Annotated in this window: 47 protein-coding genes, 3 tRNA genes and 2 pseudogenes (2 of these 52 cut by a window edge); 23 read left to right on the forward strand and 29 right to left on the reverse strand. The window is 72.5% G+C overall.

Annotated elements, in window-relative coordinates; translation table 11 throughout:
* Both ACZ4Z1_RS17200 and ACZ4Z1_RS17205 read right to left on the reverse strand, forming a co-directional pair.
* Positions 1-621 carry the 5' portion of an NAD(P)-dependent oxidoreductase gene (locus tag ACZ4Z1_RS17200; protein WP_468487423.1) on the reverse strand. 249 nt of this gene lie to the left of the window's left edge, so 621 of the gene's 870 nt are visible here — the first part of the coding sequence; the start codon lies at positions 619-621; its stop codon lies off the left edge, out of view.
* Between the two features lie 67 nt (positions 622-688).
* Complete coding sequence (locus ACZ4Z1_RS17205) at positions 689-1,183, reverse strand: DUF3145 domain-containing protein (RefSeq protein ID WP_030597503.1); 495 nt, start codon at positions 1,181-1,183, stop codon at positions 689-691.
* A 326-nt stretch (positions 1,184-1,509) separates the two neighbouring features.
* Here ACZ4Z1_RS17205 and ACZ4Z1_RS17210 point away from each other — a divergent pair, with 326 nt between their 5' ends.
* Positions 1,510-2,406, forward strand: coding sequence for a GDSL-type esterase/lipase family protein (locus ACZ4Z1_RS17210; RefSeq protein ID WP_468487424.1), 897 nt, complete (start codon positions 1,510-1,512; stop codon positions 2,404-2,406).
* 179 nt (positions 2,407-2,585) lie between these two features.
* A complete protein-coding gene (locus ACZ4Z1_RS17215) occupies positions 2,586-3,317 on the forward strand; it encodes a DUF4097 family beta strand repeat-containing protein (protein ID WP_468487425.1) in 732 nt (243 codons plus the stop codon).
* Positions 3,318-3,506: 189 nt separating this feature from the next.
* Here the strand turns inward: ACZ4Z1_RS17215 and ACZ4Z1_RS17220 are convergent, their stop codons facing one another.
* Positions 3,507-6,044 carry a glycoside hydrolase family 3 protein gene (locus ACZ4Z1_RS17220; protein ID WP_468487426.1) on the reverse strand — a complete coding sequence of 846 codons (2,538 nt, stop codon included), beginning with the start codon at positions 6,042-6,044 and terminating at the stop codon, positions 3,507-3,509.
* Between the two features lie 152 nt (positions 6,045-6,196).
* Between ACZ4Z1_RS17220 and ACZ4Z1_RS17225 the strand changes: the two genes are divergently transcribed.
* The 3 genes from ACZ4Z1_RS17225 to ACZ4Z1_RS17235 all read left to right on the forward strand — a co-directional run bounded on the left by ACZ4Z1_RS17225 (position 6,197) and on the right by ACZ4Z1_RS17235 (position 9,086).
* Complete coding sequence (locus ACZ4Z1_RS17225; RefSeq protein WP_468487612.1) at positions 6,197-6,817, forward strand: TetR/AcrR family transcriptional regulator; 621 nt, start codon at positions 6,197-6,199, stop codon at positions 6,815-6,817.
* 128 nt (positions 6,818-6,945) lie between these two features.
* Positions 6,946-8,277 (forward strand): pyroglutamyl peptidase, encoded by a 1,332-nt coding sequence (locus ACZ4Z1_RS17230; RefSeq protein ID WP_468487427.1) that lies wholly within the window; start codon positions 6,946-6,948, stop codon positions 8,275-8,277.
* Positions 8,274-9,086, forward strand: coding sequence for a carbon-nitrogen hydrolase family protein (locus tag ACZ4Z1_RS17235; protein ID WP_468487428.1), 813 nt, complete (start codon positions 8,274-8,276; stop codon positions 9,084-9,086). The genes ACZ4Z1_RS17230 and ACZ4Z1_RS17235 overlap by 4 nt, the downstream gene beginning before the upstream one ends.
* A gap of 134 nt (positions 9,087-9,220) precedes the next feature.
* Here ACZ4Z1_RS17235 and rbsK read toward each other — a convergent pair whose 3' ends face one another.
* The 6 genes and pseudogenes from rbsK to ACZ4Z1_RS17265 all read right to left on the reverse strand — a co-directional run bounded on the left by rbsK (position 9,221) and on the right by ACZ4Z1_RS17265 (position 16,977).
* The gene (gene rbsK / locus ACZ4Z1_RS17240; RefSeq protein ID WP_468487613.1) at positions 9,221-10,120 is read right to left on the reverse strand and encodes a ribokinase; all 900 of its coding nucleotides are present in this window, start codon (positions 10,118-10,120) and stop codon (positions 9,221-9,223) included.
* A gap of 7 nt (positions 10,121-10,127) precedes the next feature.
* Positions 10,128-12,106, reverse strand: a pseudogene (locus ACZ4Z1_RS17245) (ABC transporter permease/substrate-binding protein).
* Positions 12,096-13,991, reverse strand: a complete 1,896-nt coding sequence (locus tag ACZ4Z1_RS17250) for a sugar ABC transporter ATP-binding protein (RefSeq protein WP_468487429.1) — start codon at positions 13,989-13,991, stop codon at positions 12,096-12,098. Before ACZ4Z1_RS17250 ends, ACZ4Z1_RS17245 begins: the two are co-directional and overlap by 11 nt.
* Complete coding sequence (locus ACZ4Z1_RS17255; RefSeq protein WP_468487430.1) at positions 13,988-15,022, reverse strand: LacI family DNA-binding transcriptional regulator; 1,035 nt, start codon at positions 15,020-15,022, stop codon at positions 13,988-13,990. The genes ACZ4Z1_RS17250 and ACZ4Z1_RS17255 overlap by 4 nt, the downstream gene beginning before the upstream one ends.
* Positions 15,023-15,431: 409 nt before the next feature.
* Positions 15,432-15,860 carry an organic hydroperoxide resistance protein gene (locus ACZ4Z1_RS17260; protein WP_468487431.1) on the reverse strand — a complete coding sequence of 143 codons (429 nt, stop codon included), beginning with the start codon at positions 15,858-15,860 and terminating at the stop codon, positions 15,432-15,434.
* A gap of 94 nt (positions 15,861-15,954) precedes the next feature.
* The gene (locus ACZ4Z1_RS17265) at positions 15,955-16,977 is read right to left on the reverse strand and encodes an NADP-dependent oxidoreductase (protein ID WP_468487432.1); all 1,023 of its coding nucleotides are present in this window, start codon (positions 16,975-16,977) and stop codon (positions 15,955-15,957) included.
* 89 nt (positions 16,978-17,066) lie between these two features.
* Here ACZ4Z1_RS17265 and ACZ4Z1_RS17270 point away from each other — a divergent pair, with 89 nt between their 5' ends.
* Genes ACZ4Z1_RS17270 through ACZ4Z1_RS17280 form a run of 3 tightly spaced genes read left to right on the forward strand, consistent with a single transcriptional unit; the run spans position 17,067 to position 19,037 of the window.
* Positions 17,067-17,498, forward strand: coding sequence for a MarR family winged helix-turn-helix transcriptional regulator (locus tag ACZ4Z1_RS17270; protein ID WP_468487433.1), 432 nt, complete (start codon positions 17,067-17,069; stop codon positions 17,496-17,498).
* A gap of 53 nt (positions 17,499-17,551) precedes the next feature.
* Positions 17,552-18,190 carry a mycothiol-dependent nitroreductase Rv2466c family protein gene (locus ACZ4Z1_RS17275; protein ID WP_468487434.1) on the forward strand — a complete coding sequence of 213 codons (639 nt, stop codon included), beginning with the start codon at positions 17,552-17,554 and terminating at the stop codon, positions 18,188-18,190.
* Positions 18,191-18,230: 40 nt separating this feature from the next.
* Positions 18,231-19,037 carry a maleylpyruvate isomerase family mycothiol-dependent enzyme gene (locus ACZ4Z1_RS17280; RefSeq protein ID WP_468487435.1) on the forward strand — a complete coding sequence of 269 codons (807 nt, stop codon included), beginning with the start codon at positions 18,231-18,233 and terminating at the stop codon, positions 19,035-19,037.
* Here ACZ4Z1_RS17280 and ACZ4Z1_RS17285 read toward each other — a convergent pair.
* Positions 19,024-20,637, reverse strand: coding sequence for an MFS transporter (locus ACZ4Z1_RS17285; protein WP_468487436.1), 1,614 nt, complete (start codon positions 20,635-20,637; stop codon positions 19,024-19,026). The two genes, ACZ4Z1_RS17280 and ACZ4Z1_RS17285, sit on opposite strands and share 14 nt — an antisense overlap.
* Before the next feature lie 169 nt (positions 20,638-20,806).
* Between ACZ4Z1_RS17285 and ACZ4Z1_RS17290 the strand changes: the two genes are divergently transcribed.
* Positions 20,807-21,799, forward strand: coding sequence for a GntR family transcriptional regulator (locus ACZ4Z1_RS17290; protein ID WP_468487437.1), 993 nt, complete (start codon positions 20,807-20,809; stop codon positions 21,797-21,799).
* Between the two features lie 77 nt (positions 21,800-21,876).
* Here ACZ4Z1_RS17290 and ACZ4Z1_RS17295 read toward each other — a convergent pair whose 3' ends face one another.
* Positions 21,877-23,112, reverse strand: coding sequence for a PucR-like N-terminal domain-containing protein (locus tag ACZ4Z1_RS17295; protein ID WP_468487438.1), 1,236 nt, complete (start codon positions 23,110-23,112; stop codon positions 21,877-21,879).
* A 14-nt stretch (positions 23,113-23,126) separates the two neighbouring features.
* Positions 23,127-23,270 (reverse strand): hypothetical protein, encoded by a 144-nt coding sequence (locus ACZ4Z1_RS17300; RefSeq protein ID WP_468487439.1) that lies wholly within the window; start codon positions 23,268-23,270, stop codon positions 23,127-23,129.
* Positions 23,271-23,550: 280 nt separating this feature from the next.
* Between ACZ4Z1_RS17300 and pgfA the strand changes: the two genes are divergently transcribed.
* The 9 genes from pgfA to ACZ4Z1_RS17345 all read left to right on the forward strand — a co-directional run bounded on the left by pgfA (position 23,551) and on the right by ACZ4Z1_RS17345 (position 35,641).
* On the forward strand, positions 23,551-24,498 hold the full coding sequence (pgfA, locus tag ACZ4Z1_RS17305) for a cell envelope lipid trafficking protein PgfA (protein ID WP_468487440.1): 948 nt from the start codon (positions 23,551-23,553) through the stop codon (positions 24,496-24,498).
* 244 nt (positions 24,499-24,742) lie between these two features.
* A complete protein-coding gene (locus ACZ4Z1_RS17310; protein ID WP_468487441.1) occupies positions 24,743-25,996 on the forward strand; it encodes a glycosyltransferase family 4 protein in 1,254 nt (417 codons plus the stop codon).
* 7 nt (positions 25,997-26,003) lie between these two features.
* On the forward strand, positions 26,004-26,729 hold the full coding sequence (locus ACZ4Z1_RS17315; RefSeq protein WP_468487442.1) for a class I SAM-dependent methyltransferase: 726 nt from the start codon (positions 26,004-26,006) through the stop codon (positions 26,727-26,729).
* The gene (locus tag ACZ4Z1_RS17320; RefSeq protein WP_468487443.1) at positions 26,726-31,306 is read left to right on the forward strand and encodes an alpha-(1->3)-arabinofuranosyltransferase domain-containing protein; all 4,581 of its coding nucleotides are present in this window, start codon (positions 26,726-26,728) and stop codon (positions 31,304-31,306) included. Before ACZ4Z1_RS17315 ends, ACZ4Z1_RS17320 begins: the two co-directional genes overlap by 4 nt.
* Positions 31,303-32,844 carry a condensation protein gene (locus tag ACZ4Z1_RS17325; RefSeq protein WP_468487444.1) on the forward strand — a complete coding sequence of 514 codons (1,542 nt, stop codon included), beginning with the start codon at positions 31,303-31,305 and terminating at the stop codon, positions 32,842-32,844. The genes ACZ4Z1_RS17320 and ACZ4Z1_RS17325 overlap by 4 nt, the downstream gene beginning before the upstream one ends.
* A complete protein-coding gene (locus ACZ4Z1_RS17330) occupies positions 32,841-33,758 on the forward strand; it encodes a methyltransferase domain-containing protein (protein ID WP_468487445.1) in 918 nt (305 codons plus the stop codon). The genes ACZ4Z1_RS17325 and ACZ4Z1_RS17330 overlap by 4 nt, the downstream gene beginning before the upstream one ends.
* 7 nt (positions 33,759-33,765) lie before the next feature.
* Positions 33,766-34,746: a hypothetical protein gene (locus ACZ4Z1_RS17335; RefSeq protein WP_468487614.1), complete on the forward strand. Its 981-nt coding sequence runs from the start codon at positions 33,766-33,768 to the stop codon at positions 34,744-34,746.
* Positions 34,747-34,749: 3 nt separating this feature from the next.
* Positions 34,750-34,986 (forward strand): Trm112 family protein, encoded by a 237-nt coding sequence (locus ACZ4Z1_RS17340; protein WP_468487446.1) that lies wholly within the window; start codon positions 34,750-34,752, stop codon positions 34,984-34,986.
* A gap of 37 nt (positions 34,987-35,023) precedes the next feature.
* Positions 35,024-35,641 (forward strand): hypothetical protein, encoded by a 618-nt coding sequence (locus ACZ4Z1_RS17345; protein ID WP_468487447.1) that lies wholly within the window; start codon positions 35,024-35,026, stop codon positions 35,639-35,641.
* Here ACZ4Z1_RS17345 and ACZ4Z1_RS17350 read toward each other — a convergent pair.
* Positions 35,621-37,969 carry an excinuclease ABC subunit UvrA gene (locus tag ACZ4Z1_RS17350; protein ID WP_468487448.1) on the reverse strand — a complete coding sequence of 783 codons (2,349 nt, stop codon included), beginning with the start codon at positions 37,967-37,969 and terminating at the stop codon, positions 35,621-35,623. The genes ACZ4Z1_RS17345 and ACZ4Z1_RS17350 overlap by 21 nt on opposite strands.
* Before the next feature lie 62 nt (positions 37,970-38,031).
* Here ACZ4Z1_RS17350 and ACZ4Z1_RS17355 point away from each other — a divergent pair, with 62 nt between their 5' ends.
* Together ACZ4Z1_RS17355 and ACZ4Z1_RS17360 are read left to right on the forward strand one after the other, a co-directional pair.
* On the forward strand, positions 38,032-39,081 hold the full coding sequence (locus ACZ4Z1_RS17355; RefSeq protein WP_468487449.1) for a helix-turn-helix transcriptional regulator: 1,050 nt from the start codon (positions 38,032-38,034) through the stop codon (positions 39,079-39,081).
* 87 nt (positions 39,082-39,168) lie between these two features.
* Entirely contained in the window at positions 39,169-40,200 is a 1,032-nt protein-coding gene (locus tag ACZ4Z1_RS17360; protein ID WP_468487450.1) for a rod shape-determining protein, read from the forward strand.
* Positions 40,201-40,318: 118 nt separating this feature from the next.
* On the opposite strand, the gene ACZ4Z1_RS17365 is transcribed toward ACZ4Z1_RS17360, so the two are convergent.
* From ACZ4Z1_RS17365 to ACZ4Z1_RS17380, 4 genes and pseudogenes are all read right to left on the reverse strand, one after another.
* Entirely contained in the window at positions 40,319-40,915 is a 597-nt protein-coding gene (locus ACZ4Z1_RS17365) for a histidine phosphatase family protein (protein ID WP_468487451.1), read from the reverse strand.
* Complete coding sequence (gene trxA, locus ACZ4Z1_RS17370) at positions 40,908-41,309, reverse strand: thioredoxin (protein WP_468487452.1); 402 nt, start codon at positions 41,307-41,309, stop codon at positions 40,908-40,910. Before trxA ends, ACZ4Z1_RS17365 begins: the two co-directional genes overlap by 8 nt.
* Positions 41,310-41,426: 117 nt before the next feature.
* A complete protein-coding gene (locus ACZ4Z1_RS17375; RefSeq protein WP_468487615.1) occupies positions 41,427-44,168 on the reverse strand; it encodes a molybdopterin-dependent oxidoreductase in 2,742 nt (913 codons plus the stop codon).
* Between the two features lie 135 nt (positions 44,169-44,303).
* Positions 44,304-45,110 (reverse strand): annotated as a pseudogene (locus ACZ4Z1_RS17380) (FAD binding domain-containing protein); the annotation flags it as partial.
* Positions 45,111-45,374: 264 nt separating this feature from the next.
* Here ACZ4Z1_RS17380 and ACZ4Z1_RS17385 point away from each other — a divergent pair.
* Positions 45,375-45,731, forward strand: a complete 357-nt coding sequence (locus tag ACZ4Z1_RS17385; RefSeq protein WP_468487453.1) for a PucR family transcriptional regulator — start codon at positions 45,375-45,377, stop codon at positions 45,729-45,731.
* 110 nt (positions 45,732-45,841) lie between these two features.
* Here the strand turns inward: ACZ4Z1_RS17385 and ACZ4Z1_RS17390 are convergent, their stop codons facing one another.
* Positions 45,842-46,267, reverse strand: coding sequence for a hypothetical protein (locus tag ACZ4Z1_RS17390; protein WP_468487454.1), 426 nt, complete (start codon positions 46,265-46,267; stop codon positions 45,842-45,844).
* A gap of 407 nt (positions 46,268-46,674) precedes the next feature.
* A complete protein-coding gene (locus tag ACZ4Z1_RS17395; protein WP_468487455.1) occupies positions 46,675-48,117 on the reverse strand; it encodes a glycosyltransferase family 39 protein in 1,443 nt (480 codons plus the stop codon).
* An 843-nt stretch (positions 48,118-48,960) separates the two neighbouring features.
* Between ACZ4Z1_RS17395 and ACZ4Z1_RS17400 the strand changes: the two genes are divergently transcribed.
* The gene (locus ACZ4Z1_RS17400; RefSeq protein ID WP_468487456.1) at positions 48,961-49,713 is read left to right on the forward strand and encodes a DUF4232 domain-containing protein; all 753 of its coding nucleotides are present in this window, start codon (positions 48,961-48,963) and stop codon (positions 49,711-49,713) included.
* A 915-nt stretch (positions 49,714-50,628) separates the two neighbouring features.
* Here the strand turns inward: ACZ4Z1_RS17400 and ACZ4Z1_RS17405 are convergent.
* From ACZ4Z1_RS17405 to ACZ4Z1_RS17450, 10 genes are all read right to left on the reverse strand, one after another.
* Entirely contained in the window at positions 50,629-51,081 is a 453-nt protein-coding gene (locus tag ACZ4Z1_RS17405; protein WP_468487457.1) for a hypothetical protein, read from the reverse strand.
* A gap of 102 nt (positions 51,082-51,183) precedes the next feature.
* A complete protein-coding gene (locus ACZ4Z1_RS17410; protein ID WP_468487458.1) occupies positions 51,184-51,492 on the reverse strand; it encodes a hypothetical protein in 309 nt (102 codons plus the stop codon).
* A 691-nt stretch (positions 51,493-52,183) separates the two neighbouring features.
* Positions 52,184-53,062, reverse strand: coding sequence for a hypothetical protein (locus ACZ4Z1_RS17415; RefSeq protein ID WP_468487459.1), 879 nt, complete (start codon positions 53,060-53,062; stop codon positions 52,184-52,186).
* Positions 53,063-53,274: 212 nt separating this feature from the next.
* A complete protein-coding gene (locus tag ACZ4Z1_RS17420) occupies positions 53,275-54,084 on the reverse strand; it encodes a hypothetical protein (protein WP_468487460.1) in 810 nt (269 codons plus the stop codon).
* Between the two features lie 370 nt (positions 54,085-54,454).
* Positions 54,455-54,619 carry a tyrosine-type recombinase/integrase gene (locus ACZ4Z1_RS17425; protein ID WP_468487461.1) on the reverse strand — a complete coding sequence of 55 codons (165 nt, stop codon included), beginning with the start codon at positions 54,617-54,619 and terminating at the stop codon, positions 54,455-54,457.
* 195 nt (positions 54,620-54,814) lie between these two features.
* Positions 54,815-55,102 (reverse strand): hypothetical protein, encoded by a 288-nt coding sequence (locus ACZ4Z1_RS17430; RefSeq protein WP_468487462.1) that lies wholly within the window; start codon positions 55,100-55,102, stop codon positions 54,815-54,817.
* 223 nt (positions 55,103-55,325) lie between these two features.
* Positions 55,326-55,598: a hypothetical protein gene (locus ACZ4Z1_RS17435; RefSeq protein WP_468487463.1), complete on the reverse strand. Its 273-nt coding sequence runs from the start codon at positions 55,596-55,598 to the stop codon at positions 55,326-55,328.
* 113 nt (positions 55,599-55,711) lie between these two features.
* Positions 55,712-55,785 (reverse strand) — tRNA-Ile (locus ACZ4Z1_RS17440).
* 180 nt (positions 55,786-55,965) lie between these two features.
* A tRNA-Asn gene (locus ACZ4Z1_RS17445) sits at positions 55,966-56,038 on the reverse strand.
* A 5-nt stretch (positions 56,039-56,043) separates the two neighbouring features.
* A tRNA-Asn gene (locus ACZ4Z1_RS17450) sits at positions 56,044-56,116 on the reverse strand.
* 256 nt (positions 56,117-56,372) lie between these two features.
* Between ACZ4Z1_RS17450 and ACZ4Z1_RS17455 the strand changes: the two genes are divergently transcribed.
* Positions 56,373-56,483 carry the beginning of a YtxH domain-containing protein gene (locus ACZ4Z1_RS17455; protein ID WP_468487464.1) on the forward strand. Its footprint extends 189 nt past the window's final position, so the window shows 111 of its 300 coding nt (coding positions 1-111); the start codon lies at positions 56,373-56,375; its stop codon lies beyond the right edge, outside the window.

A 56,483-nucleotide genomic window follows, 5' to 3' on the forward strand; every position in this document is an offset into this window, starting at 1 on the left:
TTCGAGGAAGGCGCGGGGGTCCACACCGAGGCCCTGCGCGAGGGCCAGCGCCTCGCCCGTGCCGTTGATGACGGTGAGCACCCAGCTGTTGACGACGAGCTTGAGGCGGTTGGCCGCGCCCGAGGACGCGTCCTCGTCGACCCACAGGGTGCGCTGTCCGACGATGTCGAGGATGCGTGCGGCCCGGTCCCGTACGTCCTGCGGCCCGGCCGCGAGAACGGTCAGCAGGCCCTTCTCCGCGGGTTCCTTCGTGCCGACCACGGGCGCGTCCACGAGGTCCAGTCCGTGTTCGCGGGCGAAGGCGGCGAGCGGGGCGTGTCCGTCGGCGCCCACGGTGCTCATCTGGAGCCAGAGGGTCCGCTCGCGCAGGGCGGGTGCGCCGTGCCGCACGGCGTCCAGGACGGCGGGTCCGTCCAGCAGGACGGTCAGGACGGCGTCCGCGCCGTCCACCGCCTCGGCCGGGGTGCCGGTGACCCGTACACCGTCGGCGGCCAGGGGTTCGGCCTTGGCGCGGGTGCGGTTCCAGGCGCGTACGTCCAGACCTGCTCCGGCGAGGTTGCGGGCCATCGCCGAGCCCATGATTCCGGTGCCGAGCACCGCCACTGAGGTCTTGTCAGGCATGACCGCACGCTACGGCCTGGAGCGGACTCCAGGACAAGGGCGGCGTCGGCGCGCCGCCGCGGCCGCCTCAGACGACCTGGTGCAGCCAGCGGACGGGGGCGCCCTCACCGGCGTACCGGAAGGGCTCCAGCTCGTCGTCCCAGGGCTTGCCGAGCAGCTTGGCGACCTCGGCCGCCAGCTCCGTCTCACCGCCAGCCGAGCGGGCGAGCGCGGCGCGCAGCCGGTCCTCGGGGATCAGGATGTCGCCGTGGATGCCGGTGACGGCGTGGAAGATGCCCAGTTCGGGCGTGGCGCTGTAGCGCTCGCCCTCGGCGGTGGCGCAGGGTTCGGCGGTCACCTCGAAGCGCAGCAGGTGCCAGCCGCGCAGCGCGGAGGCCAGCTTGGAGGCCGTGCCGGCCTCGCCCTGCCAGGAGAACTCTGCTCTCCAGGTGCCGGGGGACGCCGGCTGGCGGATCCAGTCGAGATTGACGCGCACGCCGAGGACGCCCGCGACGGCCCATTCGACATGCGGGCACAGCGCGCGCGGTGCGGAGTGGACGTACAGAACTCCACGTGTCGTCACCGGGACCTCCAGTACGGTTCGAGGTTCGCCTTCCCCAGCGGCCTCGTGCCCGTTCCGGTCGCGGCCGGGACAGCTGCAAGCATTCTGCCCCAGTGATCACGTCGGCACCAGCGTCCGAGGTTACCTACAGTAAACACCATGAGCCCCAATTTGCCGCAAAAGGGACAGTAAATGACGTGATGTAATACACGCGTGCCGACTGTGCCGGTGCCGTCGGGTGAGGACCCTACGGGTCACGGCACAAGCTACCGCGCGGCAGGCGTCGGGGGGTGACGTACCGTCGGTACCGGAACAGATATCACTCGCACGCCGGAGGGGGACAGGGGATGACCGTGGTCAATCAACCCTTTCGGCCAATCCGGGCCCGTACCGCCGCGGCCGCCGCCCTCACGGCGGCCGCACTCACTGTCTCCCTGACCGCCTGCGGCAACGACCCGGACGACGGCGGCCGGCCGGCCCCGCACCCCTCCCCCAAGCCCTCTCCCGCCTGGCGCACCGATCCCGCGTCGGTGGCCGCGGTCGGCGACTCCATCACCGTCGGGTTCGACGCCTGCTCGGTACTGTCCGACTGCCCCGCCGTCTCCTGGGCCACCGGCACCGACCCGGGGGTGAACAGCGTCGCCCGGCGGCTGGTGAAGGACCCCGCCACGCACAGCTGGAACTTCGCGAAGACCGGCGCGCTGATGCGCGACCTGCCGGCCCAGATCGACCAGGCCGTACGCAAGCGGCCCGAGCTGGTCACCGTCCTGGTGGGCGCCAACGACGCCTGCCGTACCGACGTCGGCGCGATGACCACGGCGGACGCCTTCCGCGCCGGCTTCGAGGCGTCACTGCGCAAGCTGCGGCGCGCCCTGCCCAAGACGCAGGTGTACGTCGCGGCCGTGCCCGACCTGATGCGGCTGTGGTCGCAGGGGCGGCAGAACCCGCTGGGCAAGGAAGTGTGGAAGCTGGGGATATGCGGCTCGATGCTGCGCGACCCCGACGACCTCTCGAAGGCCGCGGACACCCGCCGGCAGAGCGTGCGGGGCCGGGTGATGGCCTACAACAAGGCCCTGGAGTCGGTCTGCGGGCGCGACGAGCTGTGCCGCTTCGACCGGTCCGTCTTCGACTTCCGCTTCACCGGCGCGGAGTTGAGCACCTGGGACTGGTTCCACCCCGGCCGGGAAGGGCAGCGGGAGCTGGCCCGGATGGCGTTCCAGGAGATCACCCGTAAGGGGAGGTAGCGTCCCTGACGGGACGGCGCGGACACCCCTAGGGGGGACGGCGGGGAGATCGTTCCTGCTGGGGACCCGGACGGGACGCGGGCCGCGAGAGGATGGCAGCCGACCCGAGCGGTGCGCGCGGGCCCCGTACCCCGCCGCGCACCCTCGCACACCGCGCAACGTTTCCGGGGGGACCCGCCATGACCGCACGCCGCACCACCAGACCGGGACACCGCACCACCCGTATCGCCCTCGCCTCGGCCGCCCTCGTCACGGTGACCGTCGCGGTCACCGGCTGCGAGCTGACCGAAAAGGTCACCGAGAGCGAGCGGAGCTACACCGTGGACGGCCGGACCACGAAGCTGGACGTGACGACGCCGGGCGGTGACATCGAGGTCGTCGCCGACGACACGGCGGGCGGCAAGATCACGGTGACGGAACGGCTCCAGTACGGCGAGCGGAAGCCCGGCACCCGGCACGCCCTCGAAGACGGCAACCTCAAGCTCACCGCGGACGACTGCGGGGGCGTCAGGAGCAAGTGCAACGTCACCTACCGGGTCAGGGTGCCGCGGTCGGTCGCCATGAAGCTGTCGACCGACGGCGGCGACATCGACGTCAAGGGACCGGCGGGCGCCGTCGACGCCCGGACCAGCGGCGGCGACATCGGCCTCCGGGACGGCGCGGGCAAGCAGGCGACCGTGCACACCGACGGCGGCGACATCGACGCCCGCTTCACCGCCGTGCCGGACCGGGTGGACGCCCAAAGCGGCGGCGGCACGGTCTCGGTCCGGCTCCCGCAGGGCCGTTACGCGGTCGACGCCACCACGGACGGCGGCAGCCGCCGCGTCACCGGCACCGTGGACAGCGGCTCGCCGCACAAGGTCAAGGTGCACAGCGACGGGGGCGACGTGGAGGTACTGGCCGGACGTTAGGGCGTTTCTGATGGATCTCCGTGGAGGGCACCGAGCGACGTTCGGTGCGTGCGCTCGGGGTGCGGTGTGAAGGGTCATGTGGCGGAGCCACCTGTCCCTTCGCGCCGTGCGGCGAGGGTGCGTGCCGGGCGTCGCGAGGCCACGGAGATCTATCAGAAGCGCCCTGGGGGGACCCGTCGGCGGGTGCCGTCAGGCCACGGTGACCTGCGCGGTCAGCCGGCGGTCGGTGATGCTGCGGGCCGCCTCGATCGCGTACGTACCGTCGGCGAAGCGGCGGGCGCCGGCCGTCTCGTCCCAGATCTCGAACGCGCGGCGCGGCAGCGCGATCTCGGCCTCCGCCGTCTCGCCCGGGGTGGCCTCCACCGTCGCGAAACCGGCCAGCCAGCGGTCCGGACGGTCCGCCGGCGTCTCGCCCGCGACCCGGTCCAGGGGCGCCAGGTAGACCTGTACGACCTCACGGCCGTGGCGCGTGCCGGTGTTGCGCACCCGGACCGTGGCGCGTGCCGGGGTCGCCTCCAGGGACTCGTAGCTCCAGTCGGTGTAGCCCAGCCCGTGCCCGAAGGGGTACGCCGGTGCCGGGCCCGCTTCCTCGCGTGCCCGGCGCTGCCAGGCCCGGTAGCCGATGAACACGCCTTCCTCGTACGCCACCTCGCCGCCCACCGGGGCGACCTGGGTCACCGGGGCGTCCGCCAGGCGGGCGGGCCAGGTGGTCGGCAGCCGGCCGCCCGGCTCGTGTGTCCCCAGCAGTACGTCGGCCAGCGCGGCCCCCGCCTCCTGGCCGGGGAACCAGCCGAGCAGGACGGCGGGCACCTGCGCGCGCCACGGCAGTTCCACCGGGGAGCCCGCGTTGACGACCACGACGGTGTGCGGGTTGGCGGCGGCCACCCGGGAGACCAGCTCGTCCTGGCGGCCCGGCAGCGCCAGGCTCGTACGGTCGAAGCCCTCCGACTCGGTCTCCTCGGTGGTCGCCACGACCACCACCACGGCGTCCGCCTCCGCGGCGGCGCGTACCGCCTCCTCGATCTCGGCGTCCGGGTCGGGCTGCGGCTCCGCGTGGCCGAGCGTGAAGGTCAGTACGGGCATGTCCGCGCCGAGGCCGGTACCGCGCGGGACGAACCGCAGGGCCACGTCCAGGGCCTGTCCGGCCGTCAGCTCCGCCTCCAGGCGGTGTTCGGCGGGGTTCATGAACGCCTCGAACGGGTCGTCCGTGTCCGGGGCGCAGGCGGCGTCGAACAGCACCCGGCCGCCGACGGTCAGGCGTAGCTCGCCGGTGCCGGAGACGGCGAAGGTGTGTGCGCCGTCGGCCTGCGGGGTGAAGGTGCCCGCCAGCTCCACACTGTGCAGGTTGTGCTGTGTGACGCCGTCGGGGAACCGGCCCATGGCCTGCACCTTGCCGTCGAACTGCGGCTGTTCGGCGAGCAGCGCGCCGTCCGCGCCGTAGTAGCGGGCGCACAGCTCGAAGCCCGCGCGGGCGTGCGGGACCTTCGTGCGCGGGTCGGCGCCGACCGCGAACGTGACCTCGGTGCCGGGCAGGGCGGCGCGCAGGCCCTCCAGCGGGGAGACGATCCGCTCGGGGAAGACGGTCGCGGAGCCGCCGCCGAGCACCCGGGCGTCCTTGGCGGCGGCACCGATGACGGCGAGCTTGCGGAGGGAGTGGGGGGTGAGGGGGAGGGCGGGGGGCTGATGCGGGGCGGGGTCGTCGCTCGGGGCCGGTTCGTCGCGTACGACCGGCTCGTTCCGTACGAGGACGAAGGCGCGGCGGGCGGTCTCGCGGGCCAGTGCGCGGCCGTCGATGTCCTGCGGCACGTCTTCCGGGGCGACGGCGGCCGGGACGCCCTCCAGGCAGCCCGTACGGGCGGCGAGCAGCAGCACGCGGCGTACCGCGGCGTCCACCTCGGCTTCCGTCACCCGGCCCGCGCGGACGGCCGCCGCGAGCGGGGCGCCGAAGACGGTGTGCGGCCCCGGCATCGCGATGTCCAGGCCGCCGCGCAGCGCCCGTACCGTGTCGCGGGCCGCCGTCCAGTCGGAGACGTTGACCCCGTCGAAACCCCACTCGTCCCGCAGGACACCGGCGACCAGTTCGCGGTGTTCGGTCATGGTCGAGCCGTTGACCTGGTTGTAGGCCGTCATGATGCCCCAGGGGTGGGCGGTTTCGACGATGTGCTCGAAGGGCGCGAGGTACAGCTCGCGCAGCGGACGCGGGGCGATCCGGTTGTTCACCGTCAAGCGCTCGGTCTCGGCGTCATTGCCCACGAAGTGCTTGACGGTCGTCCCCACCCCGCCGTCCTGGACCCCGGCGACGTATCCCGCGCCGATCACGCCGGTCAGGTACGGGTCCTCGGAGAAGCACTCGAAGTGGCGGCCGCCGAGCGGGGAGCGGTGCAGGTTGACGGTGGGCGCCAGGAGGACGTGCACGCCCTTGCGGCGCGCCTCCTGGGCGAGCAGCCGGCCCGCGCGGCGCGCCAGGTCCGGGTCCCAGGTGGCGGCCAGCGCGGTGGGGCTGGGCAGCGCGACGGACGGGTCCTGTGCGCCCCACCCCTGGCCGCGTACGCCGACCGGCCCGTCCGACATGACCAGCGACCGCAGCCCGATCTCCGGGACGGCGGGCAGCGTCCAGACGTCCTGCCCGGACAGCAGCCGGGCCTTGGTGTCGAGGTCCAGCTTCCCGAGGGCCGCCTCGACGGCCCGGTCGGCTGCCGTGGCGTGGGCGCTTCGGTGGTCGGTCATACGGCTCTCCCTGGGTGGACGTGCGGGTCCGAGTCCCCTGGCCCGATTGTGACGCGTTCACCTGGTGGCCGGTAGGTATCGTTATCGTCACGTAATCTTACGGAAGGGGCGGGCGGCGGAGTTACGCTCGGCCGGTGACTGCACGACACGAGGTGCGGCCGGACGGCCGTCGCCGCAGCGGCGGCGGGCGCGAGGCGCAGCGCGAGGAGCGGCGCGCGGCGATCCTCCAGGCCGCCATGGAGCTGATCGCCGAGCGCGGCTACCGCGGCACGTCGCTGGCCGCCGTGGCCGAGCGCGCCGGACTCACCCAGCAGGGCCTGCTGCACCACTTCCCCACCAAGGAGCTGCTGCTCGTCGGCGTCCTGGATGAGCGCGACCGCTGGGACACGGCCGCCGCGGCCGCGGCCTCCGGCGTCCGGCGCACGGACACGCTGGCCGCGCTGGTCGAGTACAACGCCGGGCGGCCCGGTGTCGTGCAGACCTACACGGTCCTGTCCGGGGACAGCGTCACCGAGGACCATCCGGCCCGGGACTTCTTCGAGCGGCGCTTCCGGCGCGTACGGGAGACGCTGGCCGAGGCGCTGCGGGCGGAGTTCGGCGACCGGCTGCCGGGCGGGCTGACCCCGGAGCGGACGGCGCCGCTGTTGGCCGCGGTGATGGACGGGCTCCAGTTGCAGTGGCTGCTGGAGCCGCGGGAGGTGGACATGCCTGCTGCGTTCCGGGACTTCCTGTCGCTGCTCGGGGAGCCGGACGAGGGCGGCACGCGGTCCTGAGCGGCGTGCGTGCGGCGTCGGCGCGCGGCTCTGAGCGGCGTGAACGGGGCGTCGGTGCCCGGCCCGGGCCCGTACACCGAACTGGATCTCCCCTTCCGCCGCGGGCAGCGCGCCGGTTTACTCACCCCATGAGACGCATACGTACCTCGGTGGGCGTGCTCGGTGCCGCGTTGCTGACCGTGGCTCCGCTCGCCCTTGCCGCCCCTTCCGCCACCGCGGCCCCCTCGGCCACTGCCGTTACGCGGCAGCAGGCCGCCACCGCGCCGGCCGTCGAGGAACAGCGGCTGTCGCAACGCGTGCCGCAGGAGATCCTGCGGCGCAGCGGCTTCGCCCCGGTGGCCGGGAGATTCGCGGACGGACTGGGGCAGGTGCACTCGTACAGAGCGGCGAAACGTTACGTCACGGATGCGGGGCGCGGACTGTGGCGGCGCGCGGTGGACCGCGTCCAGGGGCGCGGGCCGCAGGGCGGCGACCTGAGCCGGGACGACGACCGGCCGCTGTACTGGGCGCGGCTGGGCATGACCAAGGCGCTGCGCGAGTGGCAGCCGCGGTTCCGGCTGACCCCGGGCCAACGGGACGCGCTCATGGGAGTGCTGGAGCGGGGCTCTCGTGGGCAGGACTCGATCGACCTGCCCGGCGGCGGGCACTCCAGGACCCGGACCCTGCGCGTCGTCGTGACCGGCTTCGACCCCTTCCAGCTGGACGCGGACGCACGGCGCAGCAACCCGTCGGGCGCCGCGGCGCTCGCGCTGGACGGCACCACGGTCCGTACGTCCTCGGGGCGGCTCGCCCGTATCGAGACCGCCGTCTTCCCCGTACGGTGGGCCGACTTCGCGGCGGGCACGGTGGAACGGACACTGCTGCCGCACTTCCGGCACGGGCCGCGGCAGGTGGACCTGTTCACCACCGTCAGCCAGGGACGGCCGGGCCGGTTCGACCTGGAGCGGACGAACGGCGCCTGGCGGGGCGGCTATCCGGACAACGCGCGGGAGTCGCGTACCGGCACCGTCCCCGTCCCGAAGGGGGTGCCGACCGTACGGCCGCAGCCGCAGTGGACCACCACGACCCTGCCGTACGCGCGGCTCACCAGCGCCGCCACCGGGCCGTTCCCGGTACAGGACAACACGGCGGTGACCGAGATCCCGGCGGGCGGCGGGGCGCCCGTCGAGCGGCCGGACGGGCCGACACCGGGCTCGACGGCCCGCGAGGGCGGCGGCGGTGACTACCTGTCCAACGAGATCGGCTACCGTGCCACGCTGCTGCGGGACGCGCTGAAGCAGAAGGTGCCGGGCGGCCATCTGCACACGCCGGTACTCCAGTTCGGCGCCGGGAACACCGATCCGGCGACCGGCGAGGTCACCGACCCCGGCTTCGTACGCAACCGGACCGCCATCACCGGACAGGTGCGGAACATCCTGACCGCCGCGTTGTCAGTGGCACCGGGCATGATGGAGAAATGATCGTTGCAGCGGCGCAGTTCGCGCCCACACCGTTGAACGTCGAGGCCAACGCGGCCCGCACCGCCGAGCTGATCGCCGAGGCCGCCGGCCTCGGCGCCGAGCTGGTCGTCCTCGCCGAGCTGGCCCTGACCAATTACGAGCTCGACGCGATAGCCGCCGCCCCGGAGCGGTACGTCCTCGCGCCGGACGACCCACGGCTCGCCCCCGTCCGGGACGCCTGCCGGGCGGCGGGCGTGGCCGCGGTGGTCAACTGCCCGGGGGCCGGCCCCTCGGGCACGGCGGACGGCATGACGATCGCGTCGTTCGTGTACGGGCCGGACGGCGCACTGCTGGCCCGTTACGACAAGCACCACCTGCACGGCCAGGAGAACGAGCTGTTCACGCCCGGACCTCGCGCGGGCGGCCGCTTCACCTACCGTGACCTGAAGTTCGCCCTCGCCACCTGCTACGACAACGCCTTCCGCGAGGTGGCGGAGCAGGCCGCGGCCGACGGCTGCCAGGTGTATCTGGCCAGCTCGTTCCACGACGCGGTGGAGCGCACGGAGCGGTACGCCGCCACGGCGCGGGACCACGGCCTCGACGTGCTGCTCGCCAACGCCATCGGTCCGGGGAGCGCGGGCATCGCCTGCGGGCACAGCGGCATATGGGCGGCGGACGGGACGTGCCTCGCGCGATCGACCGGCGGGGCCGGCCTGGCGGTGGCCGAGGTCGGGCGGGGTGTCGGGCGCACAGCGGCGGGGCGCGAAGGAGCCGGGATATCCGGCGGCACGGGGGCCGGGCCGGTCGCTCAGGCTGCTGAGCAGGCCTGAACGGGTCCGGGCGGGTGCCTGAACGGGTCCGGGCGGGTGCCTGAACGGGCCCGGGCGGATGCCTGAACGGGCATGGCGGGAGCGGTTTGGGTACGCCGCTCCCGCCAGGGCCTCCGCTCCCGCCGTGCCCCCGCTCAGGACGGCAGTTCGTCCAGCGTCGGGTAGGACGGCTGGGCGCCCGGCTTGGTGACGGCGGCGGCGCCCACCCGTACGGCGAAGCGGGCCGCGTCCGTGAGGGAGTCGCCGCGGGCCAGGCGGGTCGCGAGGGCGCCGGTGAAGGCGTCGCCCGCGCCCGTGGTGTCGACGGCCTCGGCCTTGACGCCGGGGACCCGGCCGGCGCTGCCCGCGCCGTCCACGACCAGCGCGCCGTCGCCGCCGAGGGTGACGACGACCGAGCGGGCGCCCTGCTCGCGCAGCGCCTGGGCCCAGTCCTCCGGGGTGCCTTCGCTGCGGCCCGCGAGCTGCTGTGCCTCGTGCTCGTTGACGACGAGGGGGTCGGCGGCGGCGAGGAGTTCGGGGTCCAGGCGCTCGGGGGTCGGGGACGGGTTGAGGACGACCCGGGTGCCGGCCTCCGTGGCGGTGGCGGCGGTGGCCCGTACGGTCTCCATCGGCACCTCCAGCTGGAGGGAGACGGCGGCGGACGCGGCGATGACGTCGCGGGCGGCCGCCACGTCCTCGGGGGTCAGTGCCGCGTTGGCGCCCGGGGAGACGACGATGCTGTTGTCGCCGTCCGGCCCAACGATGATCATCGCGGTGCCGGTACGGGCACCGGACTCGACGATCACGTGCGCGACGTCCGTGCCCGCGGCGCGCTGCGCGTCCAGCAGCAGTTCACCGTACGCGTCGTCACCGACCCGGGCCAGCAGACCGACGCGGCCGCCGAGCCGGGCAGCGGCGGCGGCCTGGTTGGCACCCTTGCCGCCCGCCGACTCGACCAGGTCGGAGCCGTGCACGGTCTCGCCCGCGCCGGGCCGCCGCGCCACCCGGACGGTCAGGTCCGCGTTGGCCGAGCCCACTACCAGTACGTCGTACATCTGCTTCTCACCCATCGAATTCCGCCGCGTTCTTGCCGGTCACCAGGACCACCGGCACCTTCATCTGCTTCGGCAGCCGCTCGCCGCGCGCCGCCTTGAGCGCCTGCTCCACGGCCCGCTTGCCCAGCAGTCTGGGCTGCTGGGCGACCGTGGCGGTCAGCGTCCCGCCGCGTACGGCCGCGACGCCCTCCGGCGTCCCGTCGAACGCCACGACCTTCACGTCCTTGCCCGCCCGGGCGCCCAGCGACTTGGCGGCGCCGAGCGCCATCTCGTCGTTGGCCGCGAAGACGCCGCCGATGTCCCGGTGTACTTGGAGCATATTGGACATCACATCCATGCCCTTGGCCCGGTCGAAGTCGGCGGGCTGCCGCGCCACCACCTCGATGCCCGGGTACGCCTTGATGCCCTCCTCGAAGCCCTGCCCGCGCTCGCGGGCTGCCGAAGTGCCGGGCTGGCCCTCCAGGAAGGCCACCTTGCCCTTGCCGCCGAGGGACTCGGCGAGCGTCTTCGCGGCGAGCCGGCCGCCCGCGACATTGTCCGAGGCGATGGCGGACCCGACCCGGCCGCCGTTGACGCCGCGGTCGAGGGAGATCACCGGCACGTCCGCCCGGTTGGCGACGCCGACGGCCGGCACGGCGGCGTCGGAGTCCACCGGGTTGATGATCGCCGCCTTGACGTCCTGGCTGGTGAACGTCTCCATCTGGTTGATCTGCTGCATGGGGTCGTTCTGCGCGTCGGTGATGTTGATGTTCAGGCCGCGCCGGTCCGCCTCGGCCTGCGCACCCTCCCGGACGGCGACGAAGAACGGATTGTTCAGGGTGGACAGGGCCAGCCCCAGGTCCGTGTCGCCACCACGGTCGCAGCCGGACAGGGCGAGGGCGCCGGCCAGGACTGCCGCGCCGAGCACGCCCGAACGCCTGCGGAGCGAGCCGGTACCCCGGTCGGGCGTACCGCCGTCGGGCAGCCCCGTACGCCGCCTCATCGCGCGCTCCGGCGCCGCAGCGTGTCCAGGAGCACCGCCAGCGCGATGACCAGGCCGGTGGCCACCTGCTGCCAGAACGCCGAGACGCTCAGCAGGTTCAGGCCGTTGCGCAGCACGGCGAGAATCAGCGCGCCGATGAGCGTGCCGGACGCCTTGCCGGAACCGCCGGAGAGGCTGGCGCCGCCGATGACGACGGCGGCGATGGCGTCGAGTTCGTATCCGACGGCGGCCTGCGGCTGGGCGGAGGTCAGCCGGGCCGCGAGGACGATGCCCGCGACCGCCGCGAACAGCCCGGACAGCGCGTAGATCACCAGCTTGCGGCGCTTGACGTCGATACCGGAGAGCCGCGCGGCCTCCTCGTTGCCGCCGATCGCGAACATCGTGCGGCCCGCGTACGTCCGGTTGAGGACCAGCGCCGCCGTCAGCCCCATCGCGATCATGACAAGGACCGGGACGGGCAGCCAGCCGCCCAGCGTGTCCCCCAGCCTGCTGACCGAGGCCGGGAAGGGGATCGGCGTACCGCCGGTGATCACCAGGGCGAGGCCGCGGCCGACGGAGAGCATCGCGAGCGTGGCGATGAAGGCGGGCAGCTTGCCGTACGCGACGAGCGCGCCCGAGACCAGGCCCGCCGCCGCACCGATCGCCAGGCCCAGCAGGACGGCGGCCCACACCGGCAGGCCCGCGTCGGTCGCGGCCCAGGCGACCACGGTGGCGCTGAGGGCGGCGACCGAGCCGACCGACAGGTCGATGCCGGCCGAGACGATCACGAAGGTGACGCCGAAGGCGAGGATGGCGGTGACGGACGCCTGGACGCCGACGTTCAGGAGGTTCTGCCCGTTCAGGAAGTCGCCGGACAGGATCGCCATGACCACGACGAGGGCGATCAGGCCGCCCAGCGGGCCGTTCTTCAGGACGGCCCGGGTGAACCAGGGGCCGAAACCGGCACCGGGCGGGGCGGTGCCGACCGCCTCGGCGGCCGCTCCCGTCTTCACATCAGCGGACATCGGAGCCCTCCTTCGCGCTCTCGTTCGTCGTCTTGTGCGGCGTCTTCCGGCCCGGTGCCTTCCGGTCCGATGACGTCCGGTGCGGTCCGGACGCGCCGTCGGCCGGCCGCACCGCCAGTTCCATCACCGCGTCCTGCGTCGCCTCGCCGCCGGCGAGTTCACCGGCGAGCCGCCCCTGCGCCATGACCAGCACCCGGTCGCTCATGCCGAGCACCTCGGGCAGGTCGCTGGAGATCATCAGCACCGCGCGGCCGGCTGCCGTCAGCTCGTTGACCAGCTGGTAGATCTCGACCTTGGCGCCCACGTCGATGCCGCGCGTCGGCTCGTCCAGGATCAGCAGCCGGGTGTCGGCCAGCAGCCACTTGCCGATGACGACCTTCTGCTGATTGCCGCCGGAGAGGGTGCGCGCGGGCTGCCCCAGGCCGCTCATCCGCACCTTCAGCTGCGCGGCCACGCCGGCCGCCGCGCGCCGCTGCCCCCGCCGGTCGACCAGGCCGCCACGGGTGTCGCGGTCCAGGCGGGCCAGCGTCAGGTTGTCCTGGAGCGAAGCGTCCAGGACCAGGCCCTGGCCCTTGCGGTCCTCGGGGACCAGGCCGAGCCCGGCGTGCATCGCGGCCCGTACGTCGCCGGGGGCCAGCACCTGCCCGTCGACCTCGACGGTCCCGGCGTCGTACCGGTCCACGCCGAAGACCGCCCGGGCGACCTCGGTACGGCCCGCGCCGACCAGGCCCGCGAGGCCGACGACCTCGCCGGCCCGCACCTCGAAGCCGACGTCCTCGAAGACCGGGGTGCCGTTGGGGCCGTGCCGGGTCAGACCGCGGACGCGCAGCAGGGGCGCGCCGGGCTCGTCCGGGCGCTGCCGCGGGTACTGCTCGGCGATGTCCCGGCCCACCATCAGGCGGATCAGCTCGTCCTCGTCCGTACCGGCGGGCACCTCGGCGACCGAGCGGCCGTCGCGCAGCACGGTGACGCGGTCGCCGAGGGCGCCGATCTCCTCCAGGTGGTGGGTGATGAAGATGATCCCCACCCCTTCGGCGCGCAGTTCGCGCACGATGGCGAAGAACGTCTCGACCTCCTCGGAGGTCAGTACGGCGGTCGGCTCGTCCATGATCAGGACGCGGGCGCGCAGGCTCAGCGCCTTGGCTATCTCCACCATCTGGAGGCGGGCGATGCCCAGTTCGGCGACCGGGGTGTCCGGGGAGACGTCCAGGCCCACCCGGCGCAGCAGTTCGGCGGCGCGTGCCCGCATGGTCTTCTTGTCGATCAGGCGGAGCGCGGTGCGCGGCGGCCGGCCGAGGAAGATGTTCTCCGCGACGGTCAGGCGGGGGACGAGGTTGAACTCCTGGTGGATGGTGGCGATGCCGAGCCGTTCGGCGTCCTGCGCGGAGCGGATGTGCACCTCACGAAGGCCGTCGCGGGAGCCGGCGCCGGTCGGGCCGGCGCCGGTCGGGCCGCTGCCAGCCGGGTCGCCGACAGCCGGACCGGTGCCGGTCGAGCCGCTGACGCTCGGACCGCTGACAGCCGGGCCACTGCCAGTCGGATCGCTGCCGACCGGACCGGAGCCGGTCGGGCCACTGCCGGCCGGACCACTGCCGGTCGAACCGCCGCCGATCGAACCACCGCCAGCCGATCCGCCACCGCCCGGTCCGGCGGCCACGAGGATGCGCCCGGCGTCGGGCCGGTGGGCGCCGGAGAGCATCTTGATCAGGGTGCTCTTGCCCGCGCCGTTCTCGCCGAGCAGCACGTGCACCTCGCCCGCGCGCAGGCTCAGGTCCACACCGTCCAGCGCACGGACACCGGGGAACGACTTCGTCACCCCCTCCATGCGCAGCAGTTCGCGGCCGGCCGGTGCGTCGCCCCGGACGTCGTCGTTGACGTCGGTCATGCGCTGCCCTCCTCCACTTGGGTGTCCTCACGGGTGGTGCCCGGTTCGCCGCAGGAGCGGCGGGTGACGAGGCGGGCCGGCAGCAGTACGGAGCCGGGCGCGCGCCCCTCGATCCGTTCCAGCAGGGTGTGCAGGGCGGCCCGGCCCAGCTCGCGGGTGGGCTGCGCGATGGCGGTGAGCGGCGGGTCGGTGTGCGCGAACCACGGCACGTCGTCGTACACGACCAGCGCCACGTCGTCCGGCACCCGCAGCCCGCGCGCGCGGATCTCGTCCATCGCGCCGAGCGCCATCAGGTTGTCGGTGGCCAGTACGACGTCGGGCGGCTCGGGCAGGTCCAGGAAGCGGCGCATCACCTGGCGGCCGCCGGTGGGCTGGAGGTCCGGCGTGGAGCCGACGCGCTCGTCCGGCAGCGCTGTGCCGTGCGCGGCCAGCGCCGTGCGGAAGAGTCTCAGCCGCTCGTCGCCGGTCGGTGTGCCGGCCGGGGCGACGATGATCGCGGGGCGCCGCCGGCCGAGGGCGGCGAGGTGTGCGGCGAGGTCGGTGAGCGCCGCGGCACCGTCGGCCCGTACGCACGGCGCGTCGATGCCGGGCACGATCCGGTCCAGGAGCACCAGCGGCGTGCCGGAGGCGGCGGCCTCGCGCAGCATCGCGGAGCCGGTACCGGCCGAGCTGACCAGCAGGCCGTCGATGCGGCGGTCCAGCAGGGTGCGGATGTAGTCGTCCTGCTGGCCGGTGCGTTCGGCGGCGTTGCCGATGATCAGGCTGTAGCCGAGGCCGCGCGCCGCGTCCTCGACGGCGTCGGCCAGCTCGGTGAAGAACGGGTTGGTCAGGTCGCTGATGACCAGGCCGAGTGTGCCGGTACGGGCGGTGCGCAGGGCACGGGCAATGTTGTTGGGCCGGTAGCCCAGCTCCTCGACGGCGGCGAGCACCCGTTCCCGGGTCTCGGCGACCGGGCTGCGCCCGTTGAGCACCCGGGAAACCGTCGCCACGGACACTCCGGCCCGCTCGGCCACATCCTTGATCTTCGCCATGCCGCTCCAGCCCTTCCGTGCGGGTTCGCGCAGGCCGGGCGAGGACACCGCGGTGCAGGGCGGCTCGATCGCACATCGGCGTGTAATCGATTTCGTGTGGGCTTACGTAATCGATTACACGCCGATACCGTCAAGATGGCGCCCGAGTGGCCTGCGTCACATACGGGGCCCTGGGGATGGCAGGCGGCGGCGGTGAATCGCCCGGCTCTACCGTCACTCGGCCCCCTCGGACGCCTTACGCCACCACGTTAGCCACTGCCCGTACGGCACCCCAGAGCGTCGGCCACATTTGGCGCGAACCTGACAGCCACATCCGGGAGCCACTGGAACGACCGAGGGCCGCACCCCGTGCGGGAGTGCGGCCCTCGGCCCGGAGCCTCGTGCCGGCGCGTCGGCCGACAGCCGGACGTCAGTCGATGCTGAGCTTGACGTCGATGTTGCCGCGGGTGGCGTTCGAGTACGGGCACACCTGGTGGGCCTTCTCGACCAGGTCCTTGGCGGTGGCCGCGTCCACGTTCGGGATGGAAGCGGAGATCTCGACGGTGAGGCCGAAGCCGCCGGACGGGGTCTTGCCGATGCCGACCTTGGCGGTCACCCGGGAGCCGGAGACGTCCGCCTTCTCCTGGCGGGCGACGACGCTGAGAGCGCCCTGGAAGCAGGCGCTGTAGCCGGCCGCGAAGAGCTGCTCGGGGTTGGTGCCGGCGCCGCTGCCGCCCTGCTCCTTCGGCGGGTTGACGACGACGTCCAGCTTGCCGTCGTCGCTGGCGACGCGGCCGTCCCGGCCGTTCTCCGCGGTGGCGACGGCGGTGTAGACGACGTCTACGGGCTGGATGGACATAGGAATCCTCCTGTGGTTCGCCGCGACTCGCGCCCACGATCGCGACGGCTTGGGGCCGAGCCTAGTGGCCCGGCGGGACCGGCTCCGTCAGGGGTCAGTCCGTGAGATCGACGATCATCTTGCCGGTGTTGTCACCGCGCAGCAGGCCGAGGAACGCCTCGAACCCGTTCTCGATGCCGGAGACCTTGGTCTCGCTGAACTTCAGCTCGCCCGAGCGCACCCAGGCCGACACCTCGTCGACGAACTGCTCCTGGAGGTGGCTGTGGTCGGCGACGAGCAGACCCTGGATACGCAACCGCTTGCCGATGACCTGCGCGAGGTTGCGCGGCGCGGGGGTCGGCTCGGTGGCGTTGTACTGCGAGATCATGCCGCAGACGGCGACCCGGCCGTGCACGTTCAGCGAGTCGAGGGCGGCTTCCAGGTGGTCGCCGCCGACGTTGTCGAAGTAGACGTCGATGCCGTCGGGGGCGGCGTCGCGGAGCTGCTCCTTGACGGACCGGTCGGACTTGTAGTTGAAGGCGGCGTCGAAGCCGTACTCCTCCGTCAGCAGCTTGACCTTCTCGTCGGAGCCCGCGCTGCCGATGACCCGCGAGGCGCCCTTGAGCTTGGCGATCTGGCCGACCTCGCTGCCGACCGCGCCGGCCGCGCCGGACACGAAGACGGCGTCACCCTCCTTGAAGGAGGCGACCTCCAGCAGGCCCGCGTAGGCCGTCAGGCCCGGCATGCCGAGCACACCCAGGTAGGCGGAGAGCGGCGCCAGCGACCCGTCCACCTTGGCGGTCTTGGCGGCGTCCACCACCGCGTACTCGCGCCAGCCCTTGAAGTGCAGGACGTGGTCGCCGACCGCGAAGCCGTCCGCATTGGAGGCGATGACCTCGCCGACCGCGCCGCCCTCCATCGGCTCGTCCAGCTTGAAGGGCGGGGTGTAGGACTTCACGTCGTTCATCCGGCCGCGCATGTACGGGTCGACGGAGAAGTAGAGATTGCGCACGAGAAGCCGGCCCTCGCCGGGCTCGCCGATCTCGGCCTCGCGCAGCGCGAAGTCCTCCGGCTTCGGCCAGCCGTGCGGGCGGGCGACCAGGTGCCATTCGCGGCCGGACGTGGGCGGTGCGGACATGGGCTGCTCCTCCTCGGAATACTTCAGGTGCTGAAACAACAATGCTCTTCGATATTTCATGTTGTCAAGCAAGTCGCTACCCTGGTGTCATGACACCTCGCCCAGACCACCTGACCGTCGAGGTCGTCGAGCTGATCGGCACCGTCGTGGCCCGTTATCACGAGGAGTACGAGCACGCGGCGGCCGAGCACTCCCTCACCGGCGCCCAGGCGCGCGTCCTCGGCCTGCTCGCCCGCGAGCCGATGCCGATGCGCCGGATAGCCCGGAGCCTGAAGTGCGAGCCGTCCAACGTGACCGGGATCGTGGACCGGCTGGAGTCCCGTGGCCTGGTCGAGCGCCGCCCGGACCCGGCCGACCGCCGGGTCAAGCTGGCCGCTCCCACGGAGGCGGGGCGGACGACGGCCGCACAGCTGCGGGACTCCCTGGACTTCGCGCGCGAGCCGCTCGGCGAGCTGTCCGTCGCGGAGCGCGCGCTGCTCAAGGAGCTGCTCCAGCGGATGCTGCGCATCCCGCCGGAGTAGGGGCGCGGATCGAACTCCCGGCCGGAAGTTCCGTATCGAACTATCGTGGCGTCATGACTGTTCAGAACGCGTCTTCCCCGAACACCACCCGTCATACGGTCGACTTCTACTTCGATCCCCTCTGCCCGTTCGCCTGGATCACTTCGCGCTGGATCCTGGAGGTGGAGGCCCATCGCGACATCGACCTGCGCTTCCGCGTGATGAGCCTGTCCGTCCTCAACGAGGGCCGCGAGGGGCTGCCGGAGCAGTACCAGGAGCTGCTGGCCAAGGGCTGGGGGCCGGTGCGGGTGTGCATCGCCGCCGCCCAGGAGCACGGCGAGGGCGTACTGCGCGACCTGTACACCGCGCTCGGCACCCGGCTGCACAACGGCGGCCGGGACGATTACGCCACCGTCATCGAGGAGGCGCTCGCCGAGGCCGGGCTGCCCGGGGAACTGGCCCGCGCCGCCGACAGCACGGAGTACGACGACGCGCTGCGCAAGAGCCACCACGAGGGCATGGACCCGGTCGGCGAGGAGGTCGGCACGCCCACCCTGCACATCGACGGCGTCGCCTTCTTCGGCCCGGTGCTGACGGCGATCCCGCGCGGCGAGGAAGCGGTGCGCGTCTTCGACGGCGCCCGGCTGCTCGCCGGTTACGACAAGTTCTTCGAGCTGAAGCGGACCCGGACGGGGGACCTGGACTTCAGCTGAGTCCGGGCCGGTTGTCAGTGGCGGGACCTACCGTGGCGTCATGAACGCTTCGACGTACGACCGCCACTGCTCCGAAATCGTCGCGCAGACCGACCTGTTGAGGTCTCTCGTGCGGGACGCGGACCATCTGAGAACGCCGGTGCCGTCCTGTCCCGGCTGGAACGTCGGCCAGTTGCTGCGACATCTGGGCGGCGCGCACCGCTGGGCCGAGGAGGTCGTGCGGACGGGGGCGGAAGCACCCCCGCCCGACGGGCACTTCCGTGATCTGTCGCCGTACGCCGACGAGGACCCGGCCGTGCTCGACGGCTGGCTGGGGGAGGGTGCCGCGCTGCTGGCGGAGACCCTGCGGACCGCGGGGCCCGGGGCGGAGGCCTGGGTGCCGCTCCCCCGGCTGGGCCCGGCGGCCGCGTTCTTCGCCCGCCGGATGGCCGACGAGACGGCGATCCACCGCGCCGACGTGTTCCTGGCCGAGGGCGCGCCGTTCACCCTCGGCGAGGAGACCGCCGCCGACTGCTTCGAGGAGTGGCTGGAGCTGGGCTCGCAGCCGCAGATGTCCGACCACCGGCCGGAGCTGCGCGAACTGCTCGGCCCCGGGCGCACGCTGCGCTTCCGGGCCACCGGCACGGCGCCCGGGACGGGCGCCGACTGGCTGGTCGACCTCACCGGCGGGGCGATCACCTGGCGCCGCGCGCCGCACGACGAGGAGGCCGCCGTCACCGTACGGGGCCCGCTGACCGACCTGCTGCTGGTCGTCTACCGTCGGCTGCCCGCCCGCAGCCCCGGCATCGAGATCGGCGGTGATGCGGAGCTGCTGGACTTCTGGCTGGAGCGGGTCAGTTTTGGGTGACGGGGATCTCCGCAGGGGTATCGGCCAGCGCTTCGGTGTCGCACTGCCGACCGCCTTCTCCCCCGGCGTCGGCGGGCTGCGTCCGTACGCCCCTGAGCAGCGCCGCCGCCAGGAGCGCGCCCAGGACCATCACGGCCGCCGCGCCGAGCATCGCCGCGTGCAGGCCGCCGAGGAACGCCGTACGGGCCGCCGACAGCAGCGCCTCCCCTGCCCGGCCCGGCAGTTCTCCCGCGACTGCCGCAGCTCCGGCCAGGGTTTCCCGTACGGCGTCCGCCGCGCCCGCGGGCAGCCCGCCGGGTACGGCGCCGTCGACTTCGCCGCGGTAGACGGTGTTGCCGAGGGTGCCCAGGAGCGCCAGGCCCAGGGCGCCGCCCAGTTCGGAGCCGGACTCCAGGAGCGCGGAGGCCGAGCCCGCGCGCTGTGGCGGGGCGACGCCGAGGGCCAGTTCGGTGCCGAGCGACATCACCATGACCAGCCCCGCCGCGTAGACGCCGGCGCCGAGGAGCACGACCCACAGGGGTGTGTCCGCCGCCATCCGGGACACCCACAGGAACCCTCCGGCCGCGGCCAGGAAGCCGCCGGCGATGACGAAGGCGCGGTCCATGCGCTGCGCGAGGGCGGTGGCGGCCGGGGCCATGCCGCCGACCGCGACGGTCGGCACGACGTTCCACAGAGCTGCCTCCAGCGGGCTCATGCCGCGTACGGACTGGAGGTACTGGGTGAAGAAGACCGCACTGCCGACCAGCGCGAACATCGCGATCAGGTTCATCAGGACGGAGCCCGAGTACCCGCGGTGGCGGAAGAGTTCGAGGTCCAGCATGGGGTGCCGGGCGGTGCGCTGGCGGTGGACGAACACGGCGGCGGCCAGCAGGCCGGCCACGACGGCCAGCGCGGGCAGCGGCTGGAAACCGTTGCGGGCCATCTCCTTGATCCCGTAGACGATGGGCAGCATCGCGGCCAGCGAGAGCAGCGAGCCCGGCAGGTCGAAGCGGCCGGCCGCCGGGTTCTTGAACTCCGGGAGCAGCAGGGGGCCGGCCACGAGCAGCAGCACCATCGCCGGGGCGTTGATCAGGAACACCGAGCCCCACCAGAAGTGCTCCAGCAGGACGCCGCTGAGCACCGGCCCGATCGCGATGCCGCCCATCATGCCGCCGGACCAGATCGCGACGGCCTTGCCGCGCTGCTTGGCGTCGTGGAAGAGGTTGCGGATCAGGGCCAGGGTGGACGGCATCAGGGTGGCGCCGCCGATGCCGAGCGCCGCGCGGGCGGCGATGAGCATTTCGGCGCTCTGCGCGTAGGCGGCGAGGGCCGAGGCGATGCCGAAGAGGACGGCGCCGGAGAGCAGCAGCCTGCGGCGGCCGATGCGGTCGCCGAGCGCGCCCATGGTGACCAGGAGTCCGGCCAGGACGAAGCCGTAGACATCGAGGATCCACAGCTGTTCGACGCCGCTGGGCGCGAGTTCTTCGGAGAGGAACGGTACGGCGAAGTAGAGCACCGAGACGTCCATCGAGACCAGCAGGCAGGGCAGCAGGAGCACGACGAGCGCGGCCCACTCGCGGCGCCCGGCGCGCGGGGGTGGTGCGTACGGAGTAAACGTCATATCCAGGAAGGTAGACACGGCACGCGTACAGCGCAAACCTCAGACCTATCACGCCGATTGGACGTGCATCACACTAGTGCACCTAGGGCGCTCCGACCGGTGCCGTCGCCGCCTTGCTACCCTCACAGCTCCCTGGTGCACTAGTACGCAGAGTCCGGAGGTCGCCGCCATGGATCGTTCCCCCACCCCGCCGTACCGCCGGATCGTCGCGGAGATCCGGCGACGTATCGACGTGGGAGAACTGGCCGCGGGCGACCGTGTGCCCTCGACGCGGCGGATCACCCAGGAGTGGGGGGTGGCGATGGCGACCGCGACCAAGGTCCTCACGACGTTGCGCCAGGAGGGACTGGTCCGTGCCGTGCCGGGAGTGGGCACGGTGGTCGCGGACACCCGGCCGCGTACGGACGAGGGGGCCGCGCCCCGGCCGCGCGGCAGCGGTGGTTCCGGCGCCGGCCGCCGGCCCCTCCCGGCCGGTCCCGCCCAGCCTCCCGCCCTCAGCCGCGACCGCATCGTGCGGGCCGGCGTCCGGATCGCCGACACCGAGGGACTGCGCTCGCTGTCGATGCGCCGCGTGGCCGCCGAGTTCGGCGCGTCCTCGATGGCGCTCTACCGCCATGTGGCGAACAAGGACGAACTGGTCATGCTGATGGCGGACTCGGCCTTCGCCGAGATCGAGCTGCCCGACCCGGCACCGCGGCAGTGGCGCGCGCGGATGGAGGCCGGGGCCCGCCTCCAGTGGAAGCTGTACCAACGGCATCCGTGGGTCGCCCAGTGGCTGTCGGTCACCCGCCCGCAGCCGATGCCGCACGCGATGATCCTCATCGAGTGGACCATGGGAGCGGTGACGCGGTTCGATCCGCTGACCAAGCTGCGGCTGGCTCTGACGCTGCTCAACCACGTACGCGGCACGGCGGTCGCCCTGGAGGAGGACCTGGAGGCCGAACAGCACACCGGCATGGACCAGGAGCAGTGGATGGCGGCGCTGGAGCCGGAGTACGAGCGGATCATCGGGTCAGGTTCGTTCCCCATGTACGCGGGGATCGGTGACATGGACGACGCGGGGACGCTGCGGCTGGACGCGATGTTCGAGTTCGGCCTGGCCCGGCTGCTCGACGGCTTCGAGCTGTTCACCGAGGGCCGGCGGGACCGTCCGGCACGCTGACTCCACCGGGGGCCGGCAGGGCCGTCCAGCACACTGACTTCACCGAGGACCTGGCGGGACTGCCCAGCACACCCCGTTCACCGGGAACCGGCAGGCCCGCCCCGCACACCGAGTTCGCCGCGCAGCCGCCGGGCCCGCAGCACCAGTTCCAGTTCGAAGCGGCGGTCCGGGTCGTCCACCTCGTCGCCCCACAGTTCCCTTATCTGGCGCAGCCGGTAGCGGACGGTCTGCGGGTGGACGCCGAGCCGGGCGGCCACCTCCGGAGCGCCGCCGCGCGTCTCCAGCCAGGCGAGGAGGGTTTCGGCCAGCCGCCGCCCATGGGTCGGGCCGCAGTGCGCCAGGGGTTCCAGGCGCCGCCGGGTCAGGTCCTCGATCAGCTCCTCGGGCGGCAGGAGGACCAGCGCCTCGGTGTGATCGGTGCAGTGCAGCAGCTGTCCGGAGGGCAGCAGGCCGCGTTCCATCAGGTCGACCGCGGCGCCCGCCCAGCGCAGTGACTTCGCGGCGTGCGCCAGGGGTACGGCCGGGCCGAGCGCGCCCGACCAGCCCGCCGTGGCGCGCTGGAGCAGTTCTCTGCGTCCGGCGGCGTCCGGTTCGGGCACCACCATGCGGGGCCGCTCGCACTCCATGTCCAGGAGGACGTCCGTACCGACGGCCGGGGCGACGGACTCGCGGGCCGGGCGCAGCAGTACGGCAACGGCGACGCGTTCGGGCAGCGCCCAGCCGATCCGGGCGGCGCGGTCCGTGATCGCGGGGGTGACGTGCGGCCGCGTGCCGGGCGCGAACAGCTGCTCCATGAGGCGGCGTTGATGCCGTAGCCGCTCGCCCGCCTGGCGGGCCGCGGCCTCGGCGAAGCCGCGTACGGATTCGGCGACCAGCCCGTCCAGGTACTCGAAGCCGGATTCGGCCAGTTCGTACATGGCCGGGGCCGGGATCGCCACCTGCTGGCCGATTTCCGCCAGCCGCCGCCAGGCCAGCCGTACGCCCAGCCGGTAGATCGCCTGGAGGGCGTCCAGGCTGCGGCCCTGGATGCCCGCGCCGCGGCCGAACTCCTGGAAGATGCGCGGGTGGACGTGCGGGAGGTCCAGCCCCGCGGACATGTGCTCGACGAAGTGCTCCAGGGACTGCCGGATGCCGACCAGGGCGCGCGGCTCACCGTACTCGTCGAGAGCGAGCGGCAGTTGCGGGTACTCGCGGCGGATCTCGGCCAGAATCCGCTGGGCGAGCGCCGGAACCTCGTCGAGGGCGCGGGCGGCGAACTCCCGTACCTGCGCCGGGGGTACGTCACGCCAGGCCGAGCGGACGGTCTCCACCACGCCTGCGGCCTCCCCTAAGGCGTCCGGTCGAAGGTCACCAGGGGCACGTTCGGCTGTTCCGGTGTGGCGTCCAGGGCGGCGACGATGCCGAGAGCGGCACCGACGGCGAGGGCGGCGGCGGCCAGCGAGGTCAGTGCGGCGGCGAGCAGTCTGTGCATGGCGCGGCGAGCCCCTTCGTGGCAGGTACGTCGAGGGTTGCGCAGCGCACCGGTCCGGCCCCGGTCCGCGGACGGCCTCGGGCGCACGCGGGACCGCACGGCGGCGGCCGCGGTGCCGTACCGCGCCGGCCGGATGCCGGTCCGCGTCGGCCGCGGTGCTTGCCGAGTGTGTGGGGGCATTGACGGCATGTCAAGCATTCGCCTACGGTTCCCGCCCGTTCCCTCCGGACCAACGCCACGCCGCACGTGCACTGCCCCCGCCGCCCTCAGGAGTGCTCGTATGCGCAAGACCGCCTCACCCTTTTCCCTGGTCCTGCTGGGACTCGGTGTCTTCCTCCTGGTACTCGCCCCGATGCTCGCCTGGTACGTCGCGCCGCGCGCCCAGCGCACCCCGGTGGACGTCGACGTGACCACCGTCTTCACCGGCACCGGCAGTTACTTCGACACCGGGACCCTGCGCACGAAGGACCGGCAGAAGATCACCATCACCCGGCACGTGCTGGGGGACGTGGCGGAGAGCGAGCGCAGCGGGCGGGCCGTGTGGGACGTGTCCACGACCGTGGACACACCGGCCACACTGGAGCTGAAGGACCCGCGCCGGGCGTTCCAGTGGACGCTGGAGCGGTGGGTCACCGACCGGCGCACCAACGTCCCGGTGCACTGCTGCAAGGAGGCGCCGACCCGCTTCGACGGGGACGCGTACCTCAAGTTCCCCTTCGACGTGCAGCGCCGGACCTACCGCTGGTGGGACAACACCCTCGGCGCCGCGGTCCCGCTCCGCTTCGCCGGCACCAAGCGCGTACAGGGCTACGAGGGCTACCGCTTCACGGGAACCGTCGAGCCCACCAGGACGGGCAGCCGGCAGGTGCCGGGGCGGCTGGTCGGGCGGCCGGCGCAGGGTCAGGTCCAGGCCGAGGAGTGGTATGCGAACAGCGGGATCGAGCTGGTCGTCGAGCCGCGTACCGGCCGGATCATCAATGCGTCGATCTCGCCGCACAAGACGCTGCGGGCGCCCGGGGCGCGGACCGACGCGGTGACCCTGCTGCGCGGATCGGGGCTCGAATTCACGCCCGCGACCCAGCGCCGGCAGGTGGCGCTGGCGGACGCGGACAGCACCAAGCTCAAGACGGTCGGCGAGACGGCGCCGCTGGCGGCGGCCGTGGCGGGCGGCGGATCGGCACTCTTCGGGGTGGTGCTGGTGCTGCGCGGGAGGCGGCGGTTCAGCTGATTCTGCGCGAAGTGATGAGGCGTCAGGCGGAACCGGGGCGGAAATTGTCACGCCGGTGAGTAGCCGCATCGAACAGGGCGGCGAAAACTATCCAGCTCACCCACCCGCGTCCCCGTCCCCGCACCCGCCCCCGTCCGCCCCCTCCCCCCGTCCGGAGCCCCAGGCCGGCAGGTCCGCACGACTCAGTACGCAGTACGTCCCCCCACACCGCTGGTACCGCACCCTGAGACGAGTTGGAGCGCACATGCCCCAGCACGTACGACCGCCCTTGTCCGCCGCAGCGCCCGCAGGACCCGCACCGTCCGAAACACCCGCAGCACCCAAAGCACCCTCAGCACCCTCAGCACCGGCATCACCCAGCGCTTCGACACCACCCACCGCCCCGGCCCCGCCCGCCCGGCACACTCCCCCGCTCCCCCGCCGCATCGTCTTCCTCGCCCGCCGCGACCTGGGCAACCCCGCCGCCGGCGGCTCCGAGCTGCTCGTCGACCGGATCGCCGAGGGCCTGACCGCGCACGGCCACGAGGTCACCCTGCTGTGCGGCGGGCCCGCCGCCGACCGGGGCTACCGGGTGGTGTCCGCGGGCGGTGACGCCGGGCACTTCCTGCGCGTACGGCGCCAGTTCAGCCGCCGGGTCGGCGCGTGCGACCTGCTGGTCGAGGTCTGCAACGGCATGCCGTACCTGGCTCCCCTGTGGCACACCGGACCGACGCTCTGCCTGGTCAACCACGTCCACACGGACCTGTGGGGGATGCGCTACCCCGCGCCCGCCGCCCGGCTCGGCCGCCGGCTGGAGCACTGGGCGCTGGCAGGCACCCACCGCGGCAACCTCATGGTCGCCGTGTCGGGCTCGACCGCCTCCGCGCTGCGCGGGCTCGGAGTGGAGCGGGAGCGCATCCGGCTGGTGCACAACGGCGTGGAGGAGCCGGGGCCGCTGCTGCCCGAGTCGCCGGAGCCGCTGTTCCTGGCCATGGGCCGGCTGGTCGAGTACAAGCGCGTCGACCTGCTGCTGCGCCTGTGGGAGCGGGTACGGCCGGTCACCGGCGGCCGGCTGGTGATCGTCGGCGACGGTCCGGAGCGGGACCGCCTGACGGCCATGGCCGGCCCCGACGTGCACTTCACCGGCCGGATCAGCGAGCAGGACAAGCACGAACTCCTCTGCCGCGCCTGGCTGTTGCTGCACCCTTCGCTGGTCGAGGGCTGGGGCCTGGTCGTCATGGAGGCAGCCGCCCGGCACACCCCGGCCGTCGGGTTCGACATCCCCGGCCTGCGCGACTCGGTCGACGACGGGGTGACCGGGCTGCTGGCGCGCGGCGAGAGTTCGTTCGCCGCGCACTGGTGCACGCTGGCGCTCAGCCGCCCGCGCCGGCAGGCCCTGGGCGCCGCGGCCGCGCAGCGCGCCGCGCGGTTCCGGTGGAGCGCCACGGTCCGCAGCTTCCGGGCCGTGGCGGCCGAGTCGTACGCCGGGGCGCATCTCGACCTCCCCGCCGGGCGGTGATGCTGAGGTGCGGGACCCTTCCCTGCGCAGATCTCTCACCCTCTTCCGCGCGTTCCTGCGCGAGCAGCGCGACCCCGAGCACTGTTACGGCCTGCTCGCGCGGGACGCCGCCGACCAGATCGAGCGGTACGAGCCGCTGGAGGGCCGCGTCGTCGCGGACATCGGCGGCGGCAGCGGGCACTTCACCGAGGAGTTCCGGCGCCGCGGCGCGCACGGCTACCTCTTCGAGCCCGACCTGCGCGAACTGGCCGCGCGCGGCCGTGCGCCGGGCGGCGCGGTGCTCGCCGACGGCTACCTCCTCCCGCTGGCCGACGGCACGGCCGACATCTGTTTCTCCTCCAACGTCCTGGAGCACGTGGCGGACCCGCAGACCTTCCTCAGCGAGCTGGTGCGGGTCACCCGGCCCGGCGGCCTGATCTACCTGTCGTTCACCAACTGGCTCTCCCCCTGGGGCGGACACGAGATGGCGCCCTGGCACTACCTGGGTGCCCGGCGGGCCCGCGAGCTCTATCGGCGGCGTACCGGCCGGGCCGCCAAACACACCGTGGGCGAGAACCTCTTCGTGCTGCACATCGGACGGACCCTGCGCCAGATCAGGGCGCGGGACGACGTAGGGATCGTGACGGCCCGCTCCCGGTACGCGCCGTTCCTCGCCGAAACGATCCCGCGCCTGCCGGGCGTACGCGAAGTAGCCACCTGGAACCTTCTCCTCATCCTGCGGCGGTTGCCATGACCCAGACGCTCCAGTCCAGCTCAGAGCCGGGATCGCCGGACGCCGGCGGCACCCCGGCGTCCGCGCCGGGCGCGCCGCCGCCCGGTCCGCCGCGGTCCCGGCGCTGGCTGCTGGCGTTCTGGGCCGTCACCTTCGTGCTCTTCCTCGCGCCGTCCTTCGGGAAGATGACCTTCGAGACGAAGCTGGGGGTGACGACCGACCCCTGGCGGTTCCTGAGCGACCTGGGGCAGCTGTGGCACGACCGGGCGGGGTTCGGCGGCATCACGGACCAGTACGTCGGCTACGCGTTCCCCTCCCTGCCGTACTACGCCCTGACGGACCTGGTGCACCTGCCGGTGTGGCTCGCCGAGCGGCTGTGGATGTCGCTGATCGTCACCGCCGCCTTCTGGGGCGCGCTGCGGCTCGCCGAGCGGCTGCACGTCGGCTCCCCGCCGGCCCGGCTGCTCGCCGCCGTCGCGTACGCGCTGTGGCCTACGTTCACCATGGTTGTCGGCTCCACGTCCGCCGCGGCCCTGCCCGGCGCGCTGCTCCCCTGGGTACTGCTGCCGCTCACCGACCACCGCGTCACGCCGCGCCTGGCCGCCACCCGGTCCGCGCTGCTCATCCCCTTCATGGGCGGCGTCAACGCGGCTTCGACCCTGGCCTCACTGCTGCCCGCGCTCCTGTACGTGCTGACGCGTACGGGCCCCCGGCGCAGGTCCCTGCTGGCCTGGTGGATCCCGGGCGTCGTCCTGGCGACCGCCTGGTGGGCCGTGCCGCTGCTGCTGCTCGGGGTGTACGGCGAGAACTTCATGCCGTACATCGAGCAGGCCGACACCACGACCGGCACCATGTCCGCCACCGAGCTGCTGCGCGGCGCCGGCAACTGGACCGGCTACCTCAACTTCGGCGAACCCTGGCTGCCGGCCGGCTGGACCATGGCGGCCGGCGCCGCCGCGATCCTCGGCTCGGCGCTGGCCGCCGCGCTGGGCCTGGCCGGACTGGCCCGCCGGGACGCGCCGGAACGGCGCTGGCTGCTGCTGACCGTGCTGGTCGTGGCCGGGATCTGCCTCACGGGGTACGCCGGTTCGCTGGGCGGCCCGTTCCACGGGCTGTGGCAGGACTGGCTGAACGGCTGGCTGCGCCCATTCCGCAACATCTACAAGTTCGAGCCGGGCCTCGCCCTGGCGCTCGCCTTCGGCCTGGCGCACCTCCTCGGGGTGGCCGGTGAGCGGCGCGGTACCCGGCGCGTCCCCGGGCGCCGCCACATCCCGCTGGCCGTCGCGCTGCTGACGGTCCCCGCGCTCGCCCTGCCGTACCTCAACGGCACCGTCCTGCAGCCGGGCGCTTTCAAGAAGCTGCCGTCCGCCTGGGAGCGGACCGCCGACTGGCTGGAGAAGAACACCCCCGACAACCGCGCCCTCGTCGTCCCCGCCACCGCGCACGGCGTCTACACCTGGGGCTCCCCCATCGACCAGCCCCTGGACGTGCTCGCCCGCTCCCGGTGGGCGCAGCGCGACTACGTGCCCTTCGGGACACCGGGCGTCCGGCGCGCCCTGGACGCCGTCGAACAGGCCCTGATGTCCGGCTCCGAGGTGCCGGGGCTGCGGGACTTCCTGGGCCGGGCGGGCCTGTACGACGTCGTCGTACGCAACGACCTGGACCCGGACCAGATCGGCCATGTGCCGACGCAGACCGTCAAACGCACCCTGGAGGCGTCCGGATACCGCAAGGTCGCCGCCTTCGGGCCGCTGACCACGGACGGAAAGATCGCCCCCGACACGCCGGTGCAGATCCAGGGCCTGTACCCGCGCCAGCGGTCGGTGGAGATCTACGAACCGGTGGACACCCCGCGGCCCGGACCGGTCACCGCCCTGCCGGTGTCGGACACCGCCCAGGTCAGCGGGGGGCCGGAGGCACTGCTGCCGCTGTCCGCCGACCCCACGCTGCGCCACCGCCCGGCCGTGCTGACCGGCGACAACCACCCGGGCGTCGGCACCCCGCCGCTCCAGCTGACCGGCGACGGGCTGCGCCGTGCCGACACCCGGTTCGGACTGGTCAACTCCAACACCTCGTACACGTACACGCCCGGCGAGCGGAATCACCCGGACAGCGTCCAGGACGCCGGCCGCCCACCACGCCAGATCCTGCCGACCGAGGGCATCGGTCACCAGACCACCGGGGTGCTGCGCGGCGCCGCCTCCGTCACCGCCTCCAGCAGCGGCAACTGGCTCTTCCACCTGCCGCAGTACGACCCGGTGCACGCCTTCGACGGCGATCCGGACACCGGCTGGGCCGAGGGCAGCGCGGGCGAACCGGCCGGCCAGTGGCTGCGGATCGGCTTCACCCGGCCCACGTCCATACCGTCCACGATCGCGCTGACGCCGCTGCCCGGCGACGGGATGCGGGCGGCACCCACCTCCGTACGCGTCCAGACCGACCGGGGCAGTGTGGCGGGCCAGCTGCTCGCCAACGGCCGGAAGCAGCAGGTCAGAGCACCGGCCGGCACCGCGAAGTGGCTCAAGATCACCATCACCGGGTCGCAGACACCACGCGCCGGGCTGTCCGGCGCGGGCTTCTCCGAAGTGTCCATACCGGGCGTGCAGGTCACCCGGCTGCTGCAACTCCCCGCGGACGCCGAGAAGTCCACGGCACCGTCCGCGACGTACTCCCTGCACCGCGGCAGCGACCCCGGCGGCCTGTCACCGGTCTCCGCGGAGGTGGGGCTGCACCGGCAGTTCCGCACGGGCACGAGCGCGTCGTACGAGGTGTCGGCCAAGGCACTGGCCGTACCGGGACCGCAACTCGACCAGCTGCTGGACCGCGTGGCCCCCGGGCAGAAGGAACGGATCACCGCCACCGCCGACTCCACCAGCTTCGGCTCCGGCACCTCGATCAGCCCCCGCAACCTCGTCGACGGAGACCTCACCACCGCCTGGATCGCGGGTGACAAGCCCACCCTGCACCTGCGCTGGCCCGGCAAGCGCACCATCGACCAGATCGTGCTGGCCGCGGCCGGCGGCATCTCCACCCGGCCCGAACAGATCCTGGTCAACTCCCCCGACGGAGCCGCCACCGCCGGCGTCGACGAGAACGGCCAGGCCCGCTTCGATCCCATCACCACCGACCGTCTCGACATCACCATCAGCAAGGTCAAGGAACTCACCGTCCACAACCCGGTCGCCGACCAGGCACTGCAACTGCCCGTCGGCCTGAGCGAGGTCCACATCCCGGCGCTGGACGCGCTGCGCACCCCGCCGCCCTCGGCGGCCGACCGGTTCACGCTGGCGTGCGGCCAGGGCCCGCCGCTGGCCGTGGACGGCACCCTGCACGCCACCAAGGCCTCCGGGTACGTCCGCGACCTCACCGAGCGCCGGCCCGTCACGGTCGAACTGTGCGCCGGCGACGCCCGCGACGGACGCCTCGAACTCCCCACCGGAAAGCACCAGGTCGAGGCCGGCGACCAGGGCCCGCTGGCGCTGACGGACGTCACCCTCAGCCGGGGCAGCGCCCCCGCACCCGCGAGCGAGCGCCGGCCGGTGACGGCCGAGGACTGGGCGGGCGACCAGCGGTCGGTCCAGGTGGGCACCGGCGCCGCCGCGTACCTCCAGATGTACGAGAACGCCAACGACGGCTGGCACGCGACACTCGACGGACGCGAACTGTCACCGGTCCGGCTCGACGGCTGGCAGCAGGGCTTCCTGGTCCCGGCGGGCAAAGGCGGGCTGGTGAAGCTGTCGTACGAGCCGTCCACCACGTACGACCTCGGGCTGCTCGGCGGCGCACTCGGCATCGCCGTGCTCATCGGCTCCGCCCTGGTACGCCGCACACCGCGCACGCAGCAGGAACCGCAGGCGCCGCCGGCACCCTCCTGGGTGCTCGGCGTCGTCGCCCTCACCATCGTCGTGGCGCTCGCCGCCGGGCCGTACGCCGTGATCGTGCCCCTGCTCGCACTGGCGGCCCGGTTCCGGCCGGGACTCCTCGTCCCGGTCGCGCTGCTGGCCATGGTGGGCGCCGGCATCACGGCCGCCCTCGACGCGGGCGAACCGGCCGCTGCCGACGCCGGAGCCTTCAGCGCCACGGCACAGGCGCTGGCCCTGCTGGCGCTGACGGCGGCGGTGGTGACGGTGCCGGGCCCGGTGACGCGGCGGAGGGCGCGGGCGCGGACGGGGGCGGGGCCTCGTGGGGAGCCGGCGACGGCCGGTGCGCCCAGCGGCCCGGGAGCGGGCCCGGAACCGCTGGGGTCGGCGCCGGACACCGCCACCGGGACTTCCGGGGCGAGGACTTCCGGGACGGGGACCACCGGAACGGGGACGACGCGGCCGACGGCGTCCGGGTCTCCGGTTCCGCCGCTGCCCCGGCGCAGGCGGCGGCGCGCCACTCCACCGGACAGTGCGCCTCCGGACAGTGCGCCTCCGAAGGGTGCACTTCCAGAGGGGGTACGTCCAGAGGGGGCAGCACCGGGAGGCACGCCACCGAACGACACGCCCCCGTACGGCGCACCAGCGGGCGGAGCACCACCGGGCAGAGCGCCAACGAACGGGACACCACCGAACGGAACACCATCGGACCGCAGCGGGGAGGGACCCACCCGATGACCGCACTGCAACCGGCACGGCGGGAACCCGCCGGGGACGGGCCGCCCGGTGCGGCGGACCGGACCGTACGGCGGATCCCGTTCCCGGTGGTGGACGAGATCACCCGGCACTGCCTCACGGACGACGAACCGGAAACCGTGCACATCGAGGTGCACCTGCCCGGGCGGCCGGACCCCGACCGGCTGCGGGCGGCGTTCCGGGAGGCGCTGTGCCGGCACCCCCGCATCCTGATGCGTCAGGCCCCGCACCGCTGGTGGCGGCGGCGGTACGAGTGGGAGCTGACCGGCGTACCGGACGTGGACCCGGTCGTCTTCCCGCCGCCGGGCCCGGACGCCCTCGAACGGGCCCGGGAGCGCGCGCTGGCCGAGCTGCCGCCGCTGGACGCCTCGCCGCCGGTGCGGCTGGAGGTGATCGATCGGGGGCCGGACGGGAGTGGCGTCGGAGGCGGAGCCGGGGGCGGCACCGGCGGCGGAACGGTTCTGCTCGTCACCATCAACCACACCGCGCTGGACGGCCCGGCCTGCCTGCGGGTACTGGCCACCGCCGCGCAGCTCTACGGCGGTGCCGACAACTCCCCCGCGCCATCGCCCGTGCGTGCGGCCGGGGCCGCCACGGGTGACGCCCTCCAGGACGCGCCGTCCGGCGGACGCGGCCTGGTGCGGCCGGTACGGATCGCCGCCGAACGCGGGCAGCACCGCGCGGGCGGCCGGGGTGGCCGTGACACTAGGGGCAACGGGGGCGGCTTGGGCGATCAGGACAGCGGAGGCAGCCGTGACGGCCGGGGCAACGGCATGCTCATCACCGAGCTGCCCGTGCCGGCCCGGCCGCCCCGCGTAGACGGCGTCGCCGCCTTCACCGTCAATGATCAACTCCTGGTCGCCACCTGCCTGATGGTGGCCCGCTGGAATCACGTGCACGGGCGCCCGAGCGCTCCCGTCGTCGTCACCATGCCGGTGGACGACCGGCCACGCGGTACGGACATGCCCATCGGCAACGGCACCCGGCTGGTCTCCGTCGGCTTCGGTCCGGCGGATCAACGGGACGCGGCGCTGCTCACGGCCGACCCGCCCGATCCGGCTGCGGTCGCCCGGCTGCTGCGGAGTACCGCCGCCCGCACCCGGTCCCTGAAGGCCGCGCCGGGCTCCCAACTCGGCCTGGGAGCCTCACTGCTGACCGCACCTGTGCTTCCGGTCGGCGCGCGTGGCGTCCTCACGCGGGCGCTGCGTACCGCCGCCGCGCCGCTGGCGTCCACCACACTGCTGTCCAACATCGGCCGCATCCCCTACCCGCTCGACTTCGGGGACGCGGGCCGCCCCACCGCCGTGTGGTTCTCGGCCCCGGCCCGGACGCCACGCGGCCTGACCGTCACCACCGTCTCCGTCGGGGGACGCGTCCAGCTCGCACTGCGCTGGTCACACGCCCTCCTGGACGACGAGGCAGGCGCCCGCCTGGGCTCCCTCTTCGCCCGCTCCCTCGCGGCCACTTCCTGGTCACCGGGCGGGTACGGGGACGCCGAAGCCGAGGGAGCCGCCCCGTGACCCGGCAGAGCGCCACCCCGCGGGCCGGAACGCGGAGCGGGCGCCCGGCCGATCCACAGGACGCACCACGCGACGACCCCCCGGAACGGTCGCGGAACGCACCGCACGACGAGCTCCCGAACGAACCATGGGACCCGCCGCACGACGAACCCTCGGACAAGCCACGGAACGCACCGCACGACGAACCCCGCGACGGCCTCCGGGAGTTCTACGAGAACCCCGCCGTGCCCGTCGCCTCCGGTGACGCCCGCAGCCGCCGTCAGGCGCTGATGCTGGCCCGCGCCCTGGGCCCGGTACGCCCGGGCGCCTCCGGGGCCACGGTTCTGGACGTCGGCTGCGGTGACGGGAGCGCGGCCGCCGTCGCGGCCCGGGTCCTGCCCGGTCACCGCATCGTCGGCGTCGACTGGTCGCAGGACGCGCTGCGCCGCGCCGCGGCCCGCGTCCCGTACGCCGTGCGCGGTGAACTGGGCGGCTGCGGGCTGCCGTTCGCGGACGGCAGCGCCGACGCGGTCCTCTTCAGCGAGGTCATCGAGCATCTCGTCGACCCCGACGCGGCCCTCGACGAACTGCGCCGGGTGCTGCGTCCCGGCGGTCATCTGATGCTGTCCACCCCCAATCTCGCCGCCTGGTACAACCGCGGACTCCTCCTCGCGGGAGTCCAGCCCGTCTTCTCGGAGGTGAGCATGCGAGGCATCCACGGCCGGCCCGGCTCCCAGGTCGTCGGCCATCTGCGCCTGTACACCGCCCGCGCGCTGCGCGGCTTCCTGCCGGCCTGCGGCTTCGAGGTCGTACGGATCGCGGGCGCGCCGTACCACGACGTACCGCGTCCGCTGCGGCCCCTGGACCGCGCCGCCTGTCACCTGCCGTCGCTGGCCTCCGTCCTGCTCGTCCATGCCCGCCGGAGAAGGGGGTAGGGCGGTGCTGTGGTGGGGCGTGGCGGCCGCACTGCTCGCCAACGTCCTGTACAGCACCGGCTTCGTGCTGGAGAAGCGCGCCCTGTCCGCGCTGCCCGCGCTCAGCACCCGCCGGCCCGCCCGCCTCGTCCGTCACCTGCTGGGCAGTCCGCTGTGGCTCGGCGGCTCGCTCGCCCTCGCCGCCGGTTTCACCGCCCAGCTCGCGGTCTACCGCACCCTTCCCATCGCCGCCGCGCAGGGCGTCTTCGTCTCCGGTCTGGTCCTGCTGCTGCTCCTGTCCTCCGTCTTCCTCGGCGAGCGCACCACCGGCCGCGAGCGGCGGAGCATCGTCGCGATCCTGCTCGCGCTCGGCATGGTCGTCGCGTCACTCCAGGGCAGCGGCGCCGGCACCGTCACCCGTACCGCGCCCACCGGCATCCTGCTCGCCATCGCACTGCCCTCGCTGGCCGCGGGGCTGTGGCTGTACGGCGCCGCCGAGCAGCGCGCCAAGCGCCGCCACCGCCAGCCGTCCTCCGGCGTCCCCTACGGTGTGGCCGTCGGCCTGCTCTACGGCGTCAGTTCGCTCGCCGTCAAGGGCGTCTCCGGTCTGCTGGACGCGCGCGACCCGGCGGGTGCCGTCCGTGCCCTGTTCACCTCCCCGTATCCGTATCTGCTGCTCTTCACCGGCGCGGTCGGTCTGGTGCTGTCCCAGACCGCGCTCCAGCGCTGCCGTGCCTCCCTGATCGTCCCCGTCTGCACCACCGTGACCTGTGTGTTCACCGCCGTCTGCGGCACGGTCGCCTTCAGCGAGCCGCTGCCCGCCGACCCCCTGCGTCTGGCCCTGCGCCTGGGCGGCACCGCGGTCGCCGTACTCGTCCTGCTCGCCCTGCCCCGCCAGGACACCCCGCCGCCGGAACCACCGGCCGCCGAGCCGTCCGGTCCCCCGGCCGCCGAGCCGTCCGACCCGTCAGGCACCCAGTCGGCCGAACCCGACCTCCCGAGGAGCTGAGCCGTGACCCCCGACGACCCGCTGCTGAAGATCCTCGCCTGTCCGATCGACAAGGGCCCGCTGACCCTGCTCGTCCCGGACGGCGTGCTCTACAACCCGCGGCTGCGCCGCCGTTACCCGATTCTCGACAACATCCCCCAGCTCCTCCCCTCCTGCGGTGAACAGGTCACCGAGACCGAACACGAAGCCATCCTGCGCCGCCTGCCCCCGGACGCCGGCCCACCCGGCGAGGCCCGATAGGCCCCGCCGCCGCCCGCCGTCCGCGAACATGTCCATCATGGACCCCACCACTGACAACGGCCCGGCCGACGCATCCGGCAGCGGCCCCGGCGGGCCTTTCGACGGCCCCCGCGCCTTCCAGCTCGTCCTGCTGCGCCGCATGGCCGACCACCAGCCCGGCCTGGTCGAGGACGCGCTGCGCACCCTCGGCGCCTCGCGCGCCGAGCTGCGTGAGGCCAACCGCCGCTGGCAGGCGTGGGCCCATTCGCCCCGGTCGCGCGGCGCGGTGCGGCGCTACCGCTCGCTGCTCGGCCGTCCCGAGTCCGTCACCGCCCGCCACATCGGCGACCTGACCTGCGAGGCGCTGACCTGGCCGGTACCGCTCTGGCCCGACCTGCGGTTCGAGGTCCTGACCGGCCCGCAGGGCACCGCGTGGAACGCGTGGCTCGTCCGGGCGCCGGGCGCCGCCGCCCCCGCCCTGCGGACCACCGACGACCTGGTCCCCTGGTCCTGCACGGTCGACGAGGTGGCGCGCGCCTTCGCCCCGGCCCGCCCCATGGAGGGCACCGCCCCGACCCGCTGGCGGCTCGCCTTCACGGCGCCCGGCCCGGACGGTGAACCGCGCGCGACGGTCGCGGAGTTCACCTGGGGCCTGCTACAGCGCACCGTCGAGTGAGGCCCGCAGGCAGTCGGCGGTCGCCGAGCCACGTGCCGACAGCAGGTCGCGCGGCGTCCCGGCGAACACGATCTGCCCGCCCCGCCGTCCGCCGCCGGGTCCGAGGTCGACCACCCAGTCCGCCCGTTTGACCACGTCGAGGTCGTGCTCGGTCACCAGGACGGTGTTGCCGCCGTCCACCAGCCGGTCGAGCAGCGCCAGCAGCCCGTCCACGTCGGCCATGTGCAGCCCGGTGGTCGGCTCGTCGAACACGTACACGCTTCCCGTACGGTGCAGCCGGGTGGCCAGTTTGAGGCGCTGCCGCTCGCCGCCCGACAGGGAGGACACCGACTGTCCCAGCGTCAGGTAGCCGAGCCCGACCTCGACGAGGGCCGTCAGCTTCCGCACGATCCCCGCCGCCTCGTCGGCACCGGCGCGCGCGAGGCCGCCCGCCCCGAAGAAGCCGGCCGCCTCCGCCGCCGTCATCTCCAGCACGTCCGCGACCGACCTGCCCCGCAGGGTCAGCCCGAGCACCTCGTCCTTGAAGCGCCGTCCCCGGCACGCCTCGCAGGTGGAGGTCACCGGGTCCAGGTAGGCCAGGTCCGTGTGGATCACCCCGCGCCCCCGGCACTCCTCGCACGCCCCGGCCGCGTTGAAGCTGAACAGCCCCGCCGGCACGCCGTTCTCCCGCGCGAAGAGCGCGCGCACCGCGTCCATCGCCCCGACGTACGTGGCCGGAATGGACCGCGCGGACACCCCGATCGCCGACTGGTCGACCACGACCGCCTCCGGGTGCGCGCCCACGAACGCCTCCGACACCAGTGTGCTCTTGCCGGAGCCCGCGACCCCGGTGACGACCGTGAGCACCCCGGTGGGCACGCGGAAGTCCACACCCTTGAGGTTGTGCAGCGTCACGTTCCGTACGGTCAGCCGGCCGCCCGGCGTACGGACGTCCTCCTTCACGCCCGTCACGCGCCGCAGCCCCCGCCCCGTGGGCGTGTCGGCCGCCGCCAGCCCGCGCACCGTCCCCGCGTAGACCACCTGCCCGCCGTGCGTCCCGGCCCCCGGGCCCATGTCCACCACGTGGTCCGCGACGGCGATGACGTCCCGGTCGTGTTCGACGACGAGGACGGTGTTGCCCTTGTCGCGCAGGCGCACCAGGAGGTCGTTGAGGCGGCGGACGTCGCTGGGGTGCAGTCCGGTGCTCGGCTCGTCGAAGACGTACGTCATGCCCGTCAGGCTGCTGCCCAGGTGGCGCACCATCTTCAGCCGCTGCCCCTCGCCGCCGGACAGGGTGGCAGCCGGGCGGTCGAGGCTGAGGTAGCCGAGGCCGATGCCGGTCAGCCGGTCCAGCGCGGTGACCGCCCGCGCCGCGACGGCCGCGCCCACCGGCTCCTCGGCCGGGTCGATGCCCCGCAGGACCTCGCTCAGTTCGGCGACCTCCAGGGCCGCCATCTCGGCGATGGACCGCCCGGCGACCCGGGATTTCAGGGCCGCCGCGGTCAGCCGTGCTCCCTGGCACTGCGGGCAGGTCCCTTCCCGTACGAAGCCGCGCACCATGTCCCTGGTCTTCTCGGAGAGCGCCGAGAGGTCCCGGTTCACGTAGCGCCGGTCGAAGTTCTCGACCAGTCCCTCGTACGTGTTGTTGTAGGCCCGCTCGCCGCGCTTGACCGTGAATCCCTTGCCGTACAGGAGCAGCTCCCACTCCCGCGGCGTGTACCGGTCCAGCGGCTTTTCCGGGTCGAAGAGGCCGGAGGTCGCATAGATCTGCCAGCCCGCCGTGCCGACGGCGAGCGGCGGGAAGCGGATCGCGCCGTCGTTGAGGGAGCGGCCGGTGTCCAGGAAGCGGTCCAGGTCGATGCGGGTGGTGCGGCCCAGTCCGGCGCACTCGGGGCACATCCCGGCGGGGTCGTTGAAGGAGTACGCGGTGGCCTCGCCGGCGCTCGGCGTGCCGCAGCGTGAGTAGAGCACCCGCAGGATCGCGTAGATGTCGGTCAGCGTGCCGACGGTGGAGCGCGCGCCGCCGCCGAGGGGCCGCTGGTCCACGACGATCGCCGGGGAGAGTCGCTCGATGGTGTCGGCCTTCGGCCGTTCGTGTTTGGGCAGCTGGTTGCGTACGTACCAGGTGAACGTCTCGTTGAGCTGGCGCTGCGACTCCACCGCGATCGTGTCGAAGACCACCGAGGACTTGCCCGAACCGGAGACCCCGGTGAAGACGGTGATACGCCCTTTGGGGATCTCCAGGTCCACGTCCTTGAGGTTGTGCTCGCGGGCCCCGGTGATGGTGATGCGGTCAGTGCCGGTGGCGCGGTCAGCGATGGTGCTGCGGTCGGCGTTCTGTGCTCCCATACGGGCCACGCTAGGAACGAATTAGGTCAGAAGATGGCCGCCTTCTGCGGCACCCTGAGGACATGAGCGACACCCCGGCGCGCCTCCTGAAGCTCCTCACCCTCCTCCAGACCGGCCGCGAGCGGACCGGCACCGAACTGGCCGGACGCCTGGGCGTCAGCCCGCGCACCGTCCGCCGCGACATCGACCGGCTGCGCGGCCTCGGCTACCCCGTGGACGCGGCCATCGGCGCCATCGGCGGCTACCGCCTCGCCTCCGGCACCGCGATGCCGCCCCTGCTCCTGGACGACGAGGAGGCCGTCGCCATCGCCGTGGGCCTGCACGCCGCGGCGGGCGGCACGGTCGCCGACATGGCGGAGACCTCCGTACGGGCCCTGGCCAAACTGGAACAGGTGCTGCCCGCCCGGCTCCGCGAGCGGGTCACCGCCCTCCAGGAGGCCACCGTCCCGCTCTACGGCCTGCTCACCGGTGGCGGCGAGGCGCCCGTCACCGACCCGGCCGTGCTGACCGCCCTCGCGACCGCCTGCCGCCGCCGCGAGCGGGTGCGCTTCGCGTACGCGGCGGCGGACGGCGCGACGGGCAGGCGGCACGCCGAGCCGTACCGCCTGGTCAGCGCGGACCAGCGGTGGTACCTCGTCGCGTACGACCTGGACCGCGCCGACTGGCGTACGTTCCGCGCCGACCGGATCAGCGGCCCGCTGCCCACCGGCGCCCGCTGTGTGCCGGACCGCCGCCCGCCCACACCCGACGCCGCCGCGTTCGTCGCCGAGTCCGTCACCAGCCACCGCGCGCGGCACCGGGCACTGGTCACCCTGCACGCCACCCTGGAGGACGCGGCGGCCCGGCTCCCCGCGGGCACCGGCCTTCTGGAGCCGCTCACGCCGGACTCCTGCCTGCTGCGTACGGGAGGCGACGCGCTGGACTGGCTCGCGTTCCGGCTCGGTCTGCTGGGCGTCCCCTTCGAGGTGCACGAACCGCCGGAACTGATCGTCTACTTGCACGACCTCGGCACCCGCCTCCTCGACGCCTCGCACCGCTCCATGCCCCCGGCGGCACCCGCCCGCCCGCAGGCCCCCGCGTCCCCCAACCGGACCTCTCCAACGCGCACCTGACGACCCGTTGGCACACGATGGATCACGAGTGGCCGCCGGCGGCCACTCGGCCCATACTGCCGAACGCTCCCCGGGGAGGCACCCTCCATGACCGCCAGCCTGGCACAGTTGCTCCGATGCTCGGTCGCCGTCGACCTGGGCGCGGCCCGCACCCGGATGTACGTCAAGAACCAGGGCCTGGTGGTGGACCAGCCGACCGTCGCGGCCGTCAACATCCGCACCGGCGCGCTGATCGCCGTCGGGGACCGCGCGGAGGTGATGGACGGCCGTACGCCGGACCACATCCGGGTCGTACGCCCGGTCTCCGGCGGCACCGTCGTGGACATCGACATGGCCCAGCGGCTGCTGCGCAACCTGGTCGACGACAAGCTGCGCAAGGCGTGGCGGCGCAGACCCACCATGCGGGCCGCGATCTGCCTGCCGTACGGCAGTGAGCCGCTGGCGCAGCGGGCCGCGGTGGAGACGCTGAACGGGATCGGCGCCCGCCGGGTGGAGATGGTCGACACCCTGGTCGCCGCGGCCGTCGGCTGCGACCTGCCGGTGGAGCAGCCCGAAGCCACCATGATCGTGGTGTGCGGGGCGGGGACCACGCAGATCGCGGTGCTCTCGCTGGGTTCGATCGTGGCGGCGCAGACCGTCACGGTGGGCGGCAACGCCATCGACCACGCCGTCGTCCAGCACCTGAGGCTGCACCACAAGCTGATGATGCCGGGCCAGTCCGTACGGCCGCTGCACCTGATGCTCTCCAGCAACGGCGACCTGGTGGCGGGCCCGACCGAGGTGCACGGCCGGGACGTGGTCAGCGGGCTGGCCCGTTCGGTCATGGTCGAGGCCGAGCCGGTCCAGCGGGCCATCGCCTCACCGCTGACCACCATCCTGGACGGGATCGGGTCGGTGCTGCGGCGCTGCCCGCCGGACCTGGTCGCGGACCTGGGCGAGCGCGGCATCATGCTGGCGGGCGGCAGCGCGCTGATCCCCGGCCTCCAGTCGATGATCCGGCAGGCCACGACCATGCCGGTGCACATCGCGGACCGGCCGGACACCTGTGCGGTGCTGGGGCTGGGCGCCATGATCGAGGGCAAGGTGGAACCCCTGCACCTCGATCCGATGGCCACCTAGCGAACGGGGGACGCGCCTTCCCGGGGCACCTTTTAGGCGCGCCCTTCGGCCGCACCCTCAAGGCGCCTCCTCCGGACGGCGCCCCTTCCGGGCGCACCCTCCAGTCGCACCCCGCCGCTCACAGCGTCCGCGTGTTCCAGCCCACCACCGCAGGCCGACCGTGCTCTTCGCCGAGGACGCCCACCGTGCCTGTCTCGAAGGTGAACAGCGCGCCCGCCGACGGCGGCAGGCCGAGCCGACGGGCCGTCAGCACGCGCTGGAAGTGCCCGTGGCCGACCAGCACCACGTCGCCGTCCGCCGTGCGCAGCTGTTCCTCGATGCGGGCCAGCACCCGGTCGGCACGTGCGCCGACCTGCTCGGGCGACTCACCCGGGTGCCCCGGGGGACCGGCGGTCACCCCGTCGGTGAACAGGAACCAGTCGGGGCGCGTGCGGTGGATCTCGTCGGTGGAGACGCCCTCGTACCCGCCGTAGTCCCATTCGCTCAGATCGGCATCGACCTGCGGGTCCGGCAGCCCGGCCAGCTCGGCGGTGCGCCGGGCCCGCTGCAGCGGGCTGCTGAGCACCGCGCCGATCTTCCGGGCTGCCAGGACCGGCCGCAGGGAGCGGGCCTGCTCCTCACCGCGGGCGGTGAGCGGCAGGTCGGTCCAGCTGGTGTGCTGCCCCGACCTGCTCCACTCCGTCTCGCCGTGGCGGACCAGGAGCAGTTCACTCACCGCCGGTCTGTCCCTCCGGCGCCTGGCCCTCCTGCTTCTGGGCCTCTGCAACGGAGGCGCGGACCTCGTCCATGTCCAGGTTGCGGGCCTGGCCGATGACGTCCTCCAGTGCCTCCTCCGGCAGCGCGCCGGGCTGCGAGAACACCGCGATGTTCTCGCGGACGATCATCACGGTCGGGATCGACTGGATCTGGAAGGCGGACGCCAGCTCGGGCTGCGCCTCCGTGTCGACCTTCGCGTAGACCAGGTCGTCATTCTTCTCGGACGACCGTTCGAAAACCGGGCCGAACTGCTTGCACGGGCCGCACCACTCGGCCCAGAAATCGATCAGGACGAAATCGTTGCCGGAGACGATCTCGTCGAAGTTGTCCTTGGTGAGCTCTACCGTGCTCATGCGCACTTCCCTGCTTCCGGTTCCGGTCTCTTCTCGGTCCCGCTGCGACAACGGGTGGATCGCACGACCTATTCCGCACGCCGGACCGTCCCGCACCCCTGCCCAGCAAACGCCGACCTATCCATATGAATTTCCACGGCCGTACGGCGGCGCCCCGGACACCCCGCGGGACAGCGCCCGCCACACCCGGTCCCGGGCCAGCGGCAGCCGGGTGAAGCGCACCCCGGTGGCGTCGCGGAGCGCGTTGGCCAGGGCCGGCGCGACCGGATTGAAGGGGCTCTCACTCATGGACTTCGCGCCGACCGGGCCGATCGCGTCGGACGTCGGTGTGAAATACACCTCGGTACGGGGCACGTCAGCGAAGGCGGGCAGCCGGTACTCGCGGAACGCCACGGTGCACACCGCGCCGCGCCCGTCCAGCCGTACGTCCTCGAAGAGCGCCGCCCCCAGCGCCTGCGCCACCCCGCCCTCGACCTGCCCCCGGCACTGCATGGGGTTGATCACAGTGCCGGCGTCCGCCGCGTGCACGCTGCGCAGGATGCGGATCTCCCCGCTGTCCGGGTCGACCGCGATGCGGAACCAGTGCGCGTTGAAGGCGACCGTGCGCGGCGTACCGGCGAAGTGGCCGAAACCGGTCAGCGGGCCGTCGACGCCGACACCGTCGGCACCTCCGTCACCGCTGTCGTCGCCCCCGCGGGCGGCCCGCTCCCGGACCGTCCCGGCCAAGGACCGCGCCGCGCGCAGTACCGCCTTGCCCGCCACCACGGTCCCGGCCGAGCCGAAGCCCCCGGTGTCGTGCCCGACCACGTCGGTGTCGGCCTGCCGTACGGTGATCCGCTCCGCGGGGACGCCCAGCTCGGCGGCGGCGATCTGGCACAGGGCGGTGGTGGTCCCGCTGCCGGATTCGGGCGTGCCGACGGCCAGTTCGTACGTGCCGTCGGCGTTGCGCGTGACCCGCGCGTCGGCGAGGTGCCCGCCGGGTCCGCCCGCGGCGATCAGCGACACCGCGCTGCCCTCGCCCACCAGCCAGCCGTCCGGCGCGGCGGTCCCCCCGGACGTGGACGCCTCGCGCAGCACGTCCAGACACGCGTCGAGCCCGTAACTCCCGATGCGCAGATCCGTCTCCCCACCCACCACCGGCACCAGGTCGTCCCCCGGCCGCACCGCGTTGCGCTCCCGCAGCAGCAGCGGATCGATGCCCAGCCGCCGCGCCAGTTCGTCGAGCGCGCTCTCCAGCGCGAAGGCGACCTGCCCGAGCCCGTATCCGCGGAAGGCACCGGCGGGGACGGTGTGGGTGTGGACGGCGAAACCGTCCACCTTCTTGTCCGGGCAGCGGTAGAGGGACAGGGCGTCGCCGCATCCGTGCAGCAGGACGGTCCGGGCGTGATTGCCGTACGCGCCGGTGTCGGACACCACGTGCAGCCGGAGCGCGGTGAGGGTACCGTCCCGGCGCGCGCCGGCCTTGACCCGTACGGTGAACGGGTGCCGCGTCGTGGCGCCGTAGAACTGCTCGGCCCGGGTGAACTCCAGCTTGACCGGGCGCCCGGTCCGCAGCGCCGCCAGTGCCACCACATCCTCGACGAGCATCTCCTGCTTGCCGCCGAAGGCACCGCCGACCCGCCCCGCGACGACCCGCACCGCGTCGGGCGGCAGGTCCAGCAGCGCACACAGGGAACGCCGTACGAGGAACGGCACCTGCGTGCCGGTACGGACCACCAGCCGCCGCCCCGGACCGGCACCGCCGCCCGCACCGCCCTCCACCGGCTCGAAGTATGCGAGCGCGCCGTGCGTCTCCAGGCTCGCGTGCTGCGCCCGCCGCGTACGGAAGGTCTCCTCGTACACCACGTCGGCCGCCGCGAACCCGCGCCGCACGTCACCGGTCTCCCCGTGCACCTCACCCGCCACATTGACCACGGGCGGCCCACTTGCGTACGGCTCCCCCCTGCCCCCGTACGGCTCCCCCTTGTCGTGCACCAGGGGAGCGCCCGGCCGCATCGCATCCTCCGGAGTGAGGACCGCGGGGAGCACCTCGTACGTCACCTCGACGCGGCGGCAGCCCTCCTCCGCCGCCGCCTCGCTGTCCGCGAGCACCGCGGCCACCCGCTGGCCCACGTGGCGGACGGTGTCGTCCAAGAGCCGGGTGTCGTGCGGATCGTCCTCGGGGTGCTCGTGCTGAGCGGTGGAGAAGTACCGGTCAGGGGCGTCGCGGTGGGTGAGGACCGCGTGCACGCCCGGCACCCGCAGCGCGGCGCGGGTGTCGACGGCGGTGATCCGGGCGTGGGCGTGCGGTGAGCGCAGCAGTTTCATGTGCAGCAGGCCCGGCAGGGCGCCGATGTCGACGTCGAAGGTGTAGCGGGCCGTGCCGGTGACCACGTCCCTACCGCCGGGCGCGGGGGCGTTACGGCCGACGGCGGCCCCGTCCCCGGGTTCCTCCGTATGCCGCACACCCCGCACGGCGTCCTCGATGGCCCGGTAGCCGGTGCAACGGCACAGGTTCCCCTTGAAGGCGCGCGGCAGGTCGGCGAGCAGCCCCTCGTCGAGCGCGGCAGTCGTCATCACGAACCCGGCCGTACAGAATCCGCACTGAAAACCCTGCGCCTCCAGGAACCGCCGCTGCACGGGATGCAGCCGGCCGCCCTCCGCGTCGGCCAGCCCCTCGACGGTGGTGACCGCCCGCCCGTCCGCCCGTACGGCCGGAAACACGCAGCTGTGCACCGGCTCACCGTCCACGTGCACCGTGCACGCGCCGCAGTCCCCCGCATCACACCCCTTCTTGACGCCGAAACAGCCGCGCTCGCGCAGGTAGGTACGCAGGCACTGGCCTGGGCGTGGTACGGCCTCGGTGGAGCTGCCGTTGATCTCGGTACGGAAATCGGTGCGGGAACCGGTGCGGGAATCGGTGCGGAACCCGGTACGGCTATCGGTGCGGGAATCGGTACGGCTATCGGTATCGGTACGGCTAGAAGACGGTTCCGGCCCCGCCGGCGTCCGCGCGCCCAACTCCTCCCGGATCTCCTCCCCCAACCGGTACGTCATGTGCCGCCGCCACTCCGGCAGCCCGTGGACGTCGTCGAACCAGCCGTCGTCCGGCACGGCGTCCCCGATCGCCGCCCGCAGCGCGCGGGCGTCCGGCAGCACGGGGAACCGCAGCCGGACCGGCCGTACGGTGGCAGCCGTGATCGTCAGGGCGAACGCCCCGTCCACCGGGTCGAGCGTCCCGATCAGCAGCGCGGCCGAGCGCCCGAGCCCGTACAGCGACGTCTGCCGGAACGCCGTACGGCACTCCAGCGCGCGGGCCGGCAACGTGACCGAGCGCAGCAACTCACCCTCTGCCAGCGCGTTGCACCCGGCGCCGGTGACGAGATCCGCCACCGGAAGCCGCCGGGCGGTCCCGTCCGTGGCCAGCAGCAGGCAGGTGCCGTCCAGCGCGGCGGTGAGGGCGATCATCGGGCCGGCGGGCTGCGCGTGGCACAGGTTCCCGCCGACAGTGGCCGTGTTCCAGATCTTGAACGAGGCCAGGAAGGCGCGGCAGCACTGCTCGAAGAGCGGCCCCGCCGGCCGGCCCGTCCCACTGCCGGCCCGGGACACCTCGGCGACGGTACACGTCGCCGCAATCTCCAGCCCGCCGTCCGGCAGCCACCGGAGCGGCTCCCAGCCCATCCGGCTCAGGTCCAGCAGCCGCCGCAGCCCCGGCTGGGGCTCGGAGAAGAGGTACGTACCGCCGCCGAGCCAGGCGTCACCCGGCCGCCATTCCGGACGTTCCCGGGCGTCCCGGACCTCCCGCACCGTATTCAGGTCCATGTTCCGAGTGAAACAAGCGCACCCCACCGACAGTCGCAGCCACGCACGAACCCGCCACTCCGCCGCCCACGCAACCGCCCACCCCGTACGCCCGGAACCGCGACTCCACCGCCCACCTCTCCCCCTCTCCCCCGCCCCCTCGCACCAGCGCGACTACCCACCCATTCCCCTGGCATTTACGATGCGATTCCGCACACTCACCTGGCGAGTGCGCACGGCAGAAACCCGGGCCCGGCGCCCGGAACGGTACGAGGAGCACGCCCCATGCCGCACACCACCCCGCCCGCCCCCGGGGACAGCTCCGCCCCCGCCACCCTCGAACGGCTGCTGGCCGCCGTACCCGACGACGTACGCGCCGTCTTCAGCGCCCGCACCCTGCGCCCGCTCCTCCCCGAACACGACCGGACCGGCACCCTGCTGCACACCCTGGAGGTCTTCCTCCGCCACGACGCCTCGTGGGCCCGCACCGCCGCCGCCCTCCACCTCCACGTCAACACCGTCCGCTACCGCATCCAGCGCATAGAACACCTCACCGACCGCGACCTCACCCGTTTGAGCCACCGCCTCGACCTGCACGCGGCCCTGCTGTGCCGCACGGGAGCTGCGGAGGGGGCGGCGTAAGAGACGGCTCACGGGGCTGCGCAGCTACGGAGGACGCACGCGAAAGGCGGGACGGCAGCCGCCGTCCCGCCCGCCCGCTTCCGGTGGTTGCCGTCCGGTTGCCGTACGGGTCAGATGTGCAGCAGGTACACGTACCTGCCGCCCGCGCCCGCGTTCAGGTCCCTGTCGTAGCGCTCCCAGGGCTTCGGGGGCTGGTAGTCGCGGTTGTCGGTGAGCGCGACGTCCAGCGAGTTGATCGGCGAGCCCTGGTCGGTGCTGCGGGTGTACGCGGCGTAGATGAACTCGCCGCCCGCGCCGGCGTTCAGGTCCTTGTTGAGCTTGCGGTAGCCGTGCGGGGCCTCGTCGCCCTTGGACAGGAAGATGATGTCGGTGATGGGCCCGAACGCGGCGTTGGGCGCGGCGAGCTTGCTGTCGGTCTCGAAGGCGAAGTACAGGTACTGGCCGCCGGCACCGGCGTTCAGGTCCTTGCTGATCTTCGTCCAGCCCTCGGGTTCCTGCTCGTCCCCTTCGAGGACCATGAGGTTGATGACAGCCATTGCGTCCGTTCCTTTCTCGTCGGCGTACTGAGAAGAGGCGGGCTCACGCTATGGCTGCCACCCCTGGAACACATCGTGCGCAACCGGACAGCGGAGCGTTCGAATCGGCATCCGGTCACGGCCCGGCTGAGCTGCCGACCATGTGGTTCATCCGACAAGCAGGGTCGAACAGCCGAGCGGGACAACAGGTGGCCCTCCCCGGCCCCCTGTCCGGTTCCACCGCCGGGCCCCACTCACGCCCCCCTGGTCCCCCTCGGGTGGGCGGACGGCCCGAATGACACCGGTGGGGGCGGCGGGGTGGGGTGGTGGGGACAAGCCGGGGGCGGACCGCAGGGAACGGCCGGCGGGAGCGGTGGGACCGGCCGATAGCGGACCGCTGGGCGCGGGGCGCAGGGACCGACGGCCCGTCAGCGCCGCTCGTACACCAGCACCCGCCGCCCACGGTCCTGCTCGTCCGCCGTCACCGCGAAGCGCTCCTTGAGCACCGCGGCCTTCACCCGGTCCCGCTCCGCCGATACCGGCCGGGCCACCTCGGCAGCGTCGGTGACCAGCACGATCCGCCGCTGCGCGAGCATCGCGGCCCGTATCCGTTCCGGGCCGGCCTCCTCGCCCTTCAGCGTTCCGGACGCCGCCGGGCTCTCGGCCAGCGCGATGTCCCGCAGGCCGGCGAAGTCGCCGGGAGAGACGAGGGCGCTGTCCCGCCGTGCTGCCGGTATGAAGATCACCGCGTCACCGGGCTTCTTCAGCTCGCGCACCTCCGCGGCCACCGACAGGACATCGTCCACCCGGCTCCCCGGAGAGCGCTTCTCCAGCGACTGCGGCAGCAGCGCGACCACCGCCACCACGACCACCGCCGGGACCAGCCACGGCGCCGCCCGGGGGAACCGCGGCCTGGCCGCCCGTACCGCCGTACCCAGCGCCGTGCCGATCAGCAGCGCCAGCCCCAGCATGCTGAACAGGATGTAGCGGTCCAGGAACAGCGGCTGGACCAGGGAGAGCCCGATCAGGCCGAGCTGCGGCACCGCCAGCAGCGGCAGGCCGACAGCCGCCACCGACAGCCGGCCCGCCCGCGGCCGGTCCAGTACGGCCCCGAGGCCGCCGATCGCCAGCAGCACCGCCGGGCCGATCATCATGTGCCACGTCAGCGGCGGGATCCAGGACACCTGGCCGGACTGGGTCCGGCTGAACAGGACCAACGGGAGCGCCCCCGCCACGGCGACCGACGCCGCTGTCGCCCAGCGTGTCCACATCCTGCGCCCGGCCTTCACCCAGACCAAGGTCGCCAAGTGCGCGGGCAGGATCAGCAACGACAGCCAGTTCAACAGCGCACACACCAGGACCGCTCCCCCGTACCCCGCCCAGGGCACCGTTCTGCCGGCACCCCTGAGCACGGTCATCAGCAGCAGGGTCGATACGGCCGCTCCCGCCGTGACCAGCGCGTACGGGCGTCCCTCCTGGAGTTGGAACTGCACCGCCGGGAGAAGACCGAACGCCAGCCCTCCTGCCAGCCCGGCCCAGCCGCCCGCCAGCCGCTTGCCGATGGCCGTCACGCAGGCCGCCGCCACCGCCATGGCCAGCACGGAGGGAAGCCGCAGGGTCGTGGTGCTGGGCCCGAACCATGCGAAGAGTTCGTGCATCAGCAGGTAGTAGAGGCCGTGGACGACATCGACCTGCCCCAGCATGTGCCAGATCTCCGCGGTGGACCGCTGGGCCACCTGCCAGGTCGCGGCCTCGTCCCGCCAGACGCTGTTCTGCCGGGAGAGCCCCCACAGGCCGAGGAGGAGGGTCCACAGCAGCGGAAGCAGCCATACGGGCAGGCGTCGTCGGAAGGCTGATATGTGACTGGTCATGAAGGGCGTTCAAGTCCTAGGGCCGGCGGTGCAGCCCGGAATCAGGCACGGGCTTTCGAGAGCCGCCGCCCGGCGGACGGCTGCGCGTGGGGTGGCTCCCTGCCTGTGGGAGTGAGGTCCCTGATCGCTCCAGCGGCACACCCCCGTTCACCGCAGGAACATGATCGGACAAAAATCCTATCCGGTGGCTCCGGGCGGCCCCGTCGAGCCCTGTCGCCCATCACGTGAGGTGGACCAGGGCACTGTCTTGGGCGGCCGCTGTACGGTGCAGTCCGGCCGCACGCTCGGCCGTGGCGCCGACCGGCAGACGGTTCCCGTACCGGAGCCGCCTGGTACGGGAAGAGGAAGCGGCCGCAGGTAGCCGCAGGCGGCATCGAGTTCGCCGGCCTGGTGGCTGAAGATCGGCACGGCGGTTCCGTCGGACGCCACGACGCGCAGGGGTGCGTGTAGGTGTGCGACGTCGACCGGGCCGATGCCCGTTGACGGGTTCACCCATGGACAACGGACGCGGTTCGGTTCCGGCCAAGGAGGGCCACGGGATGCCGAGCCCGCGTCGGGCCGGTCCTAGCCCAGCAGCAGCCGCATCGTGGCAGTTCTGCCGGAGCCGTTCGGGCCGGTCAGGGCCGTGAGCGATCCGGTGGGCACAGTGGGTCGAGGTGGCGCAGACCTCACGGTGACGCGCCCGCACCCCCTCGGCTGCTCCCTCCTCGACTCCTCCCCGTCGGCCCCGTAGAGGCGTTAGCCGGGTGTTAGCGGAGCGGCAGCCTCGCGCCAGCGGCCCCGGGCAGAGTGAACGACGTACCGAGGAGACCGCGACACCAACTGCCCCGGGGGGAACCCGAAATGAGCGCCAGCACCATCACCCGCACCGCCCGCCGCCGCACCCTGCGCATCGCCGCCGCGGCCCTGACCGCAGCCGCCGGCCTGACCCTGACCGCCTGTTCCGGCTCGGACGCCGCCACCGGCACCAAGGCCGCAGCCCACATGGACGCGGCCGCCGCCGACCCCAGCGCCGCCAACTCCAGCAGCACGGGCTCCTCCTCCACCGACACCCAGGGCTCCAACCCCCAGACAGGCTCCGGCACCAAGACCGACACCAAGGCAGGTGCCGCGGGCCAGCAGACCGGCGGCCCGCAGGCCGCCCGCGGCGGCGGCAAGACCGGTGCGGGCCACCAGCGCTGCCACACCTCCGACCTCAAAGCGGCCTTCGCCACCGGCGAAGACGCCACCCCCGACCCGAACGCAAACGGCGGGACGACCACCAGCATCGTCCTGACCAACACCAGCAACCGCACCTGCAAGATCGGCGGCTTCGCCGGCGTCGACCTCAAGCCCGACGCCGGCGGCCCCAGCTGGTCGCTCGCCCGCTCCTCGGCCAAGCACGGCTCCATCACCCTCGCCCCCGGCGACAGCACCGACTTCACCCTCAACCTCGGCATGGCCAAGGAGAACGAGGAAGGCTCCTGGAAGCCCGCCACCGTCGCCGTCACCCCGCCCAACGAAACCACCGCCCTCACCCTGAAGTGGCCCTGGGGCCCCCTCACCCACCAGGACGGCGCCACCCACCCCGCCACCTACGTCAACCCCATCGGCTGACCGTCTCCCCCTGAGCCACCCCTCCGAGACCGGCCGCCCGAAGAGGCCCCGGCCCGGACGGCCACCCGACGTATCCAGCGATCGGGACAGCGTCATGCGGGTCTCCTCTTGCATCAGAGCAATGTCGAGATCGTAGGAGCCTTTGTGGAGCAGCCGTGGCAGGGCAGGTGTCTTGGAACTCAGCAGCCCCCGTGGGCCGACTCCTGCCTGTGCCGTCGGCGCGAGTCGCAGGAGAGTCCGCACGCCGTTGACGGCTGCGAACCACGCTGTTTGCCCCAGCGACGCCTGCTGACACCGTCGGCCATACCGGCCCGTTGAGCATCGTGTTCCCACTGTGCTCGGCGACCTGCTTCGGGATGGCGAGCACACAGCTTCCGACTGAACGGTCCCAGGCAGGCGACAGGACCGCGAGGCCGGCTGATACGCGGCAAGGGACCACAGGTGAACCACTCCGCCGCTGTCACCGACAACAACCAGGGACGGCTGGGGGCATGAGCCGAGGGCCGTAGGCATGAGGTCCCCGGACACCAGCCGATCTGCCCATAGTGATCAGCGGTGTTTCCGCCGGCTCGGGTGCGGCGGCATGGTGGCGGGGTCGCCCATGTAACCGATCAGAGGCGTCCGCAGAGGCATCGCCGGCCCTCGGCGGAGTGCTCCAGTGGCAGTTCAGGCGCCTGCGTCTCCAGACGCGGCGAAGCGGGCCCGGGAACCTGCGCGTGGCAGCTCCGGCCCTTCGGGCCATGCGCTGGACACGTAGGTTTTCGGGCGGCTGACCGTGAACTCCATGATTCGGTCTTCGCCGTTGGAGCGGTAGATGCGGTAAATGTCGTGGCAGTACCAGTCCGCCTAGGCGGTATTTTTCTGGAGAGGTCCAACCTGGAAGCTCCCCAATTCCTCATGCGTATAGGAGCGCTGTCACTGGGTCGAGGTCTTGACGCTCATCGAATGGCTGAGTGACGTACTGAGACTGGCACTGAGCCCCTTGAGGGAGAACCCGGCTTCGGCAGACACGCTCATGTTGAGCGTGCGGTCGATCTCTTGTGCCTTGCTTACAGCGACCCCTTCGGTTTCATGCCACGCATGGGTGGCCGTGGTGAGTGCGGGGTGAACCCTGAAGGCGTCGTCGATGAGGTGCCAGCTGGACCAGCGGCGCACGATGCAGTAGGGGGTCATGATTCCCTGCCACGTGTACTCGTGTCCGTGGTCATCTGGGATGAGGTAGCACGGCACCAGAGCCTGTGCGGAAAGTACCGGCGGGTTGGACGTCCACGTATCCGGCTTGTCAAGGCTCGCCGGTTTCGGGGTTGGCAGCTTTGGTGGCAGCACGCGGGAAAGCTCCACAACGGCCGGATACTCACCGACCTTCACCAGGTCGAAAAGCCCCCTGGCGCCTTCCGTACTGTCCGAGAATCGCAGCCGGGACGCATCTTCGTCGAAGTAGACGTACTTGGCCTCAGCAAGGCTGTAGAATCAGTGATAGCCGCCGTCTTCCTTTATCTGCCATTCAATCTTTGCCGGCGAGTCGATCTTGTCCGGTTCGTCATCCCACGGCTTCCCGTCGCGGGGGTGCATCAGATACCCGGAGCCGAGGCTCCCTCGGTCCGCAATGCTGCGGCGAGCGAAGACATACTTCCTGTCCGAGACGTCCAGGGCATGGAACACCCAGTGCGCCTTCGTCTCGGATTCCTCCTTCATCTCGTCATCGCACCACCAGTGAAGCTTCTTTCCGTTGCTTGTAGTGTGCCAAAACTGGTACACGTCTCCGACGACCGGAGCCACTTCTTCTCCCACCTGATCCGACGAATGGCGGGCGGCAGGCCCGCGGACCTGCCGCCGACGAGACGCGCAGTCGTGGCGTCACCTAGCAGACCGGCGGCCGTCAGGCGCACGCAGAGAGGGCGGTACGGACATGCGCAGGTTCTCCTGAGTTCCCCTCACTTTCGGGCCCGGCGCCAAGGCACGCCGGCACCCGACACGGCAGGGGCACTACGACACAGGCCTCACACACCGACCTGAAGCCGCACGCATCTGCGTACGTTCACACGTCTCAGGGAATGGCGGATCGGTCTTTCGGCGCATTTGCCAGAACGCACACCCAGTTGCGAGAAGGGCGCACAGCAGTCCACCCGTCACGTCGACGCACACCACGCGATACCGGCGAGCCGCTGCGGTCCCAGACAAAGGCCTCTTCGACTGCCGTTCCGCCCCGACCAGCACAGCACCCAACTAGCCATGCAGGCCACTCCCTGAGACGGAAAAGAATTCAGGGAAGAAATTTTTATAAATTCATGGGCGTTAGAAATCCCCGGCTACCCCTGACAGGATGTTGGCGCGGCCAGCACCATGGAACTTCTCGTGGTCGAACGGATCACACATGCCATGCGCCGCACAACCGGACGCACTTCGCGTCCGCATGTGGCACCGGTCGCGGCGTCACATGCGGCGACGAGTCGCGCTCGCCAGAGTCTCCTCACTCGCACTTCTCGGCCCGTCCCGCCGGGCCGCTGATGTACTCCACCCGCACGCTGTCGTTCTTCTCCAGCACCCATAGCGTCCCGTCGTCCGGGCTCCAGTGGACCGGTACGACGTAGACGCGATCCCCGGCGATGTGGAAGAGACGCAGCCCCGAGTACCGGAAGCCGAAGGCGCTGCCCTTCTCCCGGACGTGGAAGTAGCAACTGCCACCACCTCGGAGCATGAGGTCGTACTTGCTGAAGACGACCACGGCGGGGTCCTTGGTGCTCATGCTCCGCGCGGTGTCGGCGGCCCGGCCCCGGCCGACAAGACCGGCGTAGGCGTATACGGCCCAGAACAGCAGGAGCACGCTGATCAGCACGGTCAGTGACCACAGGCGCTGGTGGTGGCGTCTTTGCGTCTCGGTGAGTCCGGGGAGTTCGCTCGGTCCGGTGGCGCCGGGGGCTTCTGGCACGGCGGTCGGCGGGCGGGTGCGGGCGTACGCCGTGAGCAGGAAACCGACGATGGCGCTGAGCGGAATGAGCAGGTCGAACAGGCCGGGGTGGAAGCGGTAGAGCACGAACAGTGCCAGTGGCGGCAGCCAGGCGAACCGCAGGCGGCGCGCGGCCCATGCAATCCTGCGGGGCTCGTCGGCGGTCCACCGGTGGAGGCCCACCGCAGCGAGCGCCGCGCCCGCGATCAGCCATGCCGGCAGGAACAGCGCCTGCACGCTCCGCAGCAGGTAGTCGCTGGTGGAAAGGTGGAAGACAGAGTCCTGAAGACCGAGGGCACGGCTTTCCGCGTCGCTGCTCGCCCAGCCGAAGTAGAAGAGGACCGCCGTCAGCAGAGTCACCAACGAGCCGACCGTACCGGCCAGTTCCAGCCAGCCAGGCACGACCGTAGGGCTGGGGCCAGAGCTGGGGCTGGGGGTGGGGTGCGGTTCGGGATCCGAGTCTGGACCGCGTGCGGGGCCAGGGCCGATGTCATTGCCGGGCCCCCGCCCGGGCCCAAGCCCAGGATCCGGCCCTGGCGCTGGCCCCGGCCCCAGCAGCTCCCGCCCACCGCGAACGCGTCGGCGCACGCGGGCCACGAGCGACGCGACCCGGGTCACGGTGATGACTGCGGGTGAAGCACGCTGACGGTGGGCCCGGCGAGGCGGAACGCGTTGCCGTCGCCCCGCAGTGAGACCTTGGCCTTCCCGAGGGGCAAGTCGGCCGGCACCTCGACGGACAGCGCTCCCCTGTGACAGCAGCGGTCGTTCGGATCCCCCTGCCTGAACTGGGCCTTCCTCTCATCGAAGTACACCGAGACCGGCACCGGCCAGGTTCCGGAGATTCCGAAATGGCCGCCCTGGTGCACGGTCGCCGAGCTGTACTCGGTGATCCCGTTCGGGCACGCGTTACGTCCTGCCGGCGCGGCCCCGAACACGACCTTGCCGTCCGGGTGCCGCATCCGGAACAGAGCGAGTCTCTCCAGCACCCGGAAGCCCGCCCGGTACTTGCAACTGCCCGACGAGTGGCCCTTCACCTGGGAGTACGCGCTGGTGACGGTCTGCCACCGATCGGCCTGTCCCTGGGCCACGAAACAGGCGGCGACGAGTCCCTTGATCACGTTCCAGGGGTGCGGGTCGCTCTCCCACTTGCCCTGCCGCCCCGCGTCCCGGTAGCGGCTCTGCGCCAGTTGGCAGTCCTTGCGCTGCACCAGGTCGTAGACGTGATCGAAGTTGGCGTAGTCGTTGGACGGCGACTTGGGGCCGAACGGCGTCCAGGCCAGTTCTTTCCTCGGCTCCGGACGTTCAGGGGTGTCGCCGCCACCTGATGACGGGTTTCCGTGAGAGCGGGACGATGGGCCATCGGGTGTCCACGTCCCGCCCTGACCACCCGGACCGCGCCGACCGGCGCCGGGGCTGTTCGTCACGCCGGGCCAGGTGCCGTTACCGGAGGCGGTGGCGGTGGTTTTGCCAGGGCCGGTGGATTGCTCCGATCCGGTGGCCTCACTGGGCCCGCCGGCCGATCCCGAACCCCTAGGCGTACGCGATGTCGACGGCGACGACGGCAACGAAACAGTCGGCCCGTCCGTCCTCGGCGTCTTCTCCGCTCCGTCGCTTGCGGACCCGCACCCGGCCAGCGGCAACGCAAGCACCGCCGCGAGCACGACCGCGGTCCTTCTCCCCCGGTTCCCCATGTCCCGCCCCCTGGCAGACATCATCGGGCTTCCACACTTGGACGCCGCGGTGCAAGGGTAGAGGCGGGACCTTGCCGCGCGCCGGAGTTCGGGCGTACGAACGTCAGGCCTCCGGCGGCCGGCTCTGTCCAGGGATGGACTCGTGCCCGAGCCATACTTGAATCACGGGCAGCGGGATCTTCCCGGCGATCAGCCTCGAGGCATGCGTCTGGCGAAGGTCATGGATGCGGAGCCTCTTCGTCAGGCCGGCGACGTTGGCGGCATCCAAAGCAGGCTTCCAGCGGTTCGCGATGAAGAAGCCGGAAAAACCCTCCGCCGGGGACAGTGAAGATCAGCCCCTGCGGCTGCTTGCCCCGACAGTCCCCCTGAACAACTTCACCTGATCATGGCTGAGGACAAGCATCCGCCGGGACCCCTTCGTCTCGGCGGCACCGAGGTACGTTTCGCCTTCAACCCGACGCTTTCAAGCTCGTTGCCCACGGAGCTTGGGGCGCTTGCCGCTGAACGTGAAGTCGCAGGGCTGAAGTGCCGCCGCCTGCCCCCAGCGCAGGCGCGTGCCGGCCAAGGCGTCAACAAGATCGACAGCGTCGCCCTTCAGATGGGTACGGAGGACTGCGTACTCCTCCGGCTCAAGGAAGACCTCTTCGTCCTCGGCCTCGTCCCCCTCAGGCAGACGCGTGTAAGAGCAGGGATTCGAGTCGCGCAGAGCCGGATCGGCGGTCACGACGGTCCGGAGGACGCTGAAGAGCAATCCGTGGAGGTTGACGATGGTCTTCGGGGCGTAAGCGGCCGCACGGTCCCGGGCTCGCGCCGCGGCCCCGGGCGCCCCTCCTTGAGGCCGTTGATCCACTGACTGACGCGACCGCGCATGATCTTGTTCGCGTCATCCGAGACTGCCAGGTCCCGGAATCATGAGGCCATGTGGTTCTCAGTGAATCTGTGACAGTTGGTCCGGGTACGCCCGGACATGCCTGTCAGCAGCTCGACGTACTTGACGGCATGGCCGGGAACATCTCCTCGGCCGGGCACGCAGGCTCGGCCGCCTCCTCGACGAACCCCTCGCCCTTGACCCAGCCAAGCGGCCATCGCTGCCCGCGACCGTTCACGAGGTCACGGAAACGCTTCGCCGCCGTCTCGTCGTCGAAGACCTCGCGCTGCCACTTGCCGTCGCGGGTGCCACCGGCGCGCCAGACGACCCCGTAGGACACGGTCCCGGTCTTGCTCGTGTGGGTCTTGATGTGCGCCATGCCGACCAGCGCCCGAGAGGCGCGTGAGACAACCGTGAGGCGACGAACGTCGCCTCACGGCCACAGAGTGACGTTTCCGCAGGTCACATCGTTTCTGCACAGATGCGCAGGAGTGGGGCGGGTGGGACTCGAACCCACGGCCGACGGATTATGAGTCCGCTGCTCTAACCGGCTGAGCTACCGCCCCGAAACGGCGCGCCGCGCACATTTGTGCGCGCCGTCTGCCGCAGCATAGCCGCTCATACGATCTGTTGCGCGGGTGGGTCCTCGATGGGCCGCCATGCTCGTCCAAGAGGACTTCGGGCACCGGGTGTTCGGTTCCCCCGGACAGGAAAAAGGACCCCCGTGGGGGTCCTCTTCCGTGCTGCTCCCCCGACTGGACTCGAACCAGTAACCCTCCGGTTAACAGCCGAATGCTCTGCCAATTGAGCTACAGGGGACCGAGCTCCCCCGACTGGACTCGAACCAGTAACCTGCCGGTTAACAGCCGGCTGCTCTGCCAATTGAGCTACAGGGGAATGCTCTGTGTGCCTCGAATGCACTCCGATCCGGGGGCTCCGGACGGCGTGCGCTCGCTGCTGCACATACATTAGCGCAAGCAGGGGGGTGCTCCGCCAATCGGTACGCCTGCGGGTGGCCCCGGATGATCTTCTGGTCCGCGGGTAGGCGGGCAGCACAGACCGGCGGACCCGCGGGCAGGCGCGCAGCACGAGCCCGGCGGACCGACCTACAGCGCGCGCGAGCGAGACCGACGAGAGGGAAGGTGGAGCGACGATGCGCTACCGGCTCACGTTCATCACAGGACTGGCCATCGGGTACGTGCTCGGCACCAAAGCCGGCCGGGAGCGCTACGAGCAGCTCCGTAAGAGTGCCCGGCGGATCGCG

This window comes from Streptomyces sp. NPDC030165 (assembly GCF_055573595.1).

Excerpts from the sequence above, each read along its gene's own strand:
- ACZ4Z1_RS17385 (WP_468487453.1), top strand. The coding sequence starts at position 45,375 with ATGCCGCACACCACCCCGCCCGCCCCCGGGGACAGCTCCGCCCCCGCC.
- ACZ4Z1_RS17300 (WP_468487439.1), bottom strand. The coding sequence starts at position 23,270 with ATGCACAGACTGCTCGCCGCCGCACTGACCTCGCTGGCCGCCGCCGCC.
- ACZ4Z1_RS17215 (WP_468487425.1), top strand. The coding sequence starts at position 2,586 with ATGACCGCACGCCGCACCACCAGACCGGGACACCGCACCACCCGTATC.
- ACZ4Z1_RS17285 (WP_468487436.1), bottom strand. The coding sequence starts at position 20,637 with ATGACGTTTACTCCGTACGCACCACCCCCGCGCGCCGGGCGCCGCGAG.
- ACZ4Z1_RS17310 (WP_468487441.1), top strand. The coding sequence starts at position 24,743 with ATGCCCCAGCACGTACGACCGCCCTTGTCCGCCGCAGCGCCCGCAGGA.
- ACZ4Z1_RS17395 (WP_468487455.1), bottom strand. The coding sequence starts at position 48,117 with ATGACCAGTCACATATCAGCCTTCCGACGACGCCTGCCCGTATGGCTG.
- ACZ4Z1_RS17275 (WP_468487434.1), top strand. The coding sequence starts at position 17,552 with ATGACTGTTCAGAACGCGTCTTCCCCGAACACCACCCGTCATACGGTC.
- ACZ4Z1_RS17230 (WP_468487427.1), top strand. The coding sequence starts at position 6,946 with ATGAGACGCATACGTACCTCGGTGGGCGTGCTCGGTGCCGCGTTGCTG.
- ACZ4Z1_RS17435 (WP_468487463.1), bottom strand. The coding sequence starts at position 55,598 with ATGGCGCACATCAAGACCCACACGAGCAAGACCGGGACCGTGTCCTAC.
- ACZ4Z1_RS17250 (WP_468487429.1), bottom strand. The coding sequence starts at position 13,991 with ATGACCGACGTCAACGACGACGTCCGGGGCGACGCACCGGCCGGCCGC.
- ACZ4Z1_RS17325 (WP_468487444.1), top strand. The coding sequence starts at position 31,303 with ATGACCGCACTGCAACCGGCACGGCGGGAACCCGCCGGGGACGGGCCG.
- ACZ4Z1_RS17355 (WP_468487449.1), top strand. The coding sequence starts at position 38,032 with ATGAGCGACACCCCGGCGCGCCTCCTGAAGCTCCTCACCCTCCTCCAG.
- ACZ4Z1_RS17320 (WP_468487443.1), top strand. The coding sequence starts at position 26,726 with ATGACCCAGACGCTCCAGTCCAGCTCAGAGCCGGGATCGCCGGACGCC.
- ACZ4Z1_RS17360 (WP_468487450.1), top strand. The coding sequence starts at position 39,169 with ATGACCGCCAGCCTGGCACAGTTGCTCCGATGCTCGGTCGCCGTCGAC.
- trxA (WP_468487452.1), bottom strand. The coding sequence starts at position 41,309 with ATGAGCACGGTAGAGCTCACCAAGGACAACTTCGACGAGATCGTCTCC.
- ACZ4Z1_RS17235 (WP_468487428.1), top strand. The coding sequence starts at position 8,274 with ATGATCGTTGCAGCGGCGCAGTTCGCGCCCACACCGTTGAACGTCGAG.
- ACZ4Z1_RS17280 (WP_468487435.1), top strand. The coding sequence starts at position 18,231 with ATGAACGCTTCGACGTACGACCGCCACTGCTCCGAAATCGTCGCGCAG.
- ACZ4Z1_RS17265 (WP_468487432.1), bottom strand. The coding sequence starts at position 16,977 with ATGTCCGCACCGCCCACGTCCGGCCGCGAATGGCACCTGGTCGCCCGC.
- ACZ4Z1_RS17255 (WP_468487430.1), bottom strand. The coding sequence starts at position 15,022 with ATGGCGAAGATCAAGGATGTGGCCGAGCGGGCCGGAGTGTCCGTGGCG.
- ACZ4Z1_RS17220 (WP_468487426.1), bottom strand. The coding sequence starts at position 6,044 with ATGACCGACCACCGAAGCGCCCACGCCACGGCAGCCGACCGGGCCGTC.
- ACZ4Z1_RS17290 (WP_468487437.1), top strand. The coding sequence starts at position 20,807 with ATGGATCGTTCCCCCACCCCGCCGTACCGCCGGATCGTCGCGGAGATC.
- ACZ4Z1_RS17270 (WP_468487433.1), top strand. The coding sequence starts at position 17,067 with ATGACACCTCGCCCAGACCACCTGACCGTCGAGGTCGTCGAGCTGATC.
- ACZ4Z1_RS17390 (WP_468487454.1), bottom strand. The coding sequence starts at position 46,267 with ATGGCTGTCATCAACCTCATGGTCCTCGAAGGGGACGAGCAGGAACCC.
- ACZ4Z1_RS17400 (WP_468487456.1), top strand. The coding sequence starts at position 48,961 with ATGAGCGCCAGCACCATCACCCGCACCGCCCGCCGCCGCACCCTGCGC.
- ACZ4Z1_RS17260 (WP_468487431.1), bottom strand. The coding sequence starts at position 15,860 with ATGTCCATCCAGCCCGTAGACGTCGTCTACACCGCCGTCGCCACCGCG.
- ACZ4Z1_RS17350 (WP_468487448.1), bottom strand. The coding sequence starts at position 37,969 with ATGGGAGCACAGAACGCCGACCGCAGCACCATCGCTGACCGCGCCACC.
- ACZ4Z1_RS17210 (WP_468487424.1), top strand. The coding sequence starts at position 1,510 with ATGACCGTGGTCAATCAACCCTTTCGGCCAATCCGGGCCCGTACCGCC.
- ACZ4Z1_RS17345 (WP_468487447.1), top strand. The coding sequence starts at position 35,024 with ATGGACCCCACCACTGACAACGGCCCGGCCGACGCATCCGGCAGCGGC.
- rbsK (WP_468487613.1), bottom strand. The coding sequence starts at position 10,120 with ATGTACGACGTACTGGTAGTGGGCTCGGCCAACGCGGACCTGACCGTC.
- pgfA (WP_468487440.1), top strand. The coding sequence starts at position 23,551 with ATGCGCAAGACCGCCTCACCCTTTTCCCTGGTCCTGCTGGGACTCGGT.